The organism is Parafrankia elaeagni, assembly GCF_000374165.1.
GTDB lineage: Bacteria > Actinomycetota > Actinomycetes > Frankiales > Frankiaceae > Parafrankia > Parafrankia elaeagni.
In genome coordinates this window covers 1-57671 of record NZ_KB893734.1, presented here as the reverse complement: position 1 = coordinate 57671, position 57671 = coordinate 1, and the positions used below count along the sequence as shown (strand labels likewise).

The window sequence follows — 57671 nt, the reverse complement described above, 5'->3', positions numbered from 1 at the left end:
GTCCAGGCACTCAGCCGTGTCGGCAAGGGAACGGGCCGGTTCGCCGGCCGGTGGCGGGCCGAGGCCCGCACCCACATGACCGCGGCGATGGGCGCCGTCCCGATCTGGATCATGCCGATCCACCGGGTGATGGAGAGCTTCGATCCCCGGGTGAACGACCCGTTCGACGTCGTCATCGTCGACGAGTCCAGCCAGTGCGACGTGCTCTCGCTCGGCGTGCTGAGCCTCGGCCGCAAGGCCGTCGTCGTCGGCGACGACCAGCAGACCAGCCCCTCCGCGGTCGGCATCCCGCGGGAGCGGGTGTTCACCCTGATCGAGGATCACCTGCCCGACGTCGCCCACCGCTCGCTGCTGGACGTCGAGGCCAGCCTCTACGACACCGCCGCCCGGGTCTTCCCGCGGACGGTGGTGCTCAAGGAGCACTTCCGCTGCCTGCCCGAGATCATCGGCTTCTCGAACCGGTTCTACGACCACCAGATCCTGCCGCTGCGGGAGACACCGCAGGTCACGGTCGGGCCGGCGCTGCGCCCGGTCCGGGTCGCGGGCGGGGGCCGGGCGCCGGGCCGTTTCGGCGACGCCAACGAGGTGGAGGCGGGCGCCGTCGTCGACCAGATCATCGCCTGCTGCGCCGATCCCGCCTATGACGGCATGACCTTCGGAGTCGTGACCCTGCTCGGCGCCGGCCAGCCGCGGCTGATCGAGCACAGCCTGGTCGAGAAGCTGGGCGAGGAGGAGTACGTCCGGCGCCGGATCCGCGTCGGCGACCCGTACCAGTTCCAGGGCGACGAACGCGACGTGATCTTCCTGTCCGTCGTCGCCGACGACAACCGCTCGGCGGCGACCCGGCGGCGCGACATGCAACGGGTGAACGTGGCGGCGAGCCGGGCCCGTGACCAGCTCTGGGTGTTCCACACCGTGGCACCCGAGACGCTGCGCGACGACGACGTCCGCCGCCAGCTGATCGAGTACATGTACGCGGCGCCGGCCGCACAGGAGGTCACCCGGCTCGTCGACCTGTGCGAGAGCGAGTTCGAACGGGCCGTCCTGCGCGAGATCCTGGCCCGCGGCTACCGGGTGCGCCCGCAGCATCCGGTGGGGCGGTTCCGGATCGACCTGGTCATCGAAGGCGAGTCCAGCCGGCTCGCCGTCGAGTGCGACGGCGACCGTTACCACGGTCCCGACCAGTGGGAGGCCGACCTACGCCGCCAGCGGATCCTCGAACGACTCGGCTGGACCTTCTGGCGGATCAGGGGTTCCGAGTTCTACCGGCAGCCCACCCGCACGCTCGAGGGCCTCTGGCACCGGCTCGACCAGATGGGCATCCGCCCCACACCGGCGACCAGGCCTGTTCCGGCTCCCGCTCCGTTGTCCCTCCCGGCTCCCTCGCCGACGCCCCTGCCGGTTCCAGTCCGCACGCCCGCTCCGTCCGGGGCACTGTCGACCGCGCCGGCCACCGCCAGGCCGGCGGTACCCGGGCAACGGCCCGTCCCGCCGGTCGACCCGGGCCCCGGCCCGACGATCGACCCACCGGGCGGGTTCCGGCACGCGGGCTGGGTACGCCGCGAGGAGGCCGAGGCCGTCCTCGCCGCGCTCGCGCTCGCCCGGGACGTGCCGATCAGCGCGACGGGTGGCCGCGCCCGGGTCATCTCCATCGACCCCTGTGATCGCTGGTCTCCGGCCGCCCCGGCCCACGGATCCGCGCCGGGCGGATCCGTGGGCGACACCGAGTTCGCCCCCGAGGCCGCTGTCGTGCTACGCCCACGTCCCAATCCCGGAGCCGGTGGCCGCCGGATCGTCTGGCTGACCCAGCGGGAGGCCCAGGCCGTCCTGCGCGCCGTGGACCGCGCCCAGGACCAGCCGGTCAGCGCACGGCCCGGGGCCGACGGGCCCGGGCCGCCGGGAGCCGGCTCGGCGCACGGGCTGGTCCAGTACTTCCCGGCGGAGTCGGAGGTCGCCCGGCGGTACGGCTCGGTGGCCCGGTTGCTGCGCCCCGGCCACGCCGACCGGGCCGCGGGCGGCAGCGGCGAAGCTACCCTCTAGGTGATGCCAACCCCCCTCACCAGGCGCGCCTGGCCGCTTCTCGTGGCCATCGTCGCGGTGCTGGGGCTGGTGGGGGCACCGGATGCGCTGCCCCGTGGGCACGGGCATCCGGCTCCACAGCAGTGGTCCGCCCATCTCGCGCCCGCCGTCTGGTCCGCCACCGTCTCGCGGAGGGCCGCGGCGGTCGCGGAGCCCGTCAACGCGGCAGCGCCGAAGCGCGGGAACACCCTGCGCCCATGGCTCGACGCCCAGCCGCTGCTCGCGACCAGCCACCACCAGCGCTCGGAACATCAGCTGCTCGGGCTGGGCGCGGCCCTGTGCGTCCTCGTTCTGGGCGCCGCCTGGCTGGCGGCCCGACCTGGCGCGGCCGGGCGCACCCCGCACCGCGGCGGCGGCGGCCCCGGATCCCGCGGCCCTCCGGCGGCTTCCAGCCGCTGACAGCCGCCCATGCCTCGAGGACCTGAACCGGGGCCCGCCGGAGGCGTGTCCTGCCGTGCCCGTCCCGAGGCCTGCTCCCAGGAGTCGAGATGGACCCGGACTTCGGATGGGGCCGGCTGCTCGTCGCAGTCGCCCTGCTCGCCGTCATGTTCGCCGTACCTATGATCATTGTTGCTCGCGACCACCGCGCTGACCGCCGCCGCTACGGGGCCGCTGCCGTCACCGCGCCGATCCGCTACACCGCGGACGGGCGCCGCTACCGCGAGGGCTACCCCCCGCCCGGCGACGCCGTGGAGAGCTGAGATCCGCCCTGCGGGTGGCTCCGCGGAGCCACCCGCAGGGCCGGCTGGTGGCCGGCCTCCCGTCCGGTCACGGGAAGTGGAACGTACGAGGGTGGAGCTGCGGCCGCAGCGGGAGCAGGAACGGGAAGGTGGGACGGCGCGGCGGCCACTCGTCCCGCGCCGGGGTGCGCCACGAGGGCCAGGGAACGGTCCGGCCCGCCGCTGATCCCGCCACCCGGCCGGCCGCGGCCGGCTGCTCCTCACGCGCTGCCAGCGGCGGCAGCGGGGTCTCCGCCCAGTCGACCGGAAGCCCTTCGCAGAAGACGCAGATCAGACCACTCCGCGGCGACGGCACCGGCACACCGTGGTGGCGGTAGACCTCCATGAACCCGCCGTCGTCCTCGAACCAGCGGGAGACGGTGAACGAGCGGTGCCAGCTGTGATGGCACCGCCGGCAGCGGAAGAAGATCTCCGCGTGTGCACTCTCGACATCCAGCACCTGAGGCTTGTCGATCATCACCCGCGCCCTTCGTCCGCTTCGATGAGGTCGGACCTGTTTCGACGAGGTCGGACCTGTCCTGACCCCTGCCCGGCTCGCGGGCCCGGCTAACCCGGGGGCTCTGAAACCGGCGGCCGGCCGGGCGGCGCCACAGGCTCGCGGCGTGGCCCTGCATTGGCTCTGCGTGGGGTGCCCGCGGGGTAGCAGCGGCCTGCTGCCGCAACGCTACCGGGGCGCTACCGACTGCCGGGAACCTGCCGGCTACCGGCCACCGCCGGTGGTCCGTCGCGCGGGGCAGCCGGCCGGGCCGGCCCCTCCTGGACGCGACGGGGCCGGCGCCACGGCGTCCCGACAGGTCCGCCGCCGCGGTCCGGCCTGATCCGGTTCTTCCTCATCGTTCACGCAAGGGGTTGATGACACGTGCCGAGTCGTTATTCCTGGGGCGGTACCCATCCGTCGATCGCCTGGCTCACGGCGGAGACGGCGGCGTCCCGCAACACCGTGCTCGCCCATCCCATGTACGGCCGGCTGGTGACGGCGGACGACGTCACCGCCTTCATGACCAGCCACGTCTTCGCGGTCTGGGACTTCATGTCGTTGCTGAAGACCCTGCAGCGCGAGCTCACCTGCGTCGACGTGCCGTGGGTGCCGACCACCCACCGCGAGTGCCGACGCCTGATCAACGAGATCGTCCTCGTCGAGGAGAGCGACGAATACGGCGAGTCCTACATCAGCCACTTCGAGCTCTACCTGGCGGGCATGGAGGAGGCCGGGGCGGACACGGGCCCGGTCAGACGGTTCCTCGCGGAGCTCGCCATGGGCACGGCGGTACCCGTCGCGGTCGTCCGCGCGGGGGTGCCCGCACCGGCGGCGACGTTCGTCCGCGCCACCTGGGAGCTGCTGACAACCGCGCCGACGCATGCGCTGGCCGCGGCGTTCGCGTTCGGCCGCGAGGACCTGATCCCCGAGATGTTCTCGCAGGTCCTGGAAGGCAACGTGCAGCTGCGCACCTTCCGCGACTACCTGGCCCGGCATGTCGCCGTCGACGGGGAGCAGCACACGCCGATGGCGATGGCGATGCTCGTCGCCCTGGCCGGCGAGGACCCGCACTGCTGGCGGGAGTGCGCGAGCGTGGTGAACGGCTGTCTGCGGGCCCGCGCGGCACTGTGGGACGGCATCGCCGCCACGCTCCCGGAGCAGCGCACCATCCAGCCGGTCGCCTGAGACCCGGGGACATCGATGATCATCGCTCTGTTCGTTCTCCTCGGGCTTCTCGCCGCCTACCTGGCATTCGTCTGCGCGTCGCTCGCCCTGCCGCGGCGGCTGCGGCTCGCGCTGAGCCCCATGTCGTTGGAACGGACACCTGACCGGGCCGCCCGCCGGCACCGCGGCCGTGTCCTGTTCACCAGTGACGAGCCGTGCTCGTGGTCCCTGCCCGGCACCGGAGGAACCGGGGACACCGCCGGCACCGGAGGAACCGCCGGCACCGGCGGGCCGGGCCCGGACGGGTGGACGGCACGCGACATCCAGGCGACGGCCGGACGGCTCGCGGCCGCGCTGCACGCGCTCGGCCTGCGCCACGGGCAGCGGGTCGCCGTGCTCAAGCGGAACCACCTCGACATCCACCTCCTGCACCTGGGGGTGGTGCGGGCCGGCGGGGTCGCCTGTCCGATGAACGGCGCCTTCGCCGCGGACAAGGTGGCCCCCTACCTGGTCAACATCGACGCCCGGATCCTGTTCGCGGACGTCCCCACGCTGCTGCGGGTGCTGCGGGAGGGTGGCGCGCCGGGCCGGGTCGACACCGTCGTCCTCGTCGGGCGGGTGGGTGACGTCCCCGAGTCCGACGTGCGGGAGCTGCACGGCGCCCTGCGCCGCGCCCCGGACGGTGGCACGGCGCCCGCCGTCCACTGGATCGAGGACCTGCTCGCCGCGGCCACCGAACCCGCTCCCGCGGTGCGGCGCGGCCCCCGGGAGCCGCTCTACCTGGTGCACACGTCGGGGACGACCGGGTTCCCGAAGGCCGTCATCCTGCGCAACGGCCCGCAGTCCCGGGCCATGCGGGGGTGGCTGTGCTACGTCCACGTCTCGCCCCGCCGGGACCGGGGGTACATGGCCGTCCCCAACAACCACCAGGCGGTGATCCTGACCTTCCACTGCATGCTGCTGCTGGGCGTGCGGGCGCACTGGACGGCGGCCACCGGCCGGGACTTCGACGCCGTGGGCGTGGTCGAGGAGCTGGCCCGCGACCGCTACACCGGCTTCTTCGGCTTTCCCATCACCTACACCCAGCTGCGCCAGGTGCCGCTGGCGGACCACGACCTGCGGGCCATGCGGTTCTGGGCCAGCACCGCCGACGCGGCGCACGAGGCGATGATCCGGCCGTGCGTCCAGGTGGGCGGCACCTTCCGCCGGCTGGGCCTGCCGCTGCGTGGCTCCGTCTACCTCGACGCGCAGGGGTCCAGCGAGGTCGGCACGCCGTCCGTCCTGCGGTACTACTCGCGCCTGACCCGCCGGTACGACCGCCGGATCGGGCGGCGCCACTCGGCTCCGTTCGGCCCCGCCGTGCGGATCGCCCGCGACGGCGCGCCGGTCCCCCGCGGGCAGGTGGGCCGTCTGGAGGTGCGCGGGAAGACGCTCTTCGAGGCCTACTGGAACAACCATTCGCTCACCTACGAGGCGGTCCGGGACGGCTGGTTCTTCACCGGGGACGTCGCCCGCTGGTCGGGCGGACACGTGGTGCAGCTCGACCGTGAGGTCGACGTGATCCGCACCGGCGGCGGCGACGTCTACAGCCTGCCGATCGAGGAGCGGATCCACCGTCACCCGGCCGTGTTCGACACCTGCGTCTACGGGGCGCGCCAGCCGGACGGGACCCAGCGCCCGGCTGCCGCGGTGGCCCTGCGGCCCGGGTCCGGGTTCGAGTCCGGGTTCGGGTCCGGGATCGGTGCGGCACGGCTGCGCGACGAGCTGAACGCGCTGCTGAGCGCCGAGGAGGAGCTGGTGGCCGTGGACATCCTGCCGTGGAGCGAGTTCCCCGTCGGCGTCACCGGCAAGACGCTCAAGCGCGTGTTCCGCGAGCGGACGGAACCACTGCCCGTGCCGGAGGCCAACCGTCCGGTCGCGCTGCAGGCAGCTCCCGCGCCGCTGGTAGCCAGCAGGTCGGTCTAGGTGCCCCCCGTCGAGAGGAGGCGGCGGCGGTGACCGTCACGCAGACCGGGCAGTCCGGGCAGTCCGGGCACACCGGGCTCGGGAGCCGGGACCGCGACTGGGCGCAGCTTGCCAGCCTGGCGTGGTCCGGTCCGGCCGAGGCGCTCGCCGCCCGGGTGCGGCAGATCCTCGGTCGAGACGAGAGCGGCCTCGGCGATCTGCTGGAGTTCGTCCTGCAGTACGCCGTCTACGCCGGCTGGCCGCGGGGGTCCGAGCTCGAGGGGGTCGTGCGGCGCCAGTGGGCACTGCACTGCCGCGACACGGGCACGGATCCCGCTTCCTGGCCGGCGCCGGCCGCCACCTCCCTCGATCGGGAGAGCCGCGATGAGCGGCTGCGGGCCGGCGAGGAGGCGTTCCGTGCCGTGAACCGCAGCGAGGCGCCACCCCGGGGCAGTCCCTTCGTCGAGGCCGGCATGCTCGGCTTCGTCTTCGGGCAGGTGTGGCGCCGGCCGGGCCTCACGACGCGCGAACGCCGCATCGTCGCGATCGTCGTCTGCGCGGCCGCCGAGGCCGTCCACCCGTTGCGCCACCATGTCCGCTCGGCCCTCGACTCGGCGGACCTGTCCGCCGCCGACCTGCGGGATCTCCTCACCGAGATCGAGGGCCGGGCACCCGCCCCAGCCGCGGCCGTCCTGCGGGACGGGTCACGCCCGCTCCCGCCGCGCTGACCGGCACACCCCGCGCTGGCCGGCACACCCCGCGCTGGCCGGCATGCCCCACGCTGGCCGGCATGCCCCGCCAGGATCGTCCCGCCAGGACCGTCCCGCTCCGCCCTGCTGGCCGCCCAGGGCAGCCAGCGCCCACCCACACCGAGGAGACCTCACGATGCACGCCGCGCACACCGCCACCTCCCGGAGCGACGCTCCGGCCGACGCTCGGAGCGATGTTCAGAGCACTCCACGCGATGTCCGGAGCGACGCCCGGCGCGGCGCGCACGGCGTTGACGCGCAGGGAGATGGCACGCCGGCTGCCGAGACCTACGGGTTCGTCGGCCTCGGGAGCCAGGGAGCCGAGATCGTCCGGCTCTGCGCGGTGGGCGGGGTGCGGCCAATCGTGTTCGACCTGCGGGCCGACCGGGTCGAACAGGTCCGCTCCAGCGGAGTCACGGCGGCGCCGAGCCTGGCCGACCTGGGCCGGCACGCCACCGTCGTCTCGGTGTGCGTCTTCGCCGACGACGACGTCCGTGCCGTGGTCGCCGGGCCGGGCGGGCTGCTGGAGACGATGCGCCGCGGCGGCCTGATCGTCGTCCACAGCACCTGCTCACCCGAGGTGTGCGTCGAGCTGGCCACGCGGGCCCACGAGCGGGGCCTCGCGCTGGTCGACGCGCCGGTCAGCAACGGGATCCGCGACGCCCGGGGGCGCGCGCTGACGGTGATGTTCGGCGGCGGCCAGCGCGAGCTGGGGCGATGCAGGCCGGTGTTCGACCTGTTCGCGCACACCGTGCTGCACATCGGCGAGGTGGGCAGCGCGCAGCTCGTGAAACTGCTGAACAACGCCGTGTTCCTCGCGCACCGTGGCGCGGCGGTCGAGGCGCTGCGGGAGGCGGTCCGGCTGGGCCTGGACCAGGACCGGGTGCGGGTGGCTCTCCGGACGTGCAGCGCGGCGGCCAGCCCGCTGCCCCCGGGAGACCAGCCGCTCGGCCTCCCCGGTAGCGGGCCGTCCCTGACCGCGCTCGCCGCCCTGCTCACCAAGGACCTGACCCTGCTCGACACCGCCCTGGCCGCCGCCGACGGGAACGCCGCCGACGGGAACGCCGGGCGCCTCGGCGGCCTTGCCAGGGAGGCCCTCGCCACGCTGCTGGGCCCGGACCGGCGGGCCCCCGAGGTGCGGACCGGGCCGGCCGGCACCTGTCCGGGGCACTCCGCCGGGGCGGATGTTCCGGCCTGAGCCCCGGCCTGAGCCGGATACCGGCCCCAGGATCCTCCGGAGTCAGCGGCGGAGGACCCATTTCCCGGTGTGGACATCGACCGGAAGCGCCGGAAACCGAAACAGATGAACAACGTGCGCCGGAGCACAGATATCCACCTCAACACAAGCCGGTAGGCGATTGACAGGGCTGCGGGGACAATTCAAACTCCTAGTCGGACTGGCGAACAAAGGACTGATTCACGTCCAATTAGCACGATCCGACGGTCGGCATGGCCGAAATGCGGGCAGGAAAGGCCGTCCCGACGGCCGGACGCCGCACGGCCCAACGCGGAAGGGACGGATTCGGCCGTGTCGTGGAAGAGAAATCGCGCGACGACAATCCAGACCACCGCGGGATTCGGTGGTGCCGCGGATCACCAACCGTCCTGCCGGAGCGCGAAGCAGGCTCTTTCCTCACGGCGACGACGAAAAGAGCCCGCTCCGCGGATGCGGTTCGCGGAGCTGCTCCTGGATGCCCGGCACGCCGCCCGGGCGGGTGACGTGCGGCGGGCCGCGGAACTCCAATCCCGCGCCGTGCTGCTTATCGCGGGAGTTCACGCGGAATCGCCGGCCGATCCGCGGCGGGCGTGGATGCTCGGTGGCGTTCAATACGACCTGGCGGCCATGCGGTACAGGGCCGGCGATCCGGGCGCCGCGGTCCGCGCGTTGGACGCGAGCGAGCAGCTCTACGCGGTACTCGTCCGCCGGACACCCACGGCGGCCGGGCCGCTGGCGGACGTGCGGGCCCGGCGGGCTGTCGTGCGCGCCACGCAGGGGCACGGTGCCTCCGCGCTGGTGGACGCGCAGGCGGCCCTGCTCGGCCTGCGCGCGGCTCCCGACCCGCTGGGCCGCCCGGACGGGCGAGACGATCCCGGCTCCGCTCGCGTCCTCGCGCTCTGCGGCGACGTCCTGGCTGCCTTCGGCGATCCGGACCTGGCCCTCGCGGCCTCGGACCGCGCCGTCCGGGCCCTGTTGGGGCCGGCCGTCGCAGCACCGGCCGGCACGCGCCCCACCAGCAGGTTCCCGGCCGGCACGCGCCCCACCGGCACGTTCCCGACCAACCGGCCAGGCTCACCGCACCCGGGCTATCTCGCGCGTGCGTGCCGCGTCGCCGCGGTCATCCGCCACGCGCGCGGCCCCGGGCAGGCCGACCGCGCGCGCCGGCTGGCGGCCGCGGCCGCGCATCTCGGCGCGCCGCCCACGTCAACGCTCCTGGAACAGCGGATCTCCTCACCGCTCCCCCCGGACCTCACCCTCGGCCTGCGCGGCGCGCTGCGAGTGGCGGAACGCCGCGGAGGTGACCCCGGGACCGCCTCGTCCCTGCTGCAGGCGCTGGCCGCCCCTGAAACCGACGGCACGCCACCCGGCTGGTCGACGGACCCGACCTGGCACGGCAGGATCACCGCGGCCCGGCCGAACGGGCCCACCCCCGTCGCGGCCGCGGCCTGCGCGACGATGCTGGGCCGGCTGGCCGGCGACATCCTCTCCGCCTCCGCTGACCCACTGGTCGGCCTGCGCCTGATGCTGGAGGCGCACTGCCTGCGCGCCGCGCCGGCCGCCTCCTGTCACGCCGCCCCCGGCGAGCCAGCGGACCAGGCGCAAGCGGCAGACCCCGCCTGGGCAGGCCTTCTGGACACCGCAAGCCGCCGGATCGCCGCTGCGGGAGATCCGTCCTTCGCCCTCGACCTGGCGAGCTGGGCCGAGCGCGCACGCGGCGGCCCGGCCCGGCGGCCGGTCGCCGCCCTCGATCCGCAAGGCGCGACGGGGATCTGGCAGGCCCTGCCGTGCTGACGGCAGGTTCCCCGCTCGGAGCCGGTCAGATCGCCGACAGTCCTGGAGGACGGAAGATGACAGCCGGAAGCACGTCGACAGGTGGAAGTCCCCGGTTCGCGCTGCTCGGCCCGCTCGAGGTCCGCGACGACCTCGGCCGGGCGGTTCCGGTCTCCGCTCCGAAGCAGCGCGGTGTCCTCGCCACGCTGCTGGTCGACGCCGGCACCGTGGTCTCGGCCGACCGGCTCTCGGATCTGCTCTGGGACAGCTCGCCACCGCCGTCCGCGACGAAGACGCTGGAGAACTACGTCAGCCGGCTGCGCCGCTTACTCGGGCCCGTGCTGGGCGGACGCATCATCACCCGCTCCCCGGGCTATGTGATCGAGCCGCGGAACAGGTTCGAGGTCGATCTGGTCATCCAGGCGGACCTCGCCGGACGGGCGCAGGAGGCCGCGGCCCGGGGTGACTGGGCCCGCGCCGCCTGTGACGCACGGGACGCCCTCGCCCTGTGGCGCGGCGACCCGTTCTGCGACATACCGGTGGAACGGCTGCGACGGGAGCAGGCACCGCACCTGGCCGAGGCCCGGCTGCGGCTGCGGGAACTGGCGCTGACCGCCCAGGTGATGCTGGGCGACCACCAGGGTGCCCTGCCGGAGCTGCGGCGCCTCGTCGAGGAGACCCGCATCCGGGAGCACCCCTGGGAGATGCTGATCCTCGCCCTGTTCCGGTGCGGTCGCAAGGCCGAGGCGTTCGAGGCCTACCGCCGGGTCAGGTGGGTCCTGCGCGACGAGCTCGGCGTTGATCCCGGCCGCGGTCTGCAGCAGCTGCAGCGACACATGCTGTCCGACGACGAGCTGCTCTTCCCGAGCCCCGCCACCGGTACGGGCGGGTCGACCGCCACCGGTGGCTCCGGGCAACCGGCGACCGCGACCATGATGACGACCTCCGCCGCGCTGGCGACCAACCCGGCCCTGGCGACCGCCACAGCCATGGCGAACGGAACGGGCCTGACCACGGTGGCGGCCGCGGCCGCAGGAGAGTTCCGCCCGCGACCGTCAGGCCCCCCGTCCCCCCCGTCCCCGCCGCCCGCCGCCGTCCACCAGGCTCTCGCACGCAGGTACGAGAGCCTGCCCTCGCCGCAGACGGGCGCCGACCCCGATCCGGCCCGGGCGCTGCGTCTGCTCAGCGGCTGGAGCGGCGCCGATCTGCCGCTCGCGGCGGTCTGCGCGGTGCTCCGCCGGCCGCCGGCGCTCGTCCGCCGCGACCTGGCGGTTCTCATCGATCAGGAGCTCGCGGAATCCCCCACGCCGGACCGGTTCAGGCTGCCCGCCATGGTCCGGCTGTTCGGCCGGGCCAGGGCCGGCGCCCCCACCGGTACCGGTGGGCCAGGGCGGGACGACGACGCCGCGCCGGGAGCCGTGCTGCGGCGTCTGGGCGGGTGGTACCTGCGCAGCACGGTCGAGGCCGGGAACGTGCTGCATCCCTACGGCCGGCGGCCCGGTCTGCACCCGGCCTCGGACGAACACCCGCCGGAGACGTTCGGCAGCTACCGGCAGGCATCGGTCTGGGTCGCCACCGAGCACGAGAACCTCATGACCACGGTGCGCATGGCGGCCACCGCGGGTGAGCACGCCCTCGCGTGGCGCCTGGCCGCCGCGCTCACCGGCTACTTCCACGTCAGCAAACGGTGGACGGACTGGATCACGACCGCGGAGATCGGGCTGGCGTCGGCGCGGCAGGCACAGGACCGGTTCGGTGAGTCCGCGCTGCTGGTGAGCGCCGGGCTGGCCTACGACGACCTCCGTATGTACGGGCGGTCGCTGGAGATGCTCGAACGGGCGCTGTCGGTGGGCAAGGACAGCGCGGACCAGTGGGGGGAGGCGGTCAGCCTGCTCAGCCTCGCCCACGTGCGCGGCGCGAAGCGGACGATGGCCGACCACCAGAGCGCTCAGAAGATCTTCAGCGAGGTGGGTAACTCCTGGGGTTTCGCCCTGACGCAGATCGAGCTCGGCCGTGCCCACCGCAACCTCGGTGACCTGGACCAGGCGATCGCCTGTCACCGCCATGGAGCCGCGATCCTGGGCGACCTCGGCGACGAGTGGGGCCTGGGGCTGGCGCACATCGGCCTCGCCGAGGACCATCTGGCCCGTGGCGACCATGCCAGCGCCGCCCTGGTGTGCCGCCGGACGCTGGCACTCACCCATGGCATCCGGGACCGGCACACCAGCGCCCGTGCCCTGACCCTCCTCGGGCACAGCTACCTGAAGATCCCGGACCCGGCCGCCGCGCGGCGCTCCTGGACCGAGGCGCTGCGCATCTTCGAGGATCTGGCGGACCCGCGGGCGACGCAGCTCCGGGTGGGCATCGCGACGCTCGACGCGGCCGCGACGATCGCCTCCTGACCCGCGCCGCCCGTGCCTACACCGCACCAGGAGCGGCCGGCGCCGATACCGGGGAGAGCGGCTGCGAGTCGGCCGGCGGGCCGTCGGCCGACTGCGGCTCGGCCGCGCCTGCCGACGACCAGGCCGACCACATCCGCGCGTACTGGCCGCCGGCAGCGACCAGGTCGTCGTGCGAGCCGTTCTCGACGACCCGGCCGCGGTCGAGGACCAGGATCCGGTCGGCGGACGCGGCCTGGGTCAGCCGGTGTGCCACGGCGATCACCGTGCGTCCGTCCAGAGCCCGCTCGGCTGCCAGTTCCAGCCGGCGGGCGCCGGCACTGCCCGCCTCGGCGGTGGCCTCGTCGAGGACGACGATCGGCGCGTCCACGAGCAGCAGCCGGGCGAGCGCGAGTTCCTGCGCCTGCGTCGGGGTGAGCCGGTGCCCGCCCCGGCCCACGACGGTCCGCTCCGCGGACGGCAGTGCGGCGACCCAGCTCGCCGCGCCCGCACGGGCCAGCGCGTGGTCGATGTCCGCCGCCGAGGCGTCCGGCCGCGCGAGCCGGAGATCGTCCACGAGCGGGCCGGCGAACACGTGGACCTCCTGGGTCACCAGGGCCACCGTGGTCCGCAGGTCGTCCGGACCGAGCTCGCCGACCGGAAGACCGGCCAGCCGGACCTCCCCCGACGCCGCGGGATGCAGGCCGGCGACGATGTTGGCCAGCGTGGTCTTGCCCGCCCCGCTCGCGCCGACGACCGCCACCCGCTCCCCCGGGCGCGCGGCGAGGTCGACGCCGTGCAGCACCTCGTGATCGTCCGCGTAGGCGAAGCGGACGTCGCGCACCTGGACGGCCGGCTCGCCGAGAACCGCCCGTTCCGGCGCCGGCGGCGGTGCCACCTGCGCCACTCCGACGAGGCGGGACAGCGCGGCGCCGGCCTCCTGCATCGTGTCGATCATCATCAGGATCATGTTGACCGGCTCGAACAGGCGGCTGAAGTAGAACGCCGCGGCGGTGGCCGCGCCGACCGTGACAGCACCGTCGCGCACCAGGTAGAAGCCGGCTGCCAGCACGGCGGCGACGCCGATCGCCTCGGACAGGTGCATGCGGCCCCAGAACCGCGTCCGGAAGTGCATCGCCTGGTAGGCGCAGTCCACCGCAGCCTCCGACCGCTGGGCGGTCAGCCGCAGATGGCGCGGGCCGAGGCGGAACGCCCGGACGGTGTCCGCCCCGCCGATCGAGTCCAGCAGCTGCTGGGCCCGCGCGCCCTCGGCGACCCGCTGGGCCGCGAAGACCGACCGTGACCTGCGCAGATACCACCGCAGCGCGTAGATGTCGGTCGGCACGGCGAGCAGCGCGACGACCGCGAAACGCCAGTCGATCGCGGCCAGGCCGACCGCGGTCATCCAGACCAGGAACACCGACATCGCCAGCGTCGGCACGGTGGTGCGAATCGCGGTGGTGACCACCTCGACGTCACCGCTGATCCGCGCCACCAGATCACCGGAGCCGGTGCGCTCGACCTCGCCCGCGGGCAGGTGCAGGGCCCGCTCCAGGACGTCCTCACGCAGCGACGCCAGCGCGGGCTCCGCCACGAGCGCGATCAGCACCCTGGTCACCACCAGGAGGACCGCGGCGCCGACCGCCACGATGACCAGAACCTGGACCGGCCAGAGGACAGCCCCGCGGTCGCCGTCGATCGCCGCGTCGACGACCCAGCCGAGGGCCCGGGGCACGATGAGCTGCAGGCAGGTTCCCACGGTCAGCGCCAGGACCGTGAGCACGCCGAGCGCCCACCGCGGCCGCAGGAGCCGAAGAAGGTACCGCCACGTCTCACCGGTGCTCGCGGTGGGGAGCAGGCCGTCGCCGGAGTGTTCTTCTCGCACGCTGTCACCTCGCATGGGGATCACCCGTCCTGGCCGGTCATGCTGCTCTGGCCGGTCACGCTGCTCTGGCCGGTCACGCGAGGACGAGTTCGCGGTAGCGCGGGTTCGTGTGGACGAGGTCCGCGTGGGTTCCCTCGGTCGTGACCGTGCCGCCGTCGAGGACGACGACCCGGTCGCAGCAGGCCAGGACCGCGGGGCTCGAGGTGACGCACACCGTGCTCAGCCCGCCGCGCAGGCGCCGCAGGCCCTCGGCGATCCGGCGCTCGGTCAGCGAGTCCACCGCGGTGGTGGGTTCGTGCAGCACCAGGACGGGCGCGGCCGCGGCGAGGGCGCGGGCGAGCGCGACCCGTTGGCGCTGCCCGCCGGACAGTGACGTCCCGCCCGAGCGCAGCCGGGTGTGCAGGCCCTCGGCCAGCACCTCCGTCAGGTCGTCCAGCCCGGCCGCCGTCACCACGGGGCCCAGGTCGCCGCCGGTCTCCGCCTGCGTCGCGGACCGGATGTTGTCCAGCACGGTGCCTTCGAACAGCACGGCGTCATGGGGGGCGACCAGAACGACCTCTCGCACCGTGTCGGGATGCAGGTCGGTGACCGCGGTGCCGTCCAGCAGCAGCGCGCCGGACGCCGGGTCGGCGTCTCGGGCCAGCACGCCGAGAACGGCTGCGGCTTCGTGCGGATCGGCCACCACGACACCGAGGAACTCCCCGGCGCGTACCTCCAGGTCCAGATCACGGACGGAGCCCACCGTGACCTTCTCCAGCCGAAGCCGGCTCTCCGGCCGGGCAGGACCCGCCTGCCGATCAGCACCGGCCGGCACCGTGGGCGCTCTCTCCACAACCGCCGGCGGGGCGTTCAGAACCGCTGCGATGCGGCCCGCCGACGCCAGGGACTGTGCCCGCTGGGCGCCGAACCCGGTGATCCGGTTGAGCGGGTCGACGAGGAACTGCGCCAGGCCGACCGCGGTGATCAGGGCGCCGATACTGATGGACCCGCCGGCCGCGAGGCGGCCCGCGCCCAGTGTCACGACCGCGAGCAGACCACCGGCCAGCGCGACCGCCACCGCCCTGATGGTCGACTCCGCGGCTGCCGCCCGCAGGGTGGCGCCCAGCGCGCGCTGGCTGGCCGTCCGGTAGCGCTCGACGGCCGGGCGCTCCCCACCGAAACCCTTCAGGACCCGCAGTCCGGCGATCAGATCGGCGGCGAGGCCTGTCGCCGCCGCCATCGTCGCGCGCTCGGCGGCGCTGCGCCGCTCCAGCGGCCGACCCAGGAAGTGGGTGATGACCATGAGGAGGAGCGTCCCGGCCACGACCAGACCGGTCAGCGACAGCGAGAAGCGGGCGAGAACGACCACGGCGACCCCGACCCCGGCGATGCCGGAGATGGCCATCGCCAGCGCGTAGTTGAACATGCCGACCTTCAGGGCGTCCCCGGTCGCCAGGGCGACGAGCTGCCCCGGGAGCTGGTCGGCGCTGGCGCCGCCACGCGGGTCGAGGACCCGGTCGGCCACCAGCATCCGCAGGTCGTGGCCGGCGCCCTGGACAGCCCGCAGGTTCGCCCGGAAGCCCCACCGCATCGCGCAGGTGAGGGCGACGAAGAGCCCGAGCAGCACGGCCAGCCAGCGCAGCATCGAGGCGCCGTCCCCGGTGGCGACCGCCCGGTCCACCGCGAGACCGATGGTGATCGGCACGAGGGCCTCGGCGACCTGGTGGCAGGACAGGAAGGTCGACGAGGCACTCACGTGGCGTAACTGGCCGCGGCGCGCCCGGCGCAGCACCGACCCGGCGCTGTGCACCGCCACCGGCGGGGCCGTGGCGGACCCGGCCGACGAGGCCTGCACCGTCGAGGCCGCCGTCGGTGGGTTGTCCGTCGGCGAGTTGTCCGTCGGTGGCGTGTCGACTGTCGGGGCGCTCACGGAGCGGGGTCCGTTCCGGCGCGGAACGAGGCCGCGCGCGGCGGCGCGCCTTCGTACAGGTTCACGTCTCTCCTCGGGTCGCCGACTGGTTTCTCAGGCAGGTTTCGCAGGCAGGATTCCCGGGACCATCCGACCCGTTCCCGTCACGACGGCGCGTCGTTGTTCCCACCGGTGCGGATCGCCGCTCCGGTGCTGGTCAGGGCCGGTGGGAAGCCAGACCCGAACACGGTGGCAGCCATTCCCGGCGGCTCGGCCAGCTACTCGACCAGACAACTGTCATCGCGCACCAGAAATGCACCGTCGAGGCGCATGCCCCTCCTCGATTCGGGATCGCGAACAGGCCGGATGACACGCCGTTGCACTGGCGTTCACGGCCAGCGGGCGTACTCTTGTTTCTACTCCGGTTATTCGTGGCCGTCGCGGCGGCATCGGCCATAAATTCCACCGAATCGGCCACTCGCGACCACTCTGGACCGCTCTGGCGGGTGTTTGTACGCTTCACCGCCATGACATCCCCAGCACACCTGTCCGGGGGGCCGGGAGAATCGTCCGCGCTGGTTGACCTGCGTCGTGGCGGCGGCGCGGTCGGGGGCAGCCATCCGTACGAGGGAGAACGGCTCGTCACCGGCTGGCACGCGCACGACCTGCACCAGATCGAGTACGCGATCGCCGGTGTGGTGGAGGTCGAGACCTCCACCGCGCACTATCTCCTGCCTCCGCAGCAGGCCGCCTGGATCCCGGCCGGGCTGGCGCACCAGGCCACGATGAACACCGCGACCCGCACCGTCGCGGTGATGTTCGACCCGGCCGTCGTCCCCAGCCCCGGCGATCGGGCGCGGATCCTGGCGGTCTCCCCACTCATCCGGGAAATGATCATCTATTCGCTGCGCTGGCCGATCACGCGGACCGCGGCCGACAGCGTGGCGGACGAGTTCTTCCGCGCCCTGGGCCACCTGGTCGCCGAGGCCCTCGACCACGAGGCACCGCTGTGCCTTCCGACCTCGGCAGACCCGGTCCTGTCCAGGGCCATGGCCTACACCCGGGCGCATCTCGGCGCGGTGACGGTCGGGGAGGTCAGCGGAGCCGTCGGAGTCTCGGAGCGTTCGCTGCGCCGCCAGTTCCGCGCCACGCTGGGGCTGTCCTGGCGCAGCTACCTGCTCCAGGCCCGCATTCTGCGGGCGATGGAGCTCTTCTCGGTGCCCGGGCGATCGGTGCTGGAGGTGGCCACAGCCGTCGGCTTCGACAACGGCAGCGCGTTCGCCCGGGCCTTCACCCAGTACTGCGGGGAGACACCGTCGGCCTACCAGCGCCGCGTCGGCACCGCCCGGCCCGCCCGGCCCGGGGCCCACCCGCACACGGCCTGGGGGCAACGCCCGGCGGCCGTCACCCGCCCGCCCGCACCTGCCGGTAGCGGCACCGCGCTACCAGCCCGTTAGGGGCGCGCTACCGGCTCGGGCGATCGTTCCCGGCGTCAGAAGCCGCGGCGGGAACCAGTCCGCCGCGGCCCCCGGGGAACAGCCCGACCGCGCCAGGGAAAGGCCGACCATAATGCCCATCGATGCGCCGCAGTACAACGGGATAGCCGCCACCGACTACCTGCGGGAACTCCTGGACCTGTTCGAGAACGCGAACATCGGGATCATGGTCACCCGCTTCGACGGGGCCGTCAGACGGGCGAACCCGGCGCAGCGCCGGATCGCCGGCTGGGCCCCGTCGGACGCGGCCGGGCCAGCGGGCACGGCCACGTCATCAGGCACGGCCACGTCATCAGGCACGGCCAGGCCGTCGGGCACGGCCAGGCCGTCGGCCCGCACGCTCCTCGGCGACGACGTGTGGGAGCAGGTGACCGCCGCGGCGGTCGACGGGCACGCCCTGCACAACGTGGCGGTCGACCTGCGGCGGGCGGACGGGTCGACGGTGGCCGCCCTGCTCGACGCCAACGGCGATGCCGACGGGGGCGTTCTCCGTCTGGTCACCCGCCCCGCGTTCAGTGGATCCCTGCCGGGGCCGGATGAGGCCGACACGCGGGCGTGGCACAAGCAGTGGAGCCAGACCGAGGTCGGACCGCTCCTCGGCGGGCTCGGCGAGACAGCGGTCACCGCGCTGACGAAGGAGCTGGAGGACCTCTTCGAGCTGCTGCCCGTGCCCCTGCACGGCATGGCCCGCACCGCCGAGGTCAGGCGGACCAACCTGATCCACCTGGCGTTCCTCGGCTGCGCCGAGGAGCCCACCAGGTTCGTCGGGCAGAACCTGCTCGGCATCTTCGCCGTCGAGGAGGATCTGGTCGCACTCGGCGAGTCGATGACCGTCGACAACGCCATCCTGAACTACCCGACCACGATCCGCCGTCTCGACGGCACCCTGCTGCCCATGCAGGTCTACTCCAGCACGGTGACCCGCGACGGCGAGTTCGTCGGCACCCGCTGCTTCCTCTTCTTCACCGACGCGTCGGACGCCCCCGACGGCCCCCGGCCGTTCACCGCCCGCCCGGTTCCGGCGACGGTGGACGGGTATCGCCGCTGACCGGCCGGACGTCGTCGACCAGCCCCCACGCGGCAGCGGCCGCGGTGCCGAGCGCCCAGCCGGTCAACGACAGAAAGGCGGTACGCTCCCGGCCCACCCGGCGGACGATGCTGGACGTCCCGCCGGCCCCGGGAATGAGCCCCATCGCCAGCTCGGGCAGCCGGAACGTGGTCCGCGGGTCGGCGACCACCCGGCGGGCGAACGCGGGGACCTCGACTCCAGCGCCCACGCACGTCCCGTGCACGTAGGCCGTTGTCAGGTCGGCGCACCGCAGCAGGGCCATCGGGATGCTGCGGGACGTCCGCACGGCATGGCCGACGGCCGGGTCGGGGAGCGTGCCGAACTCCGAGAGATCCCCGCCGCTGCAGAAGGTCGGGCCGACACCCCGCAGCCGCACGGCGCTGACGCCGGGATCGCCGGCGGCCAGGGCGAACGCCTGGACCAGGCCGTCGCGCAGGTCCCGGCTGACAGCGTTGCGCACCTGCGGACGGTTCAGCTCGACCCACAGCTCGTCGCCGTCACGATCGACGAGGACGGCCGGCGCGGTGGGCACCGGAGAGGCCCCGGAGACACCGGGGACACCGGGGACACCGGAGGCGCCCGCCGCCGCCGATGCCGCCGCGCGGCGCGCCCGGGCCGCACGGTGGCCGGCGAGCCAGGCCGCGAACTCGGTGCCGGCCTGCAGGGTGGAGTAGACGAACGACTCCGCGATCACCGCGTCCCGGACATCGAGGCCCGCCGAGTACCGCACGAGCTGCGTGAACGCCACCGAGGCCGCCGGCACGGCGCGGGTCATGGCGGCGATCGCCGCGAGCGCCTCCGCCGTCCCGCCGGGCTGGCCGTCACTCCCCCGGCCCACCGGGCCGACCCAGGGCGCCGGCGGCTCGGACTGATCGGTCAGCAGGATGTCGAAGCCCGCGGTCTCGATCCCCGGGGGGAGGTCCGACAGGTCGGGGGCGACACCCACCAGCACGCACGGCAGCCACCGGGCGAGCGCGCCGACCTCGACCGCCCGCGGCCCCCGGGTCCGGACCGCGAGCAGCGGACTCCCGTTGTACGCCGCGAACATCTCGGGGTCGGCACGCAGCGCGACCAGCGCCTCCTCCGGCTCCAGGACGGCGGGCGCTGTGCAGGCGGTGTTCACCGTGCCCACCGTACGGATTCCGTACGCTCGGCATGCCCGTTCACCGCTCATCGTTCACCGGCCCGCCAGACGAGGTGATCTCCGTGCTGGTCCGACGCGCCGAGATCCTCGCGGCCCCATCCGCCGTCGGCGTCGGCCCCGGCCCGGGAACGGCGCGGACCGGTCTGGTGGACGTCCGCCTCGCCGGGGGGACCGTCGCCGAGATCGGGCCGCCGGGGCGGCGTCTGGACCGGCACCCCGGCGAGGAGGAGGTCGACGCCGCCGGCGGCGCGCTGCTGCCCGGCCTGCACGATCATCACCTGCACCTGATGTCACTGGCCGCGTCGATGGCCTCGGTGTTCCTCGGGCCGCCCGCGGTCACCGACGCGCGGGAGTTCGCCGAGCGGCTGGGTGAGGCCGCCGGCGCCGCGCGCAGGTCACCCCACGGCGGCTGGGTGCGCGGCATCGGCTACCACCCGGCCACGGCGGGGGATCTCGACCGCTGGGCCCTCGACGCCCTCACCGGCGACGTACCGACCAGGGTGCAGCATCGCGGCGGTGCGCTGTGGGTGCTCAACTCGGCCGCGCTGCGCGAGGTCGGCCTAAGCCCGCACGCCGGCACCGGAGCCAGCGCTGGAGCCGGCGAGGGGATCGAGCGGACCCCGGCCGGGACGCCCACCGGCCGTCTGTGGCGGCTCGACAGCTGGCTTGCCGCCCGGGTCCCGCGCGTCGCGGTCGATCTCGGAGCGCTCGGCCAGGCCGCGCTGGCAGCAGGGGTCACCGGCTTCACCGATGCCACGCCCGAGCGGCGGCCCTCCGATCGAGCCGCACTCGCGGAGGCGGTGGCCGCGGGGGTGCTGCCGCAGCGCCTCACCCTGATGCGCTCCTGCGCGGAGACAGCGGAGACAGAGCGGCCCGTCCGGCCCGAGACCCCTGGCTCGGACGGGGCGCGGGCACCGGGCGGTACGGCGGAAGGGCCCGGCTCACGGCGGCAGCCCCGGCTCACGGCGGGGCCACTGAAGATCATGCTGGACGACACCGATCTGCCGGACCCGGACAGCCTCGCCGAGCGGATCCGGGCGGCCCACCGGTCCGGCGTGCCAGTGGCCGTGCACTGCGTGACCCGGGTCCAGCTCGTGGTGGCCCTCGCGGCGATCGAGTCCGCCCGGTCCCGCGTCGGTGACGGCCCCGCCAGCCCGACCGGATCGACCGGATCGACCGGCCCGAGCAGCCCGAGCAGCCCGAGCAGCCTGGTGCCAGGCCGGCCGGCCGACCGGATCGAGCACGGGGCGGTGATCCCCCCGGAGCTGGCCGCGCTCATCCGCGCGGCCGGGCTGACCGTCGTCACGCAGCCGAACTTCGTGGCCGAGCGCGGCGACGCCTACCTGGCCGAGGTCGACCCGGACGACATCCCCTGGCTCTACCCGTGCCGGTCACTGCTCGCCGCCGGCATCGCCGTCGCCGCCGGGACCGACGCGCCGTTCGGCCACCCGGACCCGTGGCGGGCCGTCCGGGCCGCCGTCCACCGGCGCACCCCCGCCGGCACCCTGCTCGGGGCGGCCGAGCGGGTGGACGGACGCACCGCCCTCGACCTGTTCCTCGGTCCCCCCGACGACCCTGCCCGGCCGCGCCGGATCACCCAGGGCATGCCGGCGGACCTGTGCCTGCTTCGCCTCCCCCTCGACGAGGCGCTGACCGACCCGCAGGCCACGGACGTCGTCGCCACGTTCGTCGATGGCACGCTCGCCTACTCCTCCGGCTCCGCCGGGCTCTGAACGGCACCGAGATGCCCACGCTCGGGCTCGGCGTCACCTTCGGCTGGCCTTGGCCTGGAGGGAACTGGTCACGACCGCGGCCGAGGCCGCCGGCTGAGCGGCACTGCTCACTCATCGGGCCTGGCGGCAGAGGCCCGGCGGCAGACGCCCGACGACAGCGAGGGCTGACTGCGCACGCACCACTGGCCCGGCGGGGCGGTGGGAGGTCTCCCGCCGCCCCGGCCGGGCCAGGCATGCCCCCGCGGGTGTCAGGGTGCCCCGCGGGTGTCCGTCAGGTGGTTCAGATGCCGTCCGGGCCGGTGAAGGGGCCGTCCGGGCCGTAGGCGGCGACCTCGGTGTAGATGACCGCCCGCATCTCCGGGTCCTGCAACGGCCGCAGCGGGGAGGTTGCCGGCTTGTGCTCGGCGCCGGACTCCCATGCCGCGAACTCGGCCATGCTCGTCCACTCGCTGACCACCGCGAACCGGGAGGGCTCCGCCGCCGAGCGCAGCAGACGGTTGCCGAGCAGGCCGGGCGTGCCGACGAGCTTGGAGCTGATCTCGTGGTAGGCCCGTTCCACCGCGCCGGGGTCGCCGGCCGGTTCCACCGCCCAGAGCATCACCCGGACCCGGCCGCCGGTCATGTGGCCGCCGCGCCCGGCAGGTGGGCGAGCACCGTCCCGGTCACCATCGAGCCGCTGGCGCGCAGCGGGTGCAGGATCTTCCGGTGCTCGAGGTGGCCCGGGCTCTGCTCGAACTCCCGGAACTGCGCCTCGTCCACCCAGTCACTGATGATGACGTAGGTGCTCGCCTCGTCCTCGGAGCGGATCAGCCACTGGCCGAGGTTGGCCGGGTGGTTGGTGACCCCGTCCCCGATCCGCAGCCAGGTCTGCTCGAACTCCTGCTCCCGGCCGGGGTGGATGTGCATCGTCAGGATGATGCGGAACGGCTGCGGGTGACCCATCAGATGCCTCCGTCGACCGTGAAGGTGGCGCCGTTGACGTAGCCGGAGACGTCGCTGGCGAGGAACAGCACGACGGCGGCGACCTCGTGGGCCTCGCCGAGCCGGCCGAGCGGGATGCGGTTGGTGTAGGCGGTGCGGGCGGCCTCGGGCATGCCGGCGGCCTGGTCGGTCTCGATGACGCCCGGGGAGACCAGGTTGACCCGGATGCCCTTGGTGCCGAGCTCCTTGGAGAGCGAGCGGGTGAGGCCGATGAGGCCGGTCTTCGCCGCGGTGTAGTGGGCGCGCAGCGGCACGCCGACGAGCCCGGCGCCGGAGCCGATGTTGACCACGGTGCCGGAGTCGCCGAGCAGCTCGAGCGCGCCCTGGGTGACCAGGTGGGTGGCGGTGAGGTTGGTGGTCAGGACCTGCGTCCACGCCTCGAGCGGCAACTGCGCGTACGGGATGTGGCTGATCGTCCCGACGCTGTTGACGACGATGTCGAGGCCGCCGAGATGGGCCCTGGTCGCCTCGATCAGCTTGGTGATCTGCGCGGGGTCGGCGACGTCGGCCTGCACCAGCAGGTGGTCGTTGCCGGTGGCCTTGAGCTCGAGGCGCAGGCTCTCCGCCTCCTCGGTCTCGCGCTGGTGACCGACGACGACGGTGGCGCCGGCCTGGGCGAGCCCCAGGACGACGGACCGGCCGATACCGCGCGTGCCACCGGTGACCAGGGCACGCTTGCCGGCCAGGTCTGGAAACATCAGTGTTCCTCTCTACCTCTTACGGAGATGTGACGATCTGTGGGGTGGGGTGCGCCCGTGGGATGGATGGGTGCGCCCGTGTGGTCAGTCGGCGTCGACGGACCGCAGCACGAGCGAGCTGTTGAAGCCGCCGTGGCCGCGTGCGTTGACCAGCGCGACCCTGACCCGGCCCTCCCGCGGAACCCGCACGAGGTCCAGCCCGTGGGCGGGGTCCGGGTCGTCGAGGTTGCCGACGGCGGGGATCACCCCGTCCCGGATGGACAGCAGCGCCGTCGCCGCGGCCACCGCGGAACCACCGGCGCAGAGGCGTCCGATCAGCCCCTGCGGGGCGGTGACCGGCACGGCACCGGCGCCGAAGACCTCGCGGAGGGCCTGCGCCTCCAGCGCGTCGAGATCCGGCGAGCCGGCGCCGTCGGCGAACACGACGTCGACGTCGGCGGGCCGCAGGCCGGCGTCGGCGAGCGCGCGCCGCATCGCCGTGGCCAGCCAGCGGGCGTCCCCGGGGGCTTCCTCGTGGTGCGTGCCGTCGTGGGTGGCGGCGTAGCCGGCGATCTCGCCGTAGACCCTGGCGCCGCGGCGGGCGGCACTGGCCGGGTCCTCGACGAGGAGCGTCGCGCCGCCCTCGCCGGGCAGGTAGCCGTTGGCGCGGGTGTCGAACGGCTTGTAGCCGGCTGTCGGGTCGGCGGCGGTGCTGACCCGTCCGCTGCTGAGATGGCAGGTCACCGCGTAGGGCGTCAGGCCGCACTCGGCGCCGCCGGCGAGCACGGTCGAGGTGCCGCGCCGGATCGTGCGCCGCGCCTGGGCCAGGCTGTCCAGGCCGCCGGCGCCGTCGCTGACCAGCACACCGGACGGTCCCTTGAGCCCGTGCCGGATCGAGGTCTGGCCGGTCGTCGCCGCGTAGAACCAGGCGATCGACTGGTAGACGCTGACGGCGGTGCGCCCGCGGGTCCACAGCCGGGACAGCTCCCGCTGGCCGAAGTCGTTGCCTCCGGACCCGGCGCCGAACACGACGGACGTCTCGAAGGCGTCGTGCTCGGCCGGGTCGTAGGCGGCGTCGGCCATCGCCAGCCGGGACGCGGCCATGCCGAGCCAGGTCCACCGGTCCGTCTGGACGATGTAACGGTGGTCGACGAAGTCCTCGGCGACGAACCCGGGGATCTCGCCCGCGAGGTGGATGTCGTAGCGCCCGGCGTCGAAGCGGGTGATCGGTGCCACCCGCAGCTCGCCGCGCAGTGTCGACGCCCAGTGTTCCTCGACGCCGATGCCGCTCGGTGTGATGACGCCGAGCCCGGTGATGACCGGGCGCACCCGCGCCCCGGCCCGCCCGCCGTCGGCCTCCCGGCCGGCGGTGGCCGCCGGGCCCGCGGCGGTGTCGAGAACGGTCATGGTGTCTCCGCCGCGGCGAGCACGATCGCCGACTGGAACCCGCCGAACCCGCTGCCGACCGACAGCGCGACGTCGACCTGGTGGTCGCGGGCGATGTTCGGGACGTAGTCGAGGTCGCACTCGGGATCGCGGGTCGTCCAGTTCGCGGTGGGCGGCACGACGTTGTGCTCGATCGCCAGCGCGCAGGCGGCGAGCTCGATCGATCCGATGGCGCCCAGCGAGTGGCCGACCATGGACTTGATCGAGCTGACCGGCACCTGGTAGGCGTGCGCCCCCAGGGACCGCTTGAACGCGGCGGTCTCGTGCCGGTCGTTCTGCTTGGTGCCCGAACCGTGGGCGTTGACGTAGTCCACCGCGGTCGGGTCGAGGCGGGCCTGGTCGAGGGCGATCCGGATCGACTCGGCCATCTCCACACCGTCGGGGCGCAGGCCGGTCATGTGGAAGGCGTTCGACCGGGAGGCGTAGCCGCCGACCTCACAGTAGATGTGGGCGCCGCGCGCGCGGGCGCTCTCCAGCTCCTCCAGGATGAGGACGGCGCTGCCCTCACCCATCACGAAGCCGTCCCGGCTGGCGTCGAACGGCCGGGAGGCGTGCTCGGCGTCGTCGTTGCGCGCCGAGGTGGCCCGGATCGCGTCGAAGCAGGCGATCGAGATCGGGGAGAGCGGGGCGTCCGACGCCCCGGCGATCACGATGTCCGCCTCACCGTCAACAATGAGCTGGTGCCCGTAGCCGACGGCGTCGATACCGGACGTGCAGCCGGTGGAGACGACGAAGGACGGCCCGTGCGCGCCGAAGCGGCACGCGATCTCCGTCGCCAGGCAGCTCGGCACCAGTGCGTGGTAGAGGAACGAGCTCGCGTAGCGCGGGTCGACCTCCCACAGCTTGCCGCTGTCGCTGACGACGACGTACTCGTTCTCCAGCCGGCTGGTCGCCCCGACCGCGCTGCCCATGCTGACCCCGACCACCGGGCCGTCGCCCGGCTCGCGCTCACCGCTGACCACGCCCTCGCCGGCGGCGAAGCCGAGGTCGAGGCCGCTGTCGGCGACCGCCTCGATCGCCGCGGCCAGCGCGAACTGCACGAACCGGTCGTTGCGCGCGATCTCCTGGCGGGTGAGACCGGCGGCGAGTGGGTCGAAGTCGCACTCGGCGGCGATCTGCGAGCGGAACGGGGCGGGGTCGAAGAAGGACAGCCGCCGGGTGGCCGTGCGGCCGTCGGTGAGCAGTGTCCAGAATTCCTTACGGCTCGAGCCACCAGGCGCGACGACGCCGATCCCGGTCACCACGGTGCGGCGCGGACCCCCGCCCCTGGACGCCGGCCCGAGGGCGCCGTCCGGCCGCGACCGCCTGATCGCTTCGCTCACGGCTGCTGCTCGGGCAGCGGTTCGGTGTCGACGTGGCCCAGGTCCGGCCGCGGCGCAAGCGGGCTGAGGTGGAACACGAGGAAGGCCACCTCGTCACCGGTGTTCACGATCCGGTGCCGCATGCCGATCGGGATCAGCAGGCCGTGCTCGGCCGACAGGGCGGTGTGCTCACCGTCCAGACGGGCGGTCACCGACCCGGAGACGCAGTAGAGGAACTCCTCCGAGTAGGGGTGCCAGTGCTCGGTCACCACCTCCTCGGGCTGGAGGGTGAGCGTTCCCAGGAAGCCGGACTTGGCGCCGACCGTCGCCGGCGAGAGCAGCGTGCGGATGTCGCCGCCGCGACGCCGGTTGGCGGGAACGTCGTGGATCGACACGACCTTGGGGACCGTCAGGGATGCGGACGTGGTTGCGGTGCTCACCGGGGTTGACTCCTCAGACCTGTTCGGGGATCTGGCTCGCTGCCTGCGCGGACGCGCCGGCGGCCCGCTCGACCTTGTCGCGGATGGAGGCCATCTCGCGGGGGGTGTTGGTGTTGATGCGGTTGGTCATCTGCTCGTCGTTCGCCGGCGCCGACGGCTTCATGTGGAAGTCCTGGACCCACCGCATCCGGGTCCCGGTGCCCTCCGGCACGTACGTCCACTCGATGTGCATGTACTCGAACGGGCCGGTCTCCACGCGGTAGGCGCGGACCTTGTGGTTCGCCGGGTCGAGGACCCGCTCGGAAACCCAGCTCCACGCCGTGCCCGACTCGTCCGGGTGCATCGTGAGCCGGAACCTGAACGTGTTGTCGGTCTTCTCGATGATCTCCACCGAGGCGTACTCGGTGAAGAGCTCGGGCCACGACTCCAGGTCGTTCGTCATCGACCAGACGAGGTCGATGTCGGCATTGATGAAAATCGAGTTGTCGGTGTGTCCGCTCACGTCTTTCTCCGGTCTGCTGGCAGCGTGAAGAAGGGGGTTCGCGACGGCACCCGGCGCGCGGCACACAGCCGGCCGAAACGCGCGGCCGGTGTTTCGGTGCCATCGGCGCGACTCAGGCGGGCTCGGGCTCCAGAAGGGCGTTGTTCACGGTTCCCAGGATGTCGGCGAGCGTGTATCCCTCGGGCGCCTCGTTCGGCAGCTCGACGTCGAAACGCGCCTGCACCTCGGCCTGGAGCTGCAGATAGGCGAGAGAGTCGAGGCCGATGTCGGTGAACGTCACGTCGAGGTCGACGGGCAGGTCCTCCGGCGGAAGACCAGCCTGCTCGACCAGGAATCCCAGAAGCTCGTCAGCGGTCCACTGCATTGACATGTGCCGTATTCCTTCCACATTTTCCGCGTTCACGGGGCACGGTTGTGACATGAAACTCAGCGGCGGTGCCATGCATCCGGCCGGCCGGCGGGGCGGCCCGGTGGTTCGGTCGCGCGACGACGTGACGGCCCGGAGGCGCGGTCGCCCGACGGCACGGACAGACCGCGATGCGGCGGGCCGTCCTGCTGCCATGCCACCGCGCGACCGGGCGACGTCGACCGGCAGGGCGGGATCCGGGGGCCACCGGTTCCGACGGGGAGGTGCGGCAGCAGGGGTGCCGACGCCACCAGCGGCGGGCCCGGGCTGCCCGGGCGCGCGTCGCTGCGGCACGGGCAGATCTGGGCCGGATGGTGGGCCGTCAGGCGCCTCGCCGGCGGCGGCGTGCGGCAGGCCGGGCGCCGGCGGACGCGGACGGTGCGTCCGCCCACGGTCGCGGGCCCTGTCCGGGCCGGGCGGGCCGGACGGCTTCCACGGCGGGTGGCCGGCGGCCGCCGGCCAGGGGCCGAGGGCCGCGGCCACCCGGCGGGGGCTGGCGTCCACGCCCGGTGCGGTGCGCACGGCTGGTCCTGCACGGCGGGCCCCGACGGGCGCCTAGTCCGCGAGCCAGGTGTAGAAGCTGCGTGCCATCGCGTCCCGCGGGCCGCGCCAGGTCTGCGGGTCGTAGGCGGCGATGTACTTCTCCAGCTTGCTGTTCACATCGAGGAAGAGCGGATGGTCCCGCACCGGCGGCAGCGTCCCTCTGATGTCCGCCCGGCTCTCGATGAGATGGAAGTACAGGCCGTGAAACTCGAACAGGTCACGCCGGGCGACCCCGACCAGATGGGGTAGCTCACCGGCATCCGACTCCGCGAAGACATCGGCGACCGCACCGGCGTCCTCGGGATTCATACGGGCGACGATCAGCGTCCGCTGGGTGGGCGTGCTCTGGTTCGGAACCGAGGCGGATTCCGTCGGCACTCGATCTCCTCTTTCGGAGTCAGGTTGAACAGGCTGCGCCGAGCGCTCGCAGACATGTCGCCCGCCGCCGGCCGACCCGAGGATCCCGGAAGCCGGCGTCGGCCGCGTTCGGCATGGACACACGCGTGGCCGGTCTCGCGCGTCCGCCGGTCGGCGGCACCCCCTGACATGTTCCTGCTGTGGTGGTACGTGTCAGGTCTGCACAATTCCGGTCGCTCATCGGAATCATGCGTCGCTTCGACACTTCTGTCCGCCAAACCAGCTGGCAGGAAGTTGCCCTGACCATCTACTGCCAACGTGGGAACCAGGTCACCACAACATGGCTACAACCATCCTCGCCGGGCCGCGACCGTGCCGGCCTGAAAGCGGCTGCGCGCATCGAGGCGCATCATCAGGTCCGCGACCATGCGCCGGACTGTGCGCACGGACACCCCCAGGTGCCGCGCGGCCGCCTCGTCCTTGACGCCCAGGCTCAGCAGCCGCAGCAGCAGGCGCTCGGTGTCGTTGGGCCGGTCATCGGCCCCGTCGGCCGAGTCGGCGCCGTTCACCACCAGCGGCTCGGCGGTCTCCCAGACCTGCTCGAACAGTTGGGTGACCAGGCTCGCCAGGGCAGGCGAGCGCACGACCAGCGCAAGCGGGTCCGCACCGAGGGAGGCGAACTGGACGAGGCCGATCCGGCCGTCGACCGTCATCGCGTCGATGCGGGGATCGTCGGAGAGGCGCGCCTCCAGGCCGTGCGACGCCACCGTCCGGACGTAGCCGCCGCCGGTCTCGTCCGTGCTGACCGTGCGGGGCAGGACACTGCGCATCGACACGCCGCGCCGCAGCGCGCGCAGTTCGACCGGCAGGACCTCGGCGGTCAGCGACGGGGGCAGGCCCTGGTGGGTGTGCAGGGCCAGCACCTCCTTCTCCGCCCGGCCGAGGAGGGTGAGCAGCTCCACCCGGGCCTGGTCGGCGCTGTCGATGTGCTCGACCTCCGCGCCGTCCCCGCCGGGCCGGTTGTCCAGGTACTCCGAGACGAAGGTGTTGACCTGCGCGCGTGCCCGGACCAGCCGCTCGTGGCGGCGGATCAGCGCCTCGTGCTGGGCCTGGAGCAGGTGTTCGAGACCGGCTTCCGGATGGACGGCCACCAGGTGGCCGGGGCGCTCGGTCGACGGCAGCAGCAGCGACAGCTCGACGAGCCGATCCCGTGATCGGCGGACCGTCCCGGCCGCCTGGCCGACCGCGGTGGCTACGCCGTCGACATCCATCTCAGGATGTCTCAGCCACAGCCGATAGGCGGCAAGCGTGACGTCGTCAAGTCCGAGGAACTCGAGCAAGGTCCCTTTCCCGGTTCGGATCGACGGATCCGCGGGCGCCGCGGCGGCACGCGCGGGGACGCTCACCGGGAGCCGGTCGGCAGCCCCGGGCGCTGGCTTTCCGCCGACACCACCTCCAGCGCATGCCGTACGAGAGCGATGAGCGACTGACGGACGGACTCCCGCTGACGGGCGTCGCAGAGCACCATCGGACGGCGCGGGTCCAGGTCCAGAGCAGCCCGGATGTCCTCACTGCGGTACTGGCGGGCGCCGTCGAAGTGGTTCAGCGCGATGAGGAACGGGATGTCGCGCTCCTCGAAGTAGTCGATCGCCGGGAACGAGTCGGCGAGGCGCCGGGTGTCGACCAGCACGACCGCGCCGATCGCTCCGAGGACCAGCTCGTCCCACATGAACCAGAAACGGTCCTGGCCAGGCGTCCCGAACAGGTACAGAATGACACTGTCGACCAGGGTGATGCGGCCGAAGTCCATGGCCACCGTGGTCGTCGTCTTCGAGGCCACGGCGCTGGTGTCGTCGACACCGATACTCGCGGCCGTCATCGCCGCCTCGGTGGTGAGCGGCGGAATCTCGCTCACAGCACCGACGAACGTCGTCTTCCCTACTCCGAAACCTCCGGCCACGATGATTTTGACCGGATGCGGCGCTGGTGTTTCGGCCGCTCGGGCCCTAGAGAGCCTGGAGTCCACTGAGCACCTTCTCGATAATCGCCACGCTGGGGCGGTCCGATGGTTGTTCGGGCCGGTGCACACTCACCAGCCCAGCATCGAGCATGTCGCCGACAAGTACGCGCGCGACTCCGACCGGGAGGTTGAGCCGGGCGGAGATCTCGACGACCGACTGGAGCCGGTGGCAGAGCACGGCGATGGCGCGCTGCTCCGGTTCCAGCGTGTTGGCCAGTGCGCGGCCCTGCGGTGAGGTGGTCACCAAGGCCACCAGATCGAGAGCCCGGTTGCTGGGACGAGTACGCCCCCCCGTGACGGCGTAGGGCCGCACCACCGGCCCGGCATCGTCGTCGAACCATTCCTCATCCCCTGACAACGCGGTCCTCCTGCCTTGGATCGGTCATGTGCCGGCGGTCGGCGCGACACGGGCCCGGGCCCCCGTGGGATGGAGGCCCGGGCGGGTCGTGGCGTGCCGTCCCGCATGCATGCGGACAGGTCCTAGATCGGCAGCGCCGACTGGATCTCGGCGCGAAGCTCCGGCGTCAGAAACTCACCCACCCTCGTCACCAGCAGCGCCATCTCGTAGGCGATCAGCCCGATATCGGCGCCCGGGCTGCTGAGAATCGCGAGGCAGGATCCATCGCCCACCGCGGTGACGAACAGAAACCCCGCTTCCATCTCGACGATCGTCTGCCGCACGTTGCCGCCGCCGAAGAAACGGCCGGCGCCCCGGGCGAGGCTGTTGAATCCGGAGGCGACCGCGGCCAACTGGTCCGCGGTGGCCCGGTCCATACCCCGCGAGGTCGCGAGCAGCAGACCGTCCGAAGAAAGCACGATCACATAAGTGACCTCGGGGACCTTCTTGACCAGGTTGTTGAGCAACCAGTTCATGTTCTCGGACGGCCCCAGCGGACGCATCAGGTTACCTTCCCCACATCATCTCCGTCATTGGACACCGTTCCGTCCTCAATCCCACGGCCGAAGTTGGCCTGGAAGGACGACATCATGCTGCGGATCTCCTCGGGTGAACGAGGGCCCGCGGTCATCGCCGAACGGCTCGAGTCGGCGTTCTCCCGGCGCAGCTGGGGCGCGAGGTTCGCGCGCCGCCGCCGCTTCGGCAGGCCGAGCTCGTCCAGCTCGCTGTGCGGATCCCCGGCCTGCGGCGGGACGCCCGCCTGGCCCTGCTCGGGCGCCGAGCGACCGGGGAGGCCCGGTCCCCCGCCGGTGCCGCGGGACGTCCGCGGTGCCTGGCGGTAGGCGCCGTCGCCGAAGCCACCGTCCTCCTGGGGAGGGCTGTCGTCATAGCCCGGGCGGGAGTACCCGGCGTAGCCACCGTTGCCCCCGGGGCGGGCGCCACCCTCGCGAGCCCCGCCGTCGCGCGGCGGGCGGCCGGCGTAGCCGGAGCCACGGTCGGCCCGCGGCTCCCGGTACCCCCCGGACGGGTCGTCGCCACCGAGTGGGTCGCTGCCCAGCGGGTCGCTGCCCAGCGGATCGCTGCCCAGCGGGTCGCTGCCCAGCGGATCGGCACCGAACCGGTCTCCTCGGGACCGGCCGAGGCCAGCCCCGTCACCACTGGTACGCCCTCCCCGCCGGCGCGACGGAAGCTCGCCCGCGAGCGGTGACTGCCCGGACCCGCCTTCCCGGGGGTCGGCGGGGAAACGCTGGCCGAAGCCCACGCCGCCGAAGCCGTCGCCGGTCCCGGGCAGCCTGCTGGAGCCGGCACCGTTCTCGGCACCGAAACCGGAACCGGTACCGAAGCCGCCGTCCGCCGAACCGAAACGGTCGGGGTCGCCACCGAAGCCGGCGTCGGTACCGAAGCCCCCCGCGCCGAAGCCCGATGCGCCGGAGTCCGGAGCCAGGTAGTCCTGCGCGTCGTAACGGCCGGCGCCACGGCCGTTCGAGCGTCCCGAGCCGTCGCCGTCGCCGTTGCCGTTGCCGTGGGCACCGCCCTGGCCGTTGCGGTAGGCGCCCTCGTCGTACCCCGTGGAGTCGTACCCCGTGGAGGCGTAGCCGGACGGGCCGAAGCCGGAGAACTGGCCGGTGTCGGGCGGCGCGCTGAACAGGGATCCCGGTGAGCCGGGCGCATGGTACCGCCCGTCGACCTGCTCCTGCTCCGCCCGGCCGTAACGGCCTCCCTGCCACCCCTGGTCCGCTCCGGCCGAGCCGGGCTCGTCCTCGGTGCCGGGCTCCTCATCCGGATCGGTCAGCTCGGACATCGGCATCGGGCTCGTCAGGTCACCCGGCTCGCGCGGGCCGTCAGGCCCGTCCTCGTCGCCCGGAAGCCCGCCGCGGGGCCGGTCGGCGACGAACCAGCTCGACCGCGCGGTGGCGAACACCGGCAGGTCGTCGAGCAGGGTCTCGTCGGTACGGGGCCCGGCGGGATGCGCGGTTCCCAGCGCTCCCTGGGCGTCGCCCTGTGCCGAGCCGCCGGCGATGTCACCGTGCCAGCGACCGTTCGGGCTCGGGGCGGCGTCGAGGCCGGCCATTCCGGCGATCTCCGGGTGGTCACCGGCGCCGTTGAGTGCCGCGACGCCGCCGGGCTGCGCACCCGCGGACGACGCTCCGGCGCCGACTGCCGCGAGCTCGCGAGGACCGGTGTCCTCCCCCTTGTCGTCCGAGGCCCGCAGCAGGGTGTCCGGCAGCAGGACGATCGCCATCGTGCCGCCGTACGGCGAGGAGCGCAGCAGCACCTGAACGGCGTGCCGCTCGGACAGGCGGCCGACGACGAACAGCCCCAGCCGCTCGCTGGTCGACAGGTCGAACGGGGGTGGGTTCGCCAGCCGGTGGTTCAGTGCGTCGATCTCCTCCTGGCTCATTCCCAGGCCGCGGTCCTCGATCTCGACGACGAACCCGTTGGAGACCGGGTGCCCGGAGACCTGCACCGGGGTGTGCGGGGGCGAGAAGGAGGTCGCGTTCTCGATCAGCTCGGCGAACAGGTGGATCACGTCACCGACGGCGTGGCCGCTGACCGCGCCACCGGTGATCGGCATGACCTTGACCCGGGTGTAGTCCTCGACCTCGGCTACCGCACCGCGGACGACGTCCTTGATCGGAACCGGCCGGCGCCAGCCACGGGCGGGCTTGGAGCCGGAGAGGACGATGAGGTCCTCGGCGTGGCGCCGCATACGGGTCGCCAGGTGGTCGAGCCGGAACAGTTCCTCCAGCTCGTCGGGGTCGGTCTCCTTCCGCTCCAGCGCGTCGATGATCTTCAGCTGGCGGTGGATCAGGGCCTGGCTGCGGCGGGCCAGGTTGAGGAAGGTGTCCCCGATGCTCTTGCGCATCGCGGCCTGTTCGACGGCGGTGCGCACGGCCACCTCGTGCACGGTCGCGAAGGCATCCGCGAGCTGGCCGATCTCGTCCTTGCTGGTGGCGGGCACCGGGAAGGCCTCGGCGGCGAGGTCGACGGGCTCACCTCGGTGCAGTCGCTCGACGACCGCCGGCAGGCGCTCGGTGGCGGTGTCGAGGGCGCCGCGCCGCAGCCGCCGCAGCTGGCTGATCATCGGGCTGGCGACGAGCAGCGAGATCACGATCGACACGATCAGAATGGCGGCGACGCCGATACTTCCGAACAGCGCTCCACGCGAGGCGTCACCCGAGATCTTGCTGCTGGTGGCTCCCAGGTCGGAGGCGACCCGGCGCTCGACCTCGCGCATCTGCTCGATCTTGGCGTCGGCCAGGCCCGCCCACTCGAGGGGACTCATGGTGATGGGCTGGGAGTTCGCCAGCGCCTCCACAATCCGGTCCCGCACCTGATCGATGTTGCCCTGCGAGCGGCCGACCGTTGTGTTGAAGAACTCCTGCTGCTCGGCGGTGGCCGTCGTACCGAACTGCTCGATCCAGGCGTCCTCCGCGCCGGCGGTGGCCTGAAGCTGCCAGATCGCCTGTGGCGTCACGCGGACGCCCTGCATGGCGAGGAACAGCATCTGGGCGACGGAACCACGCTGCTGCGAGGCCTGTTCCTTCGCCTGCGAGATTCCGGCCAGGGTGGTTGAGCCGTTCACCAGACGGGCGTCGGTGCTACCTGAGGCGACCCGTGCGTTCAGCACCAGCAGGTCTTTTACTGCCGTGTCGTAGAAGGTGACGTTCGCCGCGAGCTGCATCTGCCGCGCGTCGAACTGCCGGCGGTGCTCGGCAAGCTGATCGAGATGTTCTCCGATCACGGACAGTGTCCCGTCGAGCTCCTGGCGGGCCGACTGCGGCAGGCGCTCTTCGTCCGCGCGATACACGGCGAGAGCCTGGTCCACCGGCGGGCGGAGGTCCATGACGGTCTGGTTGAGAGTCGGGACGCTGAAGTTCGAACCGGCGAAGGCGTTAGTGGCGTAGCGCTCGCCCTGAAGGGCGTTGACCAGATCGTTCGCTTTGATCGAGAAGTTGGCGAGCGCCTCGATGCGGTCCGCGGCCCGGACGTTGTCGACGTCCCCGCGCACCTGTATCGCGCTCAGCACGGCCAGTGCGGCCAGCGGGACGATGAGAATCACCACCAGCTTCGAGCGGATGGGCCAATTCCGGAGCATCCAGTCCTCTCGTCCGACGCCGTAGGGGTGGGCGCCTCGTGTGCGGGGTGAGCGAATCGCTCAATCGATGCTGATCCGCGACGGACGGCGCGCGACAAGAGCGGGCCGTGCGCATGATTCATGCCCGGTCCGCGCTCAACGTGTAAAGCGTCCGACGTCGGACAACTCTAGCGAGCGCGCGCAGAAGCCCTTCAACAAGACCCTGCCGTCTACCGACCACGCCGGCGAGGTGCTCCGGCCATTGTCAACCGGACCCACAGAAGCAAGATTCCCAGCAGGAATCACCGAATCACACACTGTAATCGACGGGACCATCGGCACCCCCTAATACCTGAACACCATTGATATACAGGAATGCGTACAGTGACGGTGACAGATCTCACATCAGGCATGTCCGCAGCCTGCCTTGGATGCCCGCCCACAGAGTCTCTACCTGCGTAGACGCAAAGAAGACACTGGTCTTAGGGACAAGTCCACCAGCGCAGAGACCGCCCGCGGAGGGCGTTCTCCGGCCGTAGCACGCCGGTGACGTGCGAGATAGGCCACGTCCGGCCGGGCCCGCGCCCGTCGGGCCCGGCGGCACATTCCGGAGCGCCGCGCGTGAGCAAGTCCGGCGCCTGTTGGGTGCAGGTCGGGCGCCGGTTCATGGTCCGGAGCGACGTCCCAGGCCCGGAGACGGTGTCGACAGAGCGCTCGCCGCGGCCCGCCGGCCGGGCCCGGGGACCGGCCGACCAGCATGGACGTCCGTTGACGTTGCGAGCAACGCGACGATTCCTTGCAAAGCGAATGAAATGGGCATTCACCGCGAGTCATCACGGAAGCGAGCCCCGGTCGACCCAGCAGGTGAGCCCGACCGCCGCGGGACACCCACTCCCGACACAGAGCGCCCGGAGGGCGGGATCCGTTCGACAACCCCCGCCGATCCCGACCGGACCGCTCCGGAACCTGCCGTGGGCTGCCCCGCCCGTCACGGACCGCTGCTGACCTGGGCCGATCCACTCCGCATCGCTTTCCCCTCCGCCGCCGGCAGGCCACCGTGGACAGCACGGACACATGGTGCCAACAGGAGGAGACCGCCCGACCACCCTCGGTCAGCGGGCGGATCGGTGCGGCTCCCGCCCGCCCTCAACCTGGGGCAAGAAGAAGAGGAGCGCGCGTCGATGACCCTCGGAGAGTTGCTCGCGTCGGCCGGAGTCAGCCATCTGGTCACCGCCTCCGGCACACGACTCCCCCGGGCAGCTCTGGGATCAGCCGCGGTCCAGCTGGTTCCCGCGCCGGACGAGACCTGCGCACGGCTGCTCGCCACGGCCTCCGCCGAGCTCGGTCACGGCATTGGCGCCTGCTGGGACGGAGCCGTCCTCACGCTGCTGTCCGGCGTCGCCGCGCAGGCGTCCGGGACCAGCCCGCAGGCGCCGCCCGCGACACCGGGTGACGTCCTGCGCGCCGCCGAGGCGATACGGCGGGCGGGCACCGGCGAGGTTCGACTGCGGCCCGACTTCGCGCTGGACGCTCCACTCCCGCCGGGGGTCCCGTCCTCACCCGAAGATCTTGTCACGCCCGAAGATCCGCTCGCGCCCGAAGATCCGCTCGCGCCGGAAACGCCGCTCTCGCGGTTCGGCCGGGAGTCGCGCGCTCTCATCGGCCAGCTCGCGGCGCGGGACGATGCTCCGCTCACGCCGGCACGCGCGGCCGCCGACCTGGCCGGCGCGTTGCCACCCGACGGCATCGTGGTGGCCGAACCGGGCCCGGTCGGGCTCTGGGTGGGTCAGGTCATGGGCCCGGCCACCGGGAAGGTGCGGGTGCTGCGCGGCGGCGGGGAGGCCGCACTCGCCGGGGCACTGCTGGCCTGCCGACAGGGACGCCCCGGGGTGGTGGTGGTCGGGAGCCCCCCGGTCGGGCCGGCCGCCACGCTGCTGCATCTCGCCTCGGCACTGGACGTCGGCCTTGTCGTCGAGGTGTGGGGGCACCGGGGTGGGCTGCGCTCGGGCGCCGACCATCGCGAGCGCCTCGCCGCGGCGCTGCGCGGCCCCGGGGTCCGGGTGATCGAGGTCCCGGTCGACTTCACCAGCACGAAGCTGCTCGTCGACGCCCTCGCCGAGCGCCAGGGCGTGTCTGGCCCGAACCGGCCGGACGATCTGAACAGATCGGGCGGATCGGGCGGGTCGAGCGGGTCGAGCCGCAACGGGGGCCGCTGACCGCAGCACCCCAGGCCCCGACACATCCGGATCGGCAGCTTCCTGCCGACATTCGTCGGGATGTTGACTACCCGGGCGGTGCGTGCCACGGAACCACCATCTGACCCCGGTTCACCGCCCCGGACGCGGGCACACCGCTGGCGTGACCCGCCACGTACCCCATCAACGCACCGGGCGCCCAACAGGTTCACAACCATGGTGGCGCACGCTGGGATCATGGGGCGACCGGCGTACCGGTGCGGCGCCGGCGGCCAGCGCACTCACGCTGCGCCGCGCCCTCGCACTCTTCGGCCTGCTGTTCTGCTCCGTCACCGCCGGCCTCTTCGCCGTCTCGGGCCAGGTCGGGCCGGCGGTGGCCCTCGCGGCGATCGCCGTGACGGCCCTCGTCGATCTGCTGGTCATCCACCGTCGTGCGGCGGCGCGCCGGGAGGGCCGTCATCCCTCGTAGGGTGTCGGGAGCGTGATCAGGGCGGAGGGTGGACCGGCTCGCATGGCAGATGAGGTGGCAGGCGGGGGCAGTCCCGGCAGTGATCCGTCCAGTGGTCTCCTGGCCGCCGGGGACCCGGCCGCCGAAGCCAGGATGCGGCACGGGCTCCGGCGGATGCGTGTGATCGCGACGACGCTGCTTGCCGTCATGGTCACCATCTACATCATCACCTGGCGGTGGGGAGCCTCGGGCGCGCCCGGCTGGGTCGACTACGTCGCGGCGGCCGCCGAGGCCGGCACGGTCGGTGCGCTCGCGGACTGGTTCGCGGTCACCGCGCTGTTCCGGCACCCCCTCGGGCTGCCGATCCCGCACACCGCGATCATCCCGCACCGCAAGGACGCGCTCGGCCGCGGCCTGCAGAGCTTCGTCGGGACGCACTTCCTCGCCGAGGACGTCGTGCGGGAGAAGGTCGACCAGCTCGGCGTGGCCGCCCGGGTCGGTACCTGGCTGCGGCGCCCGGAGAACGCCGAGCGGATCACCGCCGAGGTGTCCAGCCGCGCCGCGGCCATGATCTCCGGCATCGAGGACGACCTCGTCCGCGAACTGGTCGAGAAGTCCGTCCTGCCGCGGCTGCTGGAGCGGCGCTGGGCCGGGGCGCTCGGGCTGGCCCTCGACCGGGTGGTCACCGAGGGAACACACCACCATCTGGTCGACCTGCTGGTCAGCGAGGCCGACGAATGGCTGCGGGCCAACCCCGACACCGTCCTGCGGCTGGTGCGCGAGCAGGCACCGACCTGGTCGCCGCGGTGGGTGGACGAGGCGGTCGCCGCCCGCGCCTACGCGGAGGCACTGCGCTTCGTCGCCGACCTGCGGGACAACCGCGGGCACCGGCTGCGCCGCGCCATCGACACCTTCCTGCTGACCTTCGCCGAGCGGCTGCGCACCGACCCGGAGCTCGGCGAGAAGGTCGAGGCCCTCAAACGGCGGATCGTCGCCCATCCCGAGGCGGACCGGGCGGTGACGGCGATCTGGGTGACCGCCCGTGGGGTGCTCCTCGATCTCACCACCGATCCGCACGGGGCCGCCCGCACCCGGGCGACCGAGACGCTGGCCGCGTTCGGCGGCCGACTGGTCACCGAGCCGGAGCTCGCCGCCACCGTGGACCGGGCCGCAGCCGACGTCGCCACCCGCGCGGTGCGTCGCTACCGCGAGGACATCGCCGCCGTCATCGGCGACACGGTGGCCCGGTGGGAGCCGGCCGCGACGTCCCGGCGCATCGAGCTGCACGTCGGCCGCGACCTGCAGTTCATCCGCATCAACGGCACCATCGTCGGCGCACTCGCCGGCCTGGTGATCCACCTTCTCACCGAAGTACTGCTGTAGCCGACCGGGCCGGGTCGGCTCGGTCGGCCTGGTCAGCCCGGTCGGCCTGGTCAGCCCGGTCGGCCGGGACGGCGGCCGGGCCCGGTGCGCGGCGTGACGCGGCGGGCCGCCTCTGTCGTCACCCGTCCGTCCCCGGATGGGACCATGACCGTCGCAGCCCCGACGACCCTGGAGACCGGGTGGAACGCCGACCGAAGCGGGTGTCATGAGGACGGACCTGCCCCCACGGCGACGCGACGGCGCCGAGATCCCCACCGGTGCCGGCCGTGGCGCTGCCAGGGCGGCCGGCCCGCTCGTGCTCGCGGCCCTGATCGGCCTGGTCTGGATCGGTTTCGTCGCACCGATCGCGCATTTCGACGTGGATGTCTTCCTTCGGGCCGGCGCCGCGGTCGCCGACGGGCAGGACCCCTATCCCCCACCGGGCACCCCCGAGGTCTACTCCGGGTTCGCCTTCGTCTACCCGTATCTGATGTCCCTGCCGTTCGTGCCACTGTCCGCGCTGCCGGGCGCCGACGATCTGTTCATCGCGCTGTCGGTCGTCGCCCTGCTCGCCGCCTGCCGGCTCGCCCGCGCGGGCTGGTGGGCGTTCGCCCTGGTCCTGGGGACGTCCTGCACCATCACCGGGTTGCAGATGGGCACCCTCAACGCGTTGCTTTTCTGTGGTCTGGTCGCGCTGTGGCGGGTGCGTGACGCCCCGGTCGCCGCCGGAGTGCTGGCGGCCCTGCTGGTGTACAGCAAGCTCTTCCTGGTTCCGGTCGTCCTCTGGCTGGCGGTCACCCGCCGGCCGCGGGCGGCCGCCGTCGCCGTCGCCGCGCTGGGCGTCCTGTTCGCCGTCGGCGAGCTCTACAGCCCGGTGCCGGCCCGCACCTACGCGGACATGCTGGCGGTACTGGCACGCGAGGAGGCTCCGGACGGGCTGAGCCTGACCGGCCTGCTGATGAACACCGGTCTCGGCCTGGACGTCGCCACCTGGACGGCGCGGGGGATCGCCGGCGCACTGCTCGCCGGATGCCTGTGGTACGCGCGGAGCGCCAGGCGGGCCGAAGGCGACGGGCTGCTGTTCGCCGGCGTCGTGGCCGCGGCCCTGGTGGCCTCCCCGATCGTGTGGAGCCACTACCTGCTGCTGCTCGCGGCTCCGCTGCTGGCCATCGCCCGCGGGCCCGCCGGGATCGCCGCGGCCCGCGGCGGGGATCCCGACCGGCCGCTGGCCCTGTTCACCGCGGGCAGCTGGCTGCTGGTGACCCCCCATCTGAGCACGCCGATGGACCTGTTCCTTGCGGCCGCCGTGGTCGGTCCGCTGGTCGCGGTTCCGCTGCTGCGTCCGGCCCCGGGACCGCGGGCCGGACGTCCCGGCACCCGGCCGCGGGTGGTCGGGGCAGCGGGCCTGGCGGCAGCCCCCGTGGTGGCCCTCGTGGTGGCCCTCGTCGCCGGGGTCGGCTGGGTGCTGTGGGCGCTGGCCCGCGCGCACGGCGACGACCAGCGGGTGATCGGCGCCTACGGGGCGCTCGTGGGGGTGTTGGCGCTGCTGGTCTGGGCGGTCCGGTCGAGCCGCCCGGCCGGGGTCTGCGCCGACGCCGGCCGCGGGTGCATCCGGCACCCGATCGGGCCGGATGCACCCCCGGTAACAGATGCACGCCAGGCATCGGCATGACGGCCTATGCCCGCATCCCGAAGATCAAACAAAGAGGAAATGTCGCCGAGGCGACCTCGAACCGCAGTTCGGTGGTTCACCGGGGCAGATGTGACGTAGAACCTCCTCCCCTGATGGTTAACCACACACCTCGAGGCCCCCGATCATGCCCGGGTACGAGGTAACGTCTTCCTGTCGGCGTCACCGAGGGCAACCAGCTCACGGAGCGAAGACAAGATCTCTGGGACATCCGGCCAGACGGGTCGGATGTCCAAGGTCGGTGCGAGCGCCATGGCGGTCCGAAACCGCGGTTGGGTCCGGTCGCGTGAAACCGGCCGCCCCCTGGCCGCCGGATGACACTTTCCGCGTTCGTGAACTACGCCGCATGGCGCGTGGAACCGACGTGGCGTGTGTTCTGTCGGCCCTGACCTGATCGGCGGATCCCCTGACTCAGCCCCGCAGCACCCAGCCCACCCCCGCCCACCGTTCGGCCCGTCCCTCCCGGGGCGGCCGTACCCGTGCCACCGGCCACGGCCGTGGCGGGTCCCGCCCTGTCCCGTTCCGAGGCGGTGAGCGCCCGGCCGCGCGGCCGGCTCTCGCCACCCGTTCCCCCCGCCCGCCCGCCGAGACGTTCGAGGCTGCCGGGCTGCCCCCGAAGCTCGTGGCGGCACTCGCCGCCCGCGACATCCACGCGCCGTTCGCCGTGCAGGCCGCCACGTTGCCCGACGTGCTGGCCGGCGAGAACGTGCTCGGCCGGGCCCGCACCGGCTCGGGCAAGACCCTGGCGTTCGGCCTGCCGATGCTCGCCCGGCTCGCCACGACCGGCGCCGCCCGGCCGCGCCAGCCCCGTGGGCTCATCCTCGTCCCGACCCGCGAGCTGGCCCAGCAGGTCAACGACGTGCTGGCCCCGCTCACCCGGGCGCTGGGGCTGTGGATGACGCCGGTCTACGGCGGTACCTCCATCAGCCGGCAGATCTCGGCCCTGCGCCGGGGTGTGCACCTGGTGGTCGCCACGCCCGGCCGGCTCACCGACCTCGTCGAGCGGGACGCCTGCCTGCTCGACGAGATCGACATCACCGTGCTGGACGAGGCCGACTTCATGTGCGACCTCGGCTTCCTCCCGGCGGTCAAGGCCCTGCTGGACATGACTCCGGCGGACAGCCAGCGGCTGCTGTTCAGCGCCACCCTCGACCGTGAGGTCGAGGTCCTCGTCCGCAGCTACCTGCCCGAGCCGGTGCTGGTCGCGGTCGACCCGGAGGTGTCGCAGGTCTCGACCCTGACCCGGCACGCGATGGAGTCCGTCGACCGCAACGCGCAGCTGCGGCTGATCACCGCGCTGGCCGGCGGTGCCGGGCGCACCCTGGTCTTCGTCCGCACCCAGCGGGACGCCGACCGCGTCGCGCAGGCGCTCACCGATGGCGGGGTCCCGGCCGAGCCGCTGCACGGCGGGATGCCCCAGGGCGCCCGCACCCGGGCGCTGGCCGGCTTCACCGACGGCTTCTACCGGGTGCTGGTCGCCACCGACGTCGCCGCCCGCGGCATCCACGTCGACGGCATCAGCCTGGTCCTGCACCTCGGCCCGCCCGAGGACGCGAAGACCTACCAGCACCGCGGCGGGCGCACCGCACGGGCCGGAGCCGATGGTGCCGACGTGCTCGTGACCGTGCCGGCCGAGCGTGGCAAGGCCCGGTCACTGCTGCGCGCGGTGGGCATCCCGACCCAGCCGGTGCCGACGTCGCCCGACGACCCGCTCGTCGTCGAGCTCGCCGGTCCGCCGGCACCGCCGGTCGACCCCGCCACGATCACGGCCCGCCGCCAGCGCGGCGACGGCCGGCGTGAGGGCGGGCGCCGCGACGGCGGGGGGCGCCGGGAAGGCGGCTTCCGTGACGGCGGCCGGCGCGAGGGCACGGGCCGCGAGGGCGGTCACCGCCGCGGCGGGCCGAGCGCCCGCACCGGCGCCGACCGGGACGGCGCACGCCACCGCGTCGACGGTCCCCGTGTCGACGGGCACCGCCCGGGCAGCCGGCCTGCCCGCAGCTTCACCCGCCCGGCGCCCCGCATCGAGCCGCAGCCCACGCCGGGCGGCTGACGTCCCCGGAAGAGGCTGAGGCTCTCCCGGGGGACGGGCGTACGACCCGCTTCCCCGGGAGAGCCGAGGTTCGACCCACCAGCGAGATCGTGAACGGTGCGGCCCGCCGTGCTGCGGGCCCGGACACGACAGTGCCCCAGAACGCTTCGGCGTTCTGGGGCACTGCTGTCTCAGCACTGGTGTCTCAGCACTGGTGTCTCATCGGGTCCGTTGTCTCATCGGTTCCGTCCGCGGAGTTCGCGCGGTCCGGGTGCCGAATGCGAGCTCCTCCCACAGGTTCGTGGATCAGCCGCCGGTGGCCCGGGTGGTCACAGGGAGCGCGAGGCACCCAGCCGCAGCCGGTTCGGGTTCGCCAGCGCCCCGAAGGACAGCCCCTCGGTGGACGCCTGGGCGAGCTCCCCACCCTCGGCCGCCACCGGAACCGCCTCCCCCTGGACGGGCACCGCGGACCCCAGCGTGGGGTCGACCGACTCGTCCTGATTCATGCGCAACACCTTCCGAAGAGTCATCGAATCGACACTGGATACTGCAAAACGGTATCCAGTGGGCACGCCGCCCAGCGCGGTAGGTGGCGTCGGTCACAGCGGAGCCAGCCCAGGCCGGCCCGCGACGACCCGCTACGGGTGGGTGTGCCGCGGGCCACGCGGCCCGGCGGGGCCGTCTGGATCGTCACGTCGCCGGGCGGGAGCATCGCCACTTCCGGCATCCTCGGAAACGCGCCCTGATCCGAACAGGCGCCGACGCACCGAGCCGGCCGGCCCTGCCCAGGCAGCACGCAGCACGGGTCGCGAGCACGCAGCACGGGTCGCGAGAAGGAGAGCCGATGGCGGCAGGTCCACCGCGGGACACCGGCGCCGCAGCCACGCGGGCATTCGAGCACATCACGGACTACCTGACCGGGCTGAGCACCCGCCCGATCGCCCCGACCGCGGGGTACGGGAAGATCCGTGCGCAGTTGGACGTCCCGCTGCCCGCCGGCCCCACCGATCCGGTCGAGGTCGTCGACGCGCTGGCCGCCGGAACGGCCGACGGCCTCACCGGTACCGGCTCACCGCGCTTCTTCGGTTACGTCATCGGCGGGATACTGCCCGCGGCGCTGGCCGCGGACCTGATGGCGGTCGCCTGGGACCAGAACGCCGGCCTCGCCAGTCTCTCCCCCGCCGCCGCGGCCGCCGAGTCGGTGGCGGGAAGCTGGGTCAGGGAGCTGCTCGGCCTGCCCGCCGGCGCCTCGGTCGGGATCACCACCGGTACCCAGATGGCCCATGTGACGGCGCTGGCCGCCGCCCGGCACCGTGTGCTGGCCCGGTACGGCTGGGACGTCGAGGCCGACGGCCTGCACGGCGCGCCGCCGGTGCGGGTGTTCGCCGGTGCCGCCCGGCACACCACGGTGGACGCCGCCCTGCGCCTGCTGGGCTTCGGCACCCGGCGGCTGGTCGTGGTGGACGCGGACGAGGCGGGGCGGATGCGCCCGGACGCCCTGCGGGCGGCACTGACCGGCGGGCACGGCCCGGCGATCGTCATCGCCCAGGCAGGAGAGATCAACACCGGGGCGTTCGACCCGATGCCGCAGATCTGCGCCCTCGGCCGCGAACACGGCGCCTGGGTGCACGTCGACGGCGCGTTCGGGCTGTGGGCGGCGGTGTCGGCCTCCCCGCGGCGCCGCGCGCTCGTCGCCGGCATCGACCAGGCCGACTCCTGGGCCACCGACGGGCACAAGTGGCTGAACCTGGCCTACGACTGCGGCATCGCGATCGTCGCCGACTCCGACGCGCACCGAGCGGCCATGTCGACCCGTGCCGACTACGTGGTGCACGGCGGCGAGGGCGAACACGACCCGCTGGAGTGGACACCCGAGTTCAGCCGGCGGGCCCGCGGCTTCGCCCTGTACGCGGCGCTGCGTTCGCTGGGCCGGGCCGGCCTCACCGACCTGGTGGACCGGTGCTGCGGGCACGCGCGCCGCTTCGCCGCCGCGCTGGCCGGCCTCGACGGGGTCGCCGTGCTCAACGAGGTCGAGCTCAACCAGGTCCTGGTCCGGGTGGACGACGACGACGCGATCACCGGCGCGACCACCGACCTCGTCGTCACCGGCGGGGTGGCCTTCGTCTCCGGCACGGTGTGGCGCGGGGCGGTGGCGATGCGGGTGTCGGTCTGCAACTGGATGACGACCGAGGCGGACGTCGACCGAGCCGTCGCCGCGATCGCCACCGCCGCGATCACCGCCCGCGCCCGCGCGTGAACACCCGCGCGCGGCGCACCCGGGCCCGGTTCGGCGGCCCGGTCCGGCGGCCGGACGGGACACCTCGGCATCTTCTCGGAGTCCTGTCAGCGGGCCGGGCTAGGCTGCATCAATGCCGCCGGACGACAGCCGACAGCCGAGTTCACCACCGAGAGACACAATGACGTCACCCTGGCAATAAGAAACAACTCAAGAACAATCAGGCGAGAAAGTTAGTCGATTCTTGCCGCGGTTTCCTCTGCCCCACCGGAGCCCGTCCGAGCCCCGTCGGGTGGGCCGCAGCGCGCCGGGTCGGCCCCGGCGGCCGCGTCGGCCCGCCCCCGCACCATCGTCCTGACCGACGTGTCCCCACCCAGCAGCGACCGGCGTGCCCTCCGCGCGCGGGAAGGTCTGACGACATGGCGAACTCTTTCGTCCACCTTCACGTTCACACCGAGTACTCGATGCTCGACGGAGCGGCCCGGCTCAAGGACATGTTCGGCGAGGTCTCCCGGCAGGGCATGCCCGCCGTCGCGATCACGGACCACGGCTACATGTACGGGGCGTACGACTTCTACCGGCAGGCGACCGCGGCCGGCGTGAAGCCGATCATCGGCTGCGAGGCCTACGTCGCGCCGGAGTCACGCCTGCTCAAGCAGCGGGTCCGCTGGGGTGATCCGCATCAGAAGAGCGACGACGTGTCCGGCGGCGGCTCCTACACCCACATGACAATGTGGGCACGCAACGCGGTCGGCCTGCACAATCTGTTCCGGCTCAATTCCAGGGCGTCCATCGAGGGTCATTACATCAAATGGCCACGAATGGACCACGACATCATCGCCGAGCACTCCGAGGGCCTGATGGCCACCACGGGCTGCCCGTCCGGCGCGGTGCAGACCAGGCTGCGCCTGGGGCACTACGAGGAGGCGCTGAAGGCAGCCGCCACCTACCAGGAGATCTTCGGGCCCGAGAACTACTTCTGCGAGATCATGGACCACGGCATCGAGATCGAGCGCCGGGTCCGCGACGGCCTGGTCGACATCGCCCGCGCGTTGAACATGCGCTTCGTGGTCACCAACGACTCGCACTACACCTTCGAGTCGGAGCGGCAGACCCACGCCGCGCTCCTCTGCGTGCAGACGGCGTCGACGGTGGCGAACCCGAGCTTCCAGTTCGAGGGCTCGGGCTACTACCTCAAGACCGCCGAGCAGATGTACGCGATCGACTCCTCGGACGCCTGGCAGCAGGGGTGCGAGACGACCCTCATGATCGCCGAGCGGGTCGACCCGGCCGGCATGTTCGCCAAGCACAACCTGATGCCGCGCTTCCCGGTGCCCGACGGCGAGACCGAGGAGTCCTGGTTCCGCAAGGAGACCTGGGCCGGCATGGCCCGGCGCTTCCCGGACGGGTTCGACGAGGAGCACCGCACCCGGGTCGAGTACGAGCTCGGGGTCATCCTCTCGATGGGCTTCCCGTCCTACTTCCTGGTCGTCGCCGACTTCATCATGTGGGCGAAGAACGAGGGCATCCCGGTCGGCCCGGGCCGCGGCAGCGCGGCGGGCTCCATGGTCGCCTACGCACTCGGCATCACCGACCTCGACCCCATCCCGCACAGCCTGCTGTTCGAGCGGTTCCTCAACCCCGACCGCGTCTCGATGCCCGACATCGACATCGACTTCGACGAACGTCGGCGCGGTGATGTGATCCGCTACGTCACGGAGAAGTGGGGCGACGACCGCATCGCGCAGATCGTCACCTACGGCACGATCAAGGCGAAGGCCGCCATCAAGGACTCCTCCCGGGTCCTCGGCTACCCCTACGCGGTCGGCGACCGGATCACCAAGGCGATGCCGCCCGCGGTCATGGGCAAGGACATCCCGCTCTCCGGGATCTTCGACCCCAAGCACCCCCGCTACAGCGAGGCCGGTGAGATCCGCGGGCTGTACGAGTCCGACGCGGACGTCCGCAAGGTCATCGACACCGCCAAGGGCCTGGAAGGGCTCATCCGGCAGGCCGGGGTACACGCCGCCGGGGTGATCATGTCGGCCGAGCCGATCATCGACCACATCCCGGTGTGGCGGCGCGACGCCGACGGCGCGATCATCACGCAGTTCGACTACCCGACCTGCGAGACGCTCGGCCTGCTGAAGATGGACTTCCTCGGCCTGCGCAACCTCACCGTCATGGACGACGCGGTGCGCAACGTCGAGGCCAACCGCGGGTTCCGCATCGACCTGATGGGCCTGGAGCTCAACGACCCGGCGTCCTACGAGCTGCTGGCCCGCGGCGACACCCTCGGGGTGTTCCAGCTCGACGGCGGGCCGATGCGTTCGCTGCTGCGGATGATGCGCCCGGACAACTTCGAGGACATCTCCGCCGTGCTCGCGCTCTACCGGCCCGGGCCGATGGGCGCGAACTCGCACATCAACTACGCACTGCGCAAGAACGGCCAGCAGGAGATCACCCCGATCCACCCGGAGCTCGCCGAGCCGCTGGCCGACATCCTGGACACGACGCACGGCCTGATTGTGTACCAGGAGCAGGTCATGGCCATCGCGCAGAAGGTGGCCGGCTACACGCTGGGCCAGGCCGACCTGCTGCGCCGGGCGATGGGCAAGAAGAAGAAGGAGATCCTCGACAAGGAGTTCGTGCCGTTCTCCGACGGCATGAAGGCCAGCGGCTTCTCCGCGGAGGCCATCAAGACCCTCTGGGACATCCTGGTCCCCTTCTCCGACTACGCCTTCAACAAGGCGCACACCGCCGGGTACGGGCTGGTCTCCTACTGGACGGCCTATCTCAAGGCGAACTTCCCGGCCGAGTACATGGCCGCGCTGCTGACCTCCGTCCGCGACGACAAGGACAAGAGCGCGATCTACCTGAACGAGTGCCGGCGGATGGGCATCCGGGTGCTGCCGCCGGACGTCAACACCTCCGATGCCGACTACACCCCGCACGGGGAGAACGAGATCAAGGTCGGCCTGGCCGCGATCCGCAACGTCGGTGTCAACGTGGTCGAGTCGATCGTGCGCAACCGGAAGGCGAAGGGGCGATTCGCCTCCTTCCCCGACTTCCTGGACAAGGTCGACGCCGTCGCCTGCAACAAGCGGACCGTCGAGTCCCTGATCAAGGCCGGGGCGTTCGACGCGCTCGGGCACACCCGGCGCGGCCTGGTCGAGAAGCACGAGCAGGCCATCGACGCGGTCATGGGCGTGAAGAAGAAGAACGCCGAGGGCCAGTTCGACCTGTTCGCCTTCGACGGCGAGGACGGCGCCGAGGATACCGCGCCCCTCTTCGGCGTCCAGGAGTTCTCCGACGAGGAGTGGGACAAGTCGCTGCTGCTCTCGCACGAACGGGAGATGCTCGGCCTGTACGTCTCGGACCATCCGCTGCTCGGCGTCGAGCACATCATCGCGGCGAAGGCGGACTGCGGCATCGCCTCGCTCAACAGCGGCGAGTACCCCGACGGCTCGGTCGTCACGATCGGCGGGATCATCTCCAGCCTGCAGCGCAAGGTGACCAAGCAGGGCAAGCTGTGGGCGCTCGCCACCGTCGAGGACATGGGGGGTGGGCTGGAGGTCATGTTCTTCCCGGCCACCTACGAGACCTGCTCGACCCAGCTCTCCGAGGACGCGGTGGTCATCGTCAAGGGCCGGATCGACAAGCGGGAGGACACCCCGCGCCTCGTCGCCTCCGACCTCACCGTGCCCGACCTCAGCGAGCACGCGCTGAGCCCGCCCGTGGTCATCACCCTGCCTGCGTACCGGGTCAACCCGCCGACCGTCGACCGGCTGCGTGAGGTGCTGGGCGACCACCCCGGCACGACCGAGGTCCACCTGCGGCTGCAGTCGTCGAGCCGGACCACCCTGCTCCGGCTCGACGACGCCTACAAGGTCCAGCGCACGGCCGCGCTGATGGGGGATCTCAAGGCCCTGCTGGGTGCCTCCGCCGTGGCCTGACCGCGATCGGCCGCGATCTGGTCGATCGCGCGGAGACGGCCGCCACCCCGGGCTCCACACATCAGATCGTGGATGCGACGGGTTCGCCGTGGCGTCCCTGGTGCTGGCCGTCGCCTGTTGAGAGAGCGGGGCGGGGGGCGCCGCCTGCCCCGTACGCGTCAGCCGTCGGCGTAGAGATCCGACGGGCCGACCAGCAGGACATCCGGCGACTGCGCGGCGGCCGCCTGCAGCTGTTCCCCGAAGCCCGCGGCGCTGAAGCAGGCAAGCCGGGCGGTGGCCGCGCCGGGGCGGCCCTGGGCGCTGAGCAACTCCCGTATCCGGCGGAGCCGATCGAGGTGGGCGAGCCCCATGGTTTCGCCCCATTTGGCCTCGCCGATCGCCAGGAGCCGTTCCTGCCCCTGGTCGTCATCGTCGAAACCGAAGGCGACGACGTCGAGCTGATGGCTCGCGCGGGCTGACGGATCGTTGACGACCCCCGAGGTAACCCGGCTCACCAGGGCCGCGCCGATTCGTTCCGGCACGACCTGGTGCGCGGTCCAGTAACGGCACACGTGCTCGAAGTGCGGCCCGAGCACGTTACCAACGAACCTGCGCTGGCCGATCCGCCAGAGCTGGGCAAGCCTGCGGCTGTCGCGCGCATGCTCCAGGTCCGACCACATGGGTCGCATCACCGCGTGGTAAAAGGTCACCAACGGCTCGGCGATGCGGAACTGGGTCCGGTTGTCACGGAAAGCGTCGGGCTCCCGCATGATCAGCCCACAGTCAGCCAACACGGTGAGCGGGTGGGCGAGGTCGCCCGACTTCCGCCCCAGGTAGGACGCGATGCCACCGCGTGTCGCGTTACCTTCCGCGATCGCGGCGAGCACCGAATGGTAGAGCGCGGTATCGCGCAGGTCCGGCTCATCGGAGAGCAGATAGCGACCCTCACGGAAAAGCGCACTGGTCGGTGACAGCACGGTACGGGTCACCCAGGCGTCGAAGTCGTCGGGGCCGGAGGGGACGTCGTCGCGGGCGAACTCGCGCCGGTAGGCGGGAGTGCCACCGACGATCGCGTTGACCTTCAACGCGGTGACCGGATCGTCGATGCCCCAGAACCGGGCCGCGAGCTGGTGGCCGAGCGTCGGAACGACGAGCTCGAGACCAGCCCGGCCACGCAGCGGAGCACTACCCGCGAGCAGGCCGCCCATGAACGACATCGCGGACCCACACAGCAGCAGCCGGGCCCGGCTGGCGTCCCGCTGCGCCCGGCGCGGCGCCAGCACGTTCTGGACGATCGACGGCAGCCGTGGGTTGGCCCGCACAAGATAGGGGAACTCGTCGATCACCACGGGCACCGGGCGATCTCGGCCCAGCTCGAGCAGCGCGTCGAACGCCGGGTACCAGTCGTCGAACGCCAGCGGCGCCGGTGCGCCCAGCCGGTCAGCCAGCACGGCACCGACACGGCGCAGCGACTCCCCATCGGTGGCCTCGTCCGCCCCGAAGTAGAACCCCCCGGTGGCCTCGCACAGGGCACGAAGCAGGAACGTCTTGCCCTGCCGACGCCGGCCGGACACCACACCCAGCGTCGCACCCATCCCGGCGTCGAGCGCGAACCGCCCCAGCGCCTCCCACTCGAACTCCCGGTCGAACATGCCGACCGGCCGCGACAGCGTTCCCAACCAGACACCTCCCGGAAACTTTCATAACCACAGTTATCATAACCGCACTTATGTAAGTGCTGGCGTGCTGGCGCGACGACGCACGGTGGTGGGGCAGGTGGCTCTCAGAGGATGGCGCGCCGTGTCATCGGAAGCCGTGCCCGAGTGAACAGCCAGCCGGCAGCGATCGCGAGCAGCGGCACGGCGACCGTGACGATCAGCAGCGTCTCCCAGGGGATGACCAGCCGCCAGGGCGGGCCGTCCACGCCGTCGCCCTGCCGCATCATCAGGACCGTGGCCGCGCCGGGCAGGAAGCCGGCGATCCCGCCGAGCACGGTGCCCAGCCCGGCCACCACACCAGCCTGGCTCGCCGCGAGCCGTCGGCGCAGGCCGGGACTGGCGCCGACCGCGGCCAGGGTGGCGAGGTCCGCACGGCCGTCCACGGCCGCCAACCCGACCGTGATCACCGTGGCACTCAGAGTGATCAGGCCGGCACCGGCGGCCAGCGCCAGCAGGCCGATACCGAACTCGCTGACGTAGCCGCGCTCCACCACCGGGTAGCCGAGTCCGAGGTTCTCCGCCGCCGCCTGGAGACGTTCCACCTCGGTCTGGGTGGGCGTGCGGTCCGTGGAGGCGACGATCTGGGTCGGAGCGCTGCGCAGGCCCAGGTCCCGGGCGGCCGCAGGGGAAAGGACCAGGCCGTCGTAGGTGAGGTCGGAGGAGGGTGCCGATGTCGGGACCCGCTCGGCGGGCACCACGATCTCCCGCAGGGTTTCCCCGCCCGCGTTGTCGCCGTCGCCGTCGCCGTCCAGGGTGACGGTGATGTGCACGGTCCCGTCCGGCCAGCGCAGCCGGTCGTCGAGCACCGCCGCGCCGCCGCCCGCCAGCACCCGGCGCAGGGCGGGCTCGGCGCGGCCGAGGGCCATCTCCAGACCCGTCCCGTCGTCGACCAGCACCTCGCCGCGGCCGAGGATGACGGGGTAGGGGGCGGTATTGTCCCAGCCGCGGAAGGCCGCCTCACATCGCGGGTCGTCCGCGGGCGGCGCTCCGGTCGGTGGTGAACAGCCTTCCGGCAGGGGCGGCGCCAGCGTCATCGGCAGGATCCGGCCGGAGGCGTCGACGGGCCGCTCGACCACGTGCACCGCCCGGATGGGCAGGTGCTCCCGCAGTATCCGCTCCGCGGCGGCCAGCTCCCGTGCCGCGGCGGCCTGGTCCCGCGAGTCGTCGGCGAGGCCTATCAGCGCCACGCCGTCGCCCAGCATGGGCTGGTAGGCACGGCGGTCGTGATCGTCCATGGCGGCGACGAACAGGGAGACGGCGACCGAGGCCGCCACCGCGGCCATCACCGCTCCGATCGCCGGGGTGGTGCGGCCGCGCTGGCGGGCGGCGTCGCGCAGGGCCAGCCGCCCGGCGACGGGCAGGATCCCGGCGAGGCGGGCGACCAGGCCCACGAGGGCGCCGCCGACGGCGATCAGGCCGAGCATCGCCAGTGTGGTCCCGGCGAGGACCAGCAGCCCGTTCTGGTCGCCGGCGCCGAGGATGGTCACGGCCGCTCCGGCGCCGACCAGGACGCTCCCGGCGACCGGGACGCGCCGGCGCATCGGGGCCGGACCGCCGTGCCCGCCCAGGGCGGAGAGCACGTCCAGCCGGCTCGCGGAGATCGCCGGGGCGGCCGCGGCGGCGATCGCGGTGAGCGTGCCGACCGCCACGATCGCCAGCAGATCCAGAACGCGGACGTCGGTGTGCACGATGTCGATGTCGGCCCAGCCGCGGTCGACCAGGGCCGGGATGAGCGCCGCGCCCAGCCCAGCGCCGACGGCCGCCCCGAGCAGCGACGCGGTCAGGCCGATGACCACACCGCCCGCCAGCACGATGTCGCGCAGGTGCGCGGGTGCCCCGCCGCCGGCCGCGATCAGCGCGAGCTGGCGGCGGCTGCGCCGGGAGCCGATCGCGAACGCGGGGCCGGCGAGCAGCGCCACCACCAGCAGCGCCAGGCCCGCGGCGAGCACCGTCGCCGCGACCACACCGGCCTCCGGGCCGGTCGAGGAGGCCGCCGGCAGCTGGGAGTCGGGGGGCGGGTCGGCGAGCACGGCCCGGCTCACCACCACCGCGCCCACGGCGTTGGCGGCGCGTACTCGCGACCAGTCCACGGGATGCGGTCCGACGACGTACAACGATCGCATGGCCTCCGACGCCACCGGAGCCAGCGTGCCCGGTGGGAGCAGCACCGTCCTCTCCTGCGGCCCGAGGGTTTCCTCGACGACCCCGACGATCCTCAGCGCGGGCCCGGAACCGGGGGTCTCGCCCGCGGCGAGCGCGGTCGCGGTGAGTGTGTCGCCGACTCCGAGGCCGGCGTGGCGCGCGAGCGCCCGGCTGACCGCGGCCTCGCCCGCGGCGGCGGGCAGCCGGCCGGCCCGGACTGTTGCCAGGGCCGCGAGCTCCGGCCGGGTCCAGTCGGTCTCCCGCACGTTCGTGGTGACGGCCCGGTCGTGTCGCGACCCGTCGCTGATCCGGAACCTCAGGTGGTGGCGCAGCTCGATGACGGCCGTGTTCCCGGCGGGCAGGGCCGCCAGCGCCCGTCGCTGCGCGCCGGCGGGATCGGGCGGGACCGGGGAGATACCCGCCAGCGAGGGGGGTTCCTCGGTCGTTATCTCGCTGCCGTCGGGACTCTGGGACAACGGCCCCTCCAGCCCGTAGAGCCAGACCCCCGCCTGTACGGACGGATCTTTGCCCAGCTTGCGGTGAGCGATCTGGGCCGGGCCGTCCTGGCTGGACCGTGCGATGACGTCGACCGCCGACACGAGCAGCACCGGCACCGCGATCATCGCGAGGACGAGCGCGGTACGCCCGCGGGCACGCAGGGCATCGCGCCGGGCGAGGCGCAGCGCCACCCGCCAGGCCCGCAGACGGCCGGCCGTCATCGCCGGCCCCCGCCGGAGCCGAGCAGGGACTCCGGGGTCGCGGGTGTGCCGGTCGAGTCCACCACCAGGCCGTCCCGCAGGAAGATCACCCGGTCGGCCCAGGCCGCGTGCCGCGCCTCATGCGTGACCAGCAGCCCCGCCGAGCCGGCGTCACAGCGGGCCCGCAGCACCCGCAGCACCGCCTCGCCGGTGTGCGAGTCCAGCGCGCCGGTCGGCTCGTCCGCCAGGACGAGACCGCGCGGGCCGACCAGCGCGCGGGCGATGGCCACCCGCTGCTGCTGGCCACCGGACATGTCGTCGGGGAACCGGTCGGCGAGGTCGGCGACACCCACCTCCCCCAGTGCCGCGTGCGCCTCCCGCCGGGCTGCCCGGGCGGAGATCCCGTCCAGCTCCCGGGGGAGCATGACGTTCTCGACCGCGGTCAGCGCGGGAATCAGGTTGAGGTTCTGGAAGACGTAGCCGAGTGCCCGCCGCCGCAGCGCGGCCAGGGCCCTGGGCGACTGGCCGCTCAGCGTCGTGCCCGCGACGAGGACCTCACCCGAGGTGGGGGCGTCCAGGCCACCGGCGAGGGCGAGGAGTGTCGACTTGCCCGACCCGGACGGGCCCATCACCGCCACCAGCTCGCCGGCACGCACGACCAGATCCACCCCGCGCAGCGCCTGCACCCTGCTCGCGCCCCGGCCGTGCTCCCGGTGCACACCCCGCAGTTCCAGGGCGGGTACCCGTCCGACCTCCGCCTGGGCGTCCGGGCTGGTCAGTGCCGTCGTCATCGGTTGTCCTCACGGTCGGTTCCGGGGGGAACGCCGAGGCCACGGCGGGTCAGGCGCAGCTCCACATGGTCGAGCCAGCGGATCTCCGCCTCCGCGGTGAAGATCAGGTTTTCCAGCACGAGGAGCCAGGCGAGGTCGGCGCTGTCGTCGGCCTGGCGGCGTAGCCGGGTGTACTCCTGCATCGCCCGGAGCGTCTCCACCCGCTGCCGCTGGACCAGAGATCGGACGTCCACCTCGGGAAGGGTGACAGCGAGCGCGAGCTTGATGGCGAGCTCGTCGCGGCCCGCCATCCGCCGGCTCACCGGGGTCGCCCACCAGCGCTGGGCCGCCACCTCGCCGGCGGCGGTGAGCCGGTAGACGATCCCCCGGCCGTCGCCGCCGTCGCCGCCGTCACCGCCGTGCTCCGGGCTCATGACCGCGGTCCTCGCCGCTGGAGTGCCGGTGACCGGCATGGCCCTGGCCGCGGCGCTCGCGGCCGGCCCTTCCGCAGCCGGAGTGTCCGGGGCGGCCGCGTCCGCTCGGCTGGGAGCACCGTCGCCCGTCACGAGGCCGTCCCGCTCGAGGCGGCGCAGCGTCGTGTAGACCTGCCCGATGTTCAGCGGCCAGGTCGATCCTGTCCTGGCCTCGAACTCCGCCCGCAACTGATAGCCGTACATCGGGCGCTCCGCCAGCAGCGCGAGCAGCCCGTTCCGGACCGACATGCCAGGTCTCCCTCCTCTGCATACCGAGTATGCACGACGGAGAATACCCGGTATGCAGAGGAGGGCTGCTCCTGTGGGCTCGCAGGCCGGGGCTGCCCCATGGACCAATGCCGTTGCCGTGACCGACGGGGCGAACCCTGTCGGTCACGGCACGTCGAGCCGGACCACCCCTGCTCCGGCTCGACGACGCCTACAAGGTCCGGCGCACGGACGGCCTGTCTCAGTAGACCGCGGGCCAGCCTCCGCTCCAGCCGATCAGATTGACGCCCAGCGTCTCCCGGCCCCCGGCGCCCGCGTCGTAGTAGTGGTAGACGAGGAGAGCCCCGTCGGTGTCGCGCAGCACGCTCTGCCCACCTGGCCCGACCACCGCGCCGTGGGTCGCCAGAACCTCGGTGCCGCCCCCGTTGAGCAGAGGCACCCCGGCCCGGTCGCGGTACGGCCCGTTCGGGCTGGTCGAACGCCCCACCGTGATCCGATAGGTGCTCGACGTCCCCCGGCAGCACAGGTCGTGGGAGGTGAAAAGGTAGTAGTAACCACTCCGGTAGACGATCTGCGGCGCCTCCACCGCGTGGGGGTCGGGCGGGCGGTAAGCGAGGTGGTACCGGCTGGTGTCGGAGGCCAGCCGTTTTCCGGTCGAGGGATCCAGCCGGATCATGTGGATCCCACTCCAGAAGGACCCGAAGGAGAGCCACCATCTGCCGTTGTTGTCGACGAGCAGCGACGGATCGATGGCGTTGAAGTTGCTCGAACTCGTCGAGGTGACGACGACTCCCCGGTCCGCCCAGCTTCCGGGCAGGCCGGTGGTGGACGTCGCCAGCCCGATCGCGGAGTTGTTGCTGCCGAAGCTGGATACCGAGTAGTAGAGCCAGTAGAGCCCGTTCTGGTAGGAGACGTCGGGCGCCCAGAGGTCACCCGAACTGTTGTAGGAGTACACCCAGGACGGCGGGGTGGGGAAGGCCCGCCCCACGAAGGTGAAGTTCACCCGGTCGGCGGAGGAACGGGTCTCGATGCCGTTGTGGGTGGAGAAGAGAAGATATCCGGACGGGATCCGCACCATGGACGGGTCGTGCACGGTCACGTTTCCTGTCACACGACCGGGTCCCGGGTAGGCGGCCAGAGCCGGGGGGCCGGGTGCGACCACAGCGCACGCCGTCACCGCGGCCGTGACCGCGACCTTCCGCCAGAAGGACAACCGCCTGCCGTCTCCGCACCTCATCATGCACACTCCCTGAGATCTGGAAGAACCGTGAGCCGAGGACGGGGCCGGAGGTGGCAGGGCCACCTCCGGCCGGCGGGAACGGCTCAGTCACTCCGGAACCGCGCGGAGCTCAGTTGACGTAGGTGATGTTGGAGCTGGTGTAGCGGCAGTAGGTGCTGTCGGCGCCGCTGCCGTTGGTCCTCGGTTCGTCGCCGTCGTCGTTGCCGACGTACTTCTGGCAGACGGTGACCCGGCGGTTGGGGTCGTTGCGGATGGTGACTCCGGAGAAGCTGGCCGTGTCGCCGTAGTTGGTGTTGATGCCGGCGAGGCGGTTGGCTGGGGTGGTCACCCAGATGTTCTGGAAGACGACGTGGCGGGCGTACTGGGTGGAGCAGTTGCCGCAGGAGCGGTAGGCGGTGCCGATGTTCTGGAACTGGAAGTTGCGGACGGTCAGGGTGCCGGCGCCGTTGTGCTGGAAGACCTTGTCGGAGGCCTGGCGGGCCCCGCCGCCGTCGACGAGGAAGGTCGGCGAGCCACTGCCGCGGAAGGTGGCGGCGTCCTCGCCGACGTCCTCCCACCAGACGTTGCGCAGCGTGCAGGTGCCGGCGCAGTGGATGCCGTCAGCGGCGGGAGAGCCGAGGATCACGTTCTGGAGGGTGGCGCCGGCGGGAAGGTCGAACAGGGCGTCCTGGCCCTCCTCCTGGCTGCTGCCGCCGAGAGCACCGCTGCCGTAGTAGCGGCGCATGCCGCCGTCGTAGGTGCCGTTCACCCGGATGGTGCTGGAGACGGCCTGGCTGCCGGTGGCGTTCGGCCAGCTCGGCGGGGTGGTGCCGCCGCCCCCACCGCCTCCGCTGCTGCCACCGCCCACCCTGACCAGCTGCCACTGCTGGTTGTTGCCGTTCAGGTTGCGGTACTGGACGACGTCGGCACCGTTGGCGGTGGAGGAGTTCAGCACCTCGAGCACCCGGTTGCTGTTGCGGTTGACCAGTTGGACGTAACCGCCGGCGACGTCGCTGAGCCGCCACTGCTGGTTGGCGCCGTTGAGGTCGGTCCACTGCACCGCGGGGGCGAGATTGGCGGTGGACCATTCGTAGATCTCGAGGACCTTGCCGGAGTGGCGCGACCGGAGCCGGTAGTAGCCGCCGCCGGAGTCGACGAACTGCCACTGCTGCCAGTACCCGTCGTTACGGGGCCACTGGGCTATCCGCGCGCCGTCGTGGGTGGCCAGGTCGTAGACGTCCAGCGCCTGGCCGCTGTGGCGGTTGACCAGGACGTACCAGGCGCTGGTGTCCACCGTCGCCGCGGAGGCCGCCGGCGTGTTCATCACCACCGCCGTGCACCCGACCACGATCATGGTCAACGCCGACGCGATGCCCCTTAGGGTTCGGATTGATATAAGTTAATCGTCTGGCTGGTTGATCGTGTAGTTCCAGTCTCCGTGGAAGTCATGTCTGTTGATCGGGATTCTCTCCCTGTCCTGTGTGGTGACTTTGACCTTGGTGGGATAGTCGCCGGGATCGAGCTCGCAGCGGACTGTGAGGCCGGTGGTGGTCGTCGTGTTGGCGATGAGACTGACGATGGTCTGGAAAGTGGTCAGCGGCCGGCCACGCCAGTTCGCGGTGATCCGGGAGAACAGCCGGTGCT

At 72.8% G+C, this 57671-nt stretch carries 45 protein-coding genes (1 of these 45 running past the window's edge); 19 read left to right on the top strand and 26 right to left on the bottom strand.

Translation table 11 applies throughout. The annotated features are described in order from the left end of the window. The 3 genes from B207_RS42350 to B207_RS0119380 all read left to right on the top strand — a co-directional run. The coding region annotated (locus tag B207_RS42350) for an AAA domain-containing protein (protein ID WP_018638269.1) crosses the window boundary (this coding region is incomplete at its 5' end): on the top strand, nt 1-2040 show 2040 of its 3328 nt. 1288 nt of the annotated region lie to the left of the window's left edge. Continuing rightward, nucleotides 2041-2478: a hypothetical protein gene (locus tag B207_RS0119385; protein ID WP_018638268.1), complete on the top strand. Its 438-nt coding sequence runs from the start codon at nt 2041-2043 to the stop codon at nt 2476-2478. Between the two features lie 89 nt (nt 2479-2567). Next, nucleotides 2568-2780 carry a hypothetical protein gene (locus B207_RS0119380; protein ID WP_018638267.1) on the top strand — a complete coding sequence of 71 codons (213 nt, stop codon included), beginning with the start codon at nt 2568-2570 and terminating at the stop codon, nt 2778-2780. Between the two features lie 67 nt (nt 2781-2847). Here B207_RS0119380 and B207_RS0119375 read toward each other — a convergent pair whose 3' ends face one another. Further along, nucleotides 2848-3276 carry a hypothetical protein gene (locus tag B207_RS0119375; protein WP_154675471.1) on the bottom strand — a complete coding sequence of 143 codons (429 nt, stop codon included), beginning with the start codon at nt 3274-3276 and terminating at the stop codon, nt 2848-2850. 402 nt (nt 3277-3678) lie between these two features. On the opposite strand from B207_RS0119375, the gene B207_RS0119370 reads away from it, so the two are divergent. From B207_RS0119370 to B207_RS0119345, 6 genes are all read left to right on the top strand, one after another. Continuing rightward, nucleotides 3679-4482: a DUF3050 domain-containing protein gene (locus B207_RS0119370; protein ID WP_018638265.1), complete on the top strand. Its 804-nt coding sequence runs from the start codon at nt 3679-3681 to the stop codon at nt 4480-4482. A gap of 15 nt (nt 4483-4497) precedes the next feature. Next, nucleotides 4498-6426, top strand: coding sequence for an AMP-binding protein (locus B207_RS0119365; protein WP_018638264.1), 1929 nt, complete (start codon nt 4498-4500; stop codon nt 6424-6426). 29 nt (nt 6427-6455) lie between these two features. Beyond that, the gene (locus B207_RS0119360; protein WP_018638263.1) at nt 6456-7133 is read left to right on the top strand and encodes a carboxymuconolactone decarboxylase family protein; all 678 of its coding nucleotides are present in this window, start codon (nt 6456-6458) and stop codon (nt 7131-7133) included. Nucleotides 7134-7290: 157 nt separating this feature from the next. Beyond that, nucleotides 7291-8352 (top strand): NAD(P)-dependent oxidoreductase, encoded by a 1062-nt coding sequence (locus tag B207_RS0119355; protein ID WP_018638262.1) that lies wholly within the window; start codon nt 7291-7293, stop codon nt 8350-8352. A gap of 468 nt (nt 8353-8820) precedes the next feature. Next, on the top strand, nt 8821-10164 hold the full coding sequence (locus B207_RS34590) for a hypothetical protein (protein WP_051102591.1): 1344 nt from the start codon (nt 8821-8823) through the stop codon (nt 10162-10164). 56 nt (nt 10165-10220) lie between these two features. Beyond that, complete coding sequence (locus B207_RS0119345) at nt 10221-12545, top strand: AfsR/SARP family transcriptional regulator (RefSeq protein ID WP_018638261.1); 2325 nt, start codon at nt 10221-10223, stop codon at nt 12543-12545. 16 nt (nt 12546-12561) lie between these two features. Here B207_RS0119345 and B207_RS0119340 read toward each other — a convergent pair whose 3' ends face one another. Then, nucleotides 12562-14421 (bottom strand): ABC transporter ATP-binding protein, encoded by a 1860-nt coding sequence (locus B207_RS0119340; RefSeq protein ID WP_018638260.1) that lies wholly within the window; start codon nt 14419-14421, stop codon nt 12562-12564. Nucleotides 14422-14479: 58 nt separating this feature from the next. Further along, the gene (locus B207_RS0119335; RefSeq protein ID WP_018638259.1) at nt 14480-16315 is read right to left on the bottom strand and encodes an ABC transporter ATP-binding protein; all 1836 of its coding nucleotides are present in this window, start codon (nt 16313-16315) and stop codon (nt 14480-14482) included. 506 nt (nt 16316-16821) lie between these two features. Here B207_RS0119335 and B207_RS0119325 point away from each other — a divergent pair. Beyond that, nucleotides 16822-17751 carry an AraC family transcriptional regulator gene (locus B207_RS0119325; RefSeq protein WP_018638257.1) on the top strand — a complete coding sequence of 310 codons (930 nt, stop codon included), beginning with the start codon at nt 16822-16824 and terminating at the stop codon, nt 17749-17751. A gap of 112 nt (nt 17752-17863) precedes the next feature. Continuing rightward, complete coding sequence (locus B207_RS0119320; RefSeq protein WP_018638256.1) at nt 17864-18838, top strand: hypothetical protein; 975 nt, start codon at nt 17864-17866, stop codon at nt 18836-18838. Here the strand turns inward: B207_RS0119320 and B207_RS0119315 are convergent. Then, complete coding sequence (locus B207_RS0119315) at nt 18792-19982, bottom strand: enoyl-CoA hydratase/isomerase family protein (protein WP_026311230.1); 1191 nt, start codon at nt 19980-19982, stop codon at nt 18792-18794. The genes B207_RS0119320 and B207_RS0119315 overlap by 47 nt on opposite strands. Nucleotides 19983-20065: 83 nt before the next feature. Here B207_RS0119315 and B207_RS0119310 point away from each other — a divergent pair, with 83 nt between their 5' ends. Further along, entirely contained in the window at nt 20066-21736 is a 1671-nt protein-coding gene (locus B207_RS0119310; protein ID WP_230205115.1) for an amidohydrolase family protein, read from the top strand. 280 nt (nt 21737-22016) lie between these two features. Here the strand turns inward: B207_RS0119310 and B207_RS0119305 are convergent, their stop codons facing one another. From B207_RS0119305 to B207_RS0119240, 14 genes are all read right to left on the bottom strand, one after another. Beyond that, nucleotides 22017-22358, bottom strand: coding sequence for an antibiotic biosynthesis monooxygenase family protein (locus B207_RS0119305; RefSeq protein WP_018638253.1), 342 nt, complete (start codon nt 22356-22358; stop codon nt 22017-22019). After that, entirely contained in the window at nt 22355-22678 is a 324-nt protein-coding gene (locus B207_RS0119300) for an antibiotic biosynthesis monooxygenase family protein (RefSeq protein ID WP_018638252.1), read from the bottom strand. The genes B207_RS0119305 and B207_RS0119300 overlap by 4 nt, the downstream gene beginning before the upstream one ends. Beyond that, on the bottom strand, nt 22678-23415 hold the full coding sequence (locus tag B207_RS0119295; RefSeq protein ID WP_018638251.1) for an SDR family NAD(P)-dependent oxidoreductase: 738 nt from the start codon (nt 23413-23415) through the stop codon (nt 22678-22680). Before B207_RS0119295 ends, B207_RS0119300 begins: the two co-directional genes overlap by 1 nt. 84 nt (nt 23416-23499) lie before the next feature. Beyond that, nucleotides 23500-24801: a beta-ketoacyl synthase N-terminal-like domain-containing protein gene (locus tag B207_RS0119290; protein ID WP_018638250.1), complete on the bottom strand. Its 1302-nt coding sequence runs from the start codon at nt 24799-24801 to the stop codon at nt 23500-23502. Continuing rightward, a complete protein-coding gene (locus tag B207_RS0119285; RefSeq protein ID WP_084692218.1) occupies nt 24798-26081 on the bottom strand; it encodes a beta-ketoacyl-[acyl-carrier-protein] synthase family protein in 1284 nt (427 codons plus the stop codon). The genes B207_RS0119290 and B207_RS0119285 overlap by 4 nt, the downstream gene beginning before the upstream one ends. Before the next feature lie 77 nt (nt 26082-26158). Then, complete coding sequence (locus B207_RS0119280) at nt 26159-26581, bottom strand: cupin domain-containing protein (protein WP_018638248.1); 423 nt, start codon at nt 26579-26581, stop codon at nt 26159-26161. A 13-nt stretch (nt 26582-26594) separates the two neighbouring features. Beyond that, a complete protein-coding gene (locus B207_RS0119275; RefSeq protein ID WP_018638247.1) occupies nt 26595-27083 on the bottom strand; it encodes an SRPBCC family protein in 489 nt (162 codons plus the stop codon). 112 nt (nt 27084-27195) lie between these two features. After that, nucleotides 27196-27453 (bottom strand): acyl carrier protein, encoded by a 258-nt coding sequence (locus tag B207_RS0119270; RefSeq protein ID WP_026311229.1) that lies wholly within the window; start codon nt 27451-27453, stop codon nt 27196-27198. 591 nt (nt 27454-28044) lie between these two features. Beyond that, nucleotides 28045-28410, bottom strand: coding sequence for a TcmI family type II polyketide cyclase (locus tag B207_RS0119265; protein ID WP_018638245.1), 366 nt, complete (start codon nt 28408-28410; stop codon nt 28045-28047). Nucleotides 28411-28733: 323 nt separating this feature from the next. Next, complete coding sequence (locus tag B207_RS0119260; RefSeq protein WP_026311228.1) at nt 28734-29729, bottom strand: LuxR C-terminal-related transcriptional regulator; 996 nt, start codon at nt 29727-29729, stop codon at nt 28734-28736. Nucleotides 29730-29791: 62 nt separating this feature from the next. Then, a complete protein-coding gene (locus B207_RS0119255; protein WP_026311227.1) occupies nt 29792-30415 on the bottom strand; it encodes a GTP-binding protein in 624 nt (207 codons plus the stop codon). Beyond that, complete coding sequence (locus tag B207_RS0119250; RefSeq protein WP_018638242.1) at nt 30396-30767, bottom strand: DUF742 domain-containing protein; 372 nt, start codon at nt 30765-30767, stop codon at nt 30396-30398. Before B207_RS0119250 ends, B207_RS0119255 begins: the two co-directional genes overlap by 20 nt. A 122-nt stretch (nt 30768-30889) precedes the next feature. Then, nucleotides 30890-31309, bottom strand: a complete 420-nt coding sequence (locus B207_RS0119245) for a roadblock/LC7 domain-containing protein (protein ID WP_006538093.1) — start codon at nt 31307-31309, stop codon at nt 30890-30892. Then, nucleotides 31309-34905, bottom strand: a complete 3597-nt coding sequence (locus B207_RS0119240) for a sensor histidine kinase (protein WP_018638241.1) — start codon at nt 34903-34905, stop codon at nt 31309-31311. The genes B207_RS0119245 and B207_RS0119240 overlap by 1 nt, the downstream gene beginning before the upstream one ends. Nucleotides 34906-36065: 1160 nt before the next feature. Here B207_RS0119240 and B207_RS0119235 point away from each other — a divergent pair. From B207_RS0119235 to B207_RS0119215, 5 genes are all read left to right on the top strand, one after another. After that, nucleotides 36066-37100 carry a hypothetical protein gene (locus B207_RS0119235; RefSeq protein ID WP_018638240.1) on the top strand — a complete coding sequence of 345 codons (1035 nt, stop codon included), beginning with the start codon at nt 36066-36068 and terminating at the stop codon, nt 37098-37100. A gap of 142 nt (nt 37101-37242) precedes the next feature. Then, nucleotides 37243-37548 carry a DUF6343 family protein gene (locus B207_RS0119230; RefSeq protein WP_018638239.1) on the top strand — a complete coding sequence of 102 codons (306 nt, stop codon included), beginning with the start codon at nt 37243-37245 and terminating at the stop codon, nt 37546-37548. Nucleotides 37549-37590: 42 nt separating this feature from the next. Further along, nucleotides 37591-38910 carry a DUF445 domain-containing protein gene (locus B207_RS0119225; protein ID WP_018638238.1) on the top strand — a complete coding sequence of 440 codons (1320 nt, stop codon included), beginning with the start codon at nt 37591-37593 and terminating at the stop codon, nt 38908-38910. A 205-nt stretch (nt 38911-39115) separates the two neighbouring features. Continuing rightward, a complete protein-coding gene (locus B207_RS0119220; RefSeq protein ID WP_018638237.1) occupies nt 39116-40561 on the top strand; it encodes a glycosyltransferase family 87 protein in 1446 nt (481 codons plus the stop codon). 640 nt (nt 40562-41201) lie between these two features. Beyond that, the gene (locus tag B207_RS0119215) at nt 41202-42629 is read left to right on the top strand and encodes a DEAD/DEAH box helicase (protein ID WP_018638235.1); all 1428 of its coding nucleotides are present in this window, start codon (nt 41202-41204) and stop codon (nt 42627-42629) included. 308 nt (nt 42630-42937) lie between these two features. Here the strand turns inward: B207_RS0119215 and B207_RS39905 are convergent, their stop codons facing one another. Continuing rightward, on the bottom strand, nt 42938-43114 hold the full coding sequence (locus B207_RS39905; protein WP_018638234.1) for a hypothetical protein: 177 nt from the start codon (nt 43112-43114) through the stop codon (nt 42938-42940). Nucleotides 43115-43452: 338 nt separating this feature from the next. Between B207_RS39905 and B207_RS0119205 the strand changes: the two genes are divergently transcribed. After that, a complete protein-coding gene (locus B207_RS0119205) occupies nt 43453-44865 on the top strand; it encodes a pyridoxal phosphate-dependent decarboxylase family protein (RefSeq protein ID WP_018638232.1) in 1413 nt (470 codons plus the stop codon). 398 nt (nt 44866-45263) lie between these two features. Further along, nucleotides 45264-48800, top strand: a complete 3537-nt coding sequence (gene dnaE / locus B207_RS0119200; RefSeq protein ID WP_018638230.1) for a DNA polymerase III subunit alpha — start codon at nt 45264-45266, stop codon at nt 48798-48800. 158 nt (nt 48801-48958) lie between these two features. Here the strand turns inward: dnaE and B207_RS0119195 are convergent, their stop codons facing one another. The 7 genes from B207_RS0119195 to B207_RS0119165 all read right to left on the bottom strand — a co-directional run. Next, a complete protein-coding gene (locus tag B207_RS0119195; RefSeq protein WP_026311225.1) occupies nt 48959-50449 on the bottom strand; it encodes an AAA family ATPase in 1491 nt (496 codons plus the stop codon). Between the two features lie 113 nt (nt 50450-50562). After that, the gene (locus tag B207_RS0119190; protein WP_018638228.1) at nt 50563-53358 is read right to left on the bottom strand and encodes an ABC transporter permease; all 2796 of its coding nucleotides are present in this window, start codon (nt 53356-53358) and stop codon (nt 50563-50565) included. Beyond that, nucleotides 53355-54128 (bottom strand): ABC transporter ATP-binding protein, encoded by a 774-nt coding sequence (locus B207_RS0119185; RefSeq protein WP_018638226.1) that lies wholly within the window; start codon nt 54126-54128, stop codon nt 53355-53357. The genes B207_RS0119190 and B207_RS0119185 overlap by 4 nt, the downstream gene beginning before the upstream one ends. Next, a complete protein-coding gene (locus B207_RS0119180) occupies nt 54125-54829 on the bottom strand; it encodes a PadR family transcriptional regulator (RefSeq protein WP_018638224.1) in 705 nt (234 codons plus the stop codon). Before B207_RS0119180 ends, B207_RS0119185 begins: the two co-directional genes overlap by 4 nt. Before the next feature lie 220 nt (nt 54830-55049). Next, entirely contained in the window at nt 55050-56048 is a 999-nt protein-coding gene (locus B207_RS0119175; protein WP_051102590.1) for an arabinan endo-1,5-alpha-L-arabinosidase, read from the bottom strand. A 109-nt stretch (nt 56049-56157) separates the two neighbouring features. Then, nucleotides 56158-57381 (bottom strand): pectate lyase, encoded by a 1224-nt coding sequence (locus B207_RS0119170; protein WP_018638220.1) that lies wholly within the window; start codon nt 57379-57381, stop codon nt 56158-56160. 45 nt (nt 57382-57426) lie between these two features. After that, nucleotides 57427-57671, bottom strand: a 245-nt coding sequence (locus B207_RS0119165; protein WP_018638218.1) for an ISAzo13-like element transposase-related protein, incomplete at its 5' end; no start/stop codon positions are given.

Coding starts and splice junctions, on each gene's coding strand:
- B207_RS0119225 (WP_018638238.1), top strand. CDS start 37,591: ATGGCAGATGAGGTGGCAGGCGGGGGCAGTCCCGGCAGTGATCCGTCC.
- B207_RS0119320 (WP_018638256.1), top strand. CDS start 17,864: ATGCCCATCGATGCGCCGCAGTACAACGGGATAGCCGCCACCGACTAC.
- B207_RS0119270 (WP_026311229.1), bottom strand. CDS start 27,453: ATGTCAATGCAGTGGACCGCTGACGAGCTTCTGGGATTCCTGGTCGAG.
- B207_RS0119175 (WP_051102590.1), bottom strand. CDS start 56,048: ATGATGAGGTGCGGAGACGGCAGGCGGTTGTCCTTCTGGCGGAAGGTC.
- B207_RS0119300 (WP_018638252.1), bottom strand. CDS start 22,678: ATGGGTCACCCGCAGCCGTTCCGCATCATCCTGACGATGCACATCCAC.
- B207_RS0119325 (WP_018638257.1), top strand. CDS start 16,822: ATGACATCCCCAGCACACCTGTCCGGGGGGCCGGGAGAATCGTCCGCG.
- B207_RS0119375 (WP_154675471.1), bottom strand. CDS start 3,276: ATGATCGACAAGCCTCAGGTGCTGGATGTCGAGAGTGCACACGCGGAG.
- B207_RS0119185 (WP_018638226.1), bottom strand. CDS start 54,128: ATGACGACGGCACTGACCAGCCCGGACGCCCAGGCGGAGGTCGGACGG.
- B207_RS0119190 (WP_018638228.1), bottom strand. CDS start 53,358: ATGACGGCCGGCCGTCTGCGGGCCTGGCGGGTGGCGCTGCGCCTCGCC.
- B207_RS0119245 (WP_006538093.1), bottom strand. CDS start 31,309: ATGCGTCCGCTGGGGCCGTCCGAGAACATGAACTGGTTGCTCAACAAC.
- B207_RS0119290 (WP_018638250.1), bottom strand. CDS start 24,801: ATGACCGTTCTCGACACCGCCGCGGGCCCGGCGGCCACCGCCGGCCGG.
- B207_RS0119340 (WP_018638260.1), bottom strand. CDS start 14,421: ATGCGAGGTGACAGCGTGCGAGAAGAACACTCCGGCGACGGCCTGCTC.
- B207_RS0119220 (WP_018638237.1), top strand. CDS start 39,116: ATGAGGACGGACCTGCCCCCACGGCGACGCGACGGCGCCGAGATCCCC.
- B207_RS39905 (WP_018638234.1), bottom strand. CDS start 43,114: ATGAATCAGGACGAGTCGGTCGACCCCACGCTGGGGTCCGCGGTGCCC.
- B207_RS0119235 (WP_018638240.1), top strand. CDS start 36,066: ATGACCCTCGGAGAGTTGCTCGCGTCGGCCGGAGTCAGCCATCTGGTC.
- B207_RS0119380 (WP_018638267.1), top strand. CDS start 2,568: ATGGACCCGGACTTCGGATGGGGCCGGCTGCTCGTCGCAGTCGCCCTG.
- B207_RS0119295 (WP_018638251.1), bottom strand. CDS start 23,415: ATGTTTCCAGACCTGGCCGGCAAGCGTGCCCTGGTCACCGGTGGCACG.
- B207_RS34590 (WP_051102591.1), top strand. CDS start 8,821: ATGCGGTTCGCGGAGCTGCTCCTGGATGCCCGGCACGCCGCCCGGGCG.
- B207_RS0119180 (WP_018638224.1), bottom strand. CDS start 54,829: ATGTCGGTCCGGAACGGGCTGCTCGCGCTGCTGGCGGAGCGCCCGATG.
- B207_RS0119205 (WP_018638232.1), top strand. CDS start 43,453: ATGGCGGCAGGTCCACCGCGGGACACCGGCGCCGCAGCCACGCGGGCA.
- B207_RS0119345 (WP_018638261.1), top strand. CDS start 10,221: ATGACAGCCGGAAGCACGTCGACAGGTGGAAGTCCCCGGTTCGCGCTG.
- B207_RS0119365 (WP_018638264.1), top strand. CDS start 4,498: ATGATCATCGCTCTGTTCGTTCTCCTCGGGCTTCTCGCCGCCTACCTG.
- B207_RS0119170 (WP_018638220.1), bottom strand. CDS start 57,381: ATGATCGTGGTCGGGTGCACGGCGGTGGTGATGAACACGCCGGCGGCC.
- B207_RS0119305 (WP_018638253.1), bottom strand. CDS start 22,358: ATGACCGGCGGCCGGGTCCGGGTGATGCTCTGGGCGGTGGAACCGGCC.
- B207_RS0119355 (WP_018638262.1), top strand. CDS start 7,291: ATGCACGCCGCGCACACCGCCACCTCCCGGAGCGACGCTCCGGCCGAC.
- B207_RS0119240 (WP_018638241.1), bottom strand. CDS start 34,905: ATGCTCCGGAATTGGCCCATCCGCTCGAAGCTGGTGGTGATTCTCATC.
- dnaE (WP_018638230.1), top strand. CDS start 45,264: ATGGCGAACTCTTTCGTCCACCTTCACGTTCACACCGAGTACTCGATG.